Genomic DNA, 57,671 nt, shown 5'->3' with positions numbered 1-57,671 from the left:
CCGTTCTTACCTTTCACCGTAGTCACTACGATTACACCAGCGGCACCACGTGAGCCGTACTGAGCGGTCTCGGAAGCGTCCTTCAAGATCGTGAACGTCTCGATATCGGCGGGAGCGATCGCGTCCAACATGCTCAAATCACCGAATACGCCATCGATAATCACCAAGGGATCATTACCACCGGACAAAGAGGTCGTACCACGTACACGGATAGAAGGCTTAGAGGCAGGGTCGCCACCCGTCTTGGAGATTACCACACCGGCAACCTTACCTTTCAAGGATTCCAACGGCGTATTCACCACACCTTGGTTCATATCCTCTTTCTTGATACGCTCTACCGCACCGGAGATCGTACGCTTGCTACCGGTAGCGTAACCTACTACTACCACCTCGTCCAACGCCTCTACATCCTCGTCCAGAATGATATTCAGGTTCTGCTGTCCATTTACCGGGATCTCTTGTGATTTATAACCGATATAAGAGATGGTCAGAGTCCCGTCTTTCGGAGCTGCCAACGTGAAATTTCCGTCCATATCGGAAATCGTACCATTCGTTGTTCCTTTCACAAGGACACTAGCTCCAATAATCGGATCGCCGAATTTAGAGTCTTTCACTACACCTTTTACGGTAATGTCTTGAGCATAACTGCTAAAGGAAAGAAAAAGTCCCAAAAGAAGTAGGAACAAACCTCTTTCCCGCAAAGAGAAGAAATGCTTTTTCATGCTTTACAATTTAAGATTACTAAATTAATTTTATTTATTTCGTTTGCTTGATAAAACAACCAAGAGGGGGAATCCCCCCCCTTCTCGGACATAAAATAATCTTACAGGAATAAAGGGCGGGTAAAAGCGGGCCTAGTTGTTATATAATAAATTGATTTGATCATAAAATAGAATACTTTTGTTACATTTGCCTCAATCTTTTATCTAAAGTGGTATGTGTGAGCAATTGTATCTAACAGATGATCGTCTTCTTTTCGATAAGATCAGAGGGGGCAACGCAAAGGCGTTCGAATACGCTTTTCGCAAGTTCTCTCCCCGTTTAGAGGCATTTGCCCAGAAATACACCAACGATACAAACGAGGCGGAGGATATCGTACAGGATGTATTCTTGAAATTATGGGAAAGAAGGGAGTTGCTGGATAACATCTCGCTGGCCTCTTTTCTTTTCATGATGGTAAGGAATAGTTGTCTAAACTATTTAAAACACCGTCAGATAGCCGATTCGGTACAGCAACGGATACCGGATACCGAGACTGCCGAGCGATTATACGCGGCGGACTTCGTACCCGACCCTTCCTCCTTGCTGATCCAAAAGGAACTGTCCGACTCGATCGATCAGATTATGGAGGAGCTACCGCCCAAATGCAAGGAAGCGTTCGTTCTCAGCCGTCTGAACGGCTTGAAAAACCGGGAGATAGCGGAACATATGGCTATTACGGAGAAAGTGGTGGAGAAACACATTACCCGTGCCTTGAAACGATTCCGGGATGGATTAAGGCGTTATGCCTTATTACTGGGAACGCTCCTTAGTCTTTGGAAATGGTAATACAGATTTAGTAAAACAGGAAAATGGAGAATAAACGATTCGAACATATAATTACACGGTATCTGAAAGGCAAGGCGACCCCGGAGGAAGAAGCGGAGTTGCTTCAAGCCATCCATGCCTCAAAGGAATGGGAGGCCGCTTTCCGGAAGCGAACCGCCGAATGGAATCCTTTGGAAGAGACTGAAGCCGATCCGGAAACGGACCGGAAATGGAATCGGATCGCTTCGATCATCACGCCCTCGGAATCTCAATCGCAAACCGAAGAGGCACCGGTTATTTCCTTGGTCTCAACTTCTTCCCGAAGAATATGGTTCTCGATAGCAGCGGTGGTCTTACTATTGCTTGTATCCGGAGTTACCGTCTATTTCTTGAATCAAGGCGGAAAAGCGGGAACAGGAAATGCCGAATGGCAAACGATTATAGCTGAGCAAGAGGATCGTTCGATCCTTTTACCCGATGGTAGTTCCGTTTATTTGAGAGAGAATTCCGAGCTAAGCTATCCGGAGGTATTCGCCTCTTCCGTACGAGAAGTGAAAATCAGAGGAGAAGCCTTCTTTGAGGTTACTCCCAATAGCGAGCAGCCTTTTATAGTTGATGCTTCCGGCTTATCGGTCAAGGTACTGGGAACCTCTTTCAGCGTACAGACCTCCGATCAAGGAAACGAGATCTCCGTGATCTTGGTAGAAGGAAAGGTGAGCCTGAATAATGCGCATGAGAAAGAATTGGTACAGTTGCATCCGAACCAAAAAGCCGATTATTTCGTGAATGACGAACATTATACGGTAACGGAAGTTGATAGTGAACGGCTTACCTCGTGGAGAAAAGGGATCATCTTTTATGATAACGCTTCCTTAGATGAAATCGTACGCTTGATCGAACAAACCTATAAGGTCTCACTCATGTACACACGTCCGGAAAACGATGATCAACGTTTCTCCGGCGCTTTTCTAAAGACACAAAAATTAGAAACCGTATTACAACAAACCAATAAACTCACGGGTACGAACTTGATTCTTATTCAATGAAGAGATACGCGCCACTGCTGTTAACCTTTCTTTTTCTCCCGCTGCTCTTCTCCTGCTTCGATCTGGAAGAAGACCTATACGACCAGCTGGAGAAAGAGGATTATTATACGGATTATGAATCCTTAATGGCCTCCGTACTCCGTCCTTATGAGCATGCGAAATGGGCGGAGACTAATTTCTCTTTCTGGCTGCAAGAGTTATCGGCGGATCAGCTCGTGATCACCCAAAAACGAGAGCATTGGGAAGACGGGGGCGTATGGCGTATGATCCACCAACATACATGGGACACGTACGAGAAAAACAGTGAGCAAATGTGGAACGCTTGCTACGGAGGTATCGGATATTGTAATAATACATTGGCGGATATCCAAGAGTTATCATATGATAACTTCGGACTCTGCGAGTCCGACAAGCGGCAGCATATCGCCGAGCTTACCGCTTTACGGGCTTATTTCCAACTTTTACTTCTGGATGCGTTCCGCATCCCCGCGATCTCCCTCACGACAGAGGAAGAGGTCGGTTCGGCTACCCCACAAGAAAATTTCCACTTTATAGAAGAGAGCTTATTAAACGCCATCCCCGATTTACCCAAAGCACCCTCTAAGAATTACGAGGGACGTATCACCCAAGGAGCGGCGGCCGTATTATTGATGAGGCTCTATTTTAACGCGTCTTGGTATATCAATATACCGATGTGGGAACAGACCGGAGCGCTTTGCGAACGGATTATCAACGGAGAGTTCGGCACTTACTCTCTCACCTCGGAATGGACTGATTTATGGAACGCAGGCAATCAAGATTGTCCGGAACTAATCCGGTCTTATCCCCAGTCCCGGCAAGTAGGGTATGATGATTTTTACTATCTGTTTTTTATGCACTACCAAGCGCCCGAACGATTCGGCTGTGGCAAGGATTTGCCGGCGGCCTATAATGGTTGTCACCTCAGTCCCTCTTACGATCCATCCGGCAAGCCCTACCCTTATACGTTAGGACGCACGTTTTCCAAATTTCCTGATACGGATCTCCGGAAGAAGAACTTCAAGGTACTCTCACAAGGCATTTACGAGGGATTATTCCTCTTCGGACCCCAACAGATATACAATAGCGACCAGCTTCAGTATGGCGCCGAGGAATGGGGAAACTACCCCCTCATTTTCATAGATCAAGTAGCACGTTATTCCGACCATCTATCCGATACGGAAAAGAAAGCACTCACAGATAAACAATTATCTTCCGATACGCCGTGGATCATACGAGATAAAAGATTCACCTCCCTCGCATCCAATATCAAGACCGGCGAGGAGAATACAGGTATCCGTATCGTGAAATATCCGCTTTATCCATCCGGAGACGTGGGGCTGATGGCGAATAATCTGGTAGTGTTACGGCTGACAGAGGTTTATTATACGCTGGCGGAAGTTTCCTTTCGTCTGGGTAATCCAGCCAAGGCCGAGGCGATCTTGAACCAGATACGCAAACGATACTATGCGCCGGAAGACTGGGAACAAGTACGCTATCCGGAAGATGGCTCCGTCCTTACCGCACAGGAATTATTGGATGAATGGGGACGTGAATTTCTAGCGGAGAAACGAAGACGTACCGATTTAAACCGGTTCGGCCTATTCACGACCGGTATCTGGTGGGATAAGCAACCCTCCGATAGTTATCGCCGGTTCTATCCGATACCTGCCCGGGCGATATCGGCCAATCCCTTATTGAAACGCTCGGAAGGATATATCTATTAACCGTTTAATTCACCCTATGCAAATCAAGATATACATATCATTCTTAATAACGGCTCTGTTCCTTTGCGTCCCGCATACACGGGCCCAAGAGATCGAGGTTCCCATCACCTTGAATGAACATGGGACTCAATTAAGGGATGTATTGCGGAAAATAGAGCAACAATCCCCTTATCTTTTCCTATACAACGAGACTCAGTTGGATATGAAACAGAAAATCAATGAGAAAATAACCTCGCCGGATATCCGTAAAATACTAGACCGGCTATGCGGACCGATCGGGATACGCTATGAGATCATGGACGTACAAATCTTGTTGATGCCTAAGATCGATACGGGGAAGCCCAAGCCCTATCCAGTCCCGGTTACGGGTTATATCACGGATGAGAAAGGGTCTCCCATGGAATTTGTCTCGGTAATCGACCTTCTTTCCGGTAAAGGAGGACTAACGAATGAGGAAGGGTATTTCCGCTTCTTTACGGATAAGGATTCGTGCCGGCTACAAATCTCCCATCTGGCCTATAAGCCGGAGCTAAGGACGGTGGGGCCCGATAACCGTCATTTACAGATCCAATTGATACCGGCCGTCTTTAATTTGGACGAGGTGGTAGCGATCGGCTACGGAACCTTGGCACGCAAGGAACTGACATCAGCCGTGGGTTATGTATCCTCGGAACGGTTCTTATCCGGGAAGGTCAACAATCCCATCCAAGGCATCAAAGGATTGATCGCCGGAATGAGTATCTCGGGATCTTCCTTGTCCGATATAAACTCGATACCGGATATACAGATACGGGGCGCCGGGTCTATTTTGGCCGGAAACAAGCCGCTAGTCGTGGTAGATGGGGTACCCGGAGTATCCTTGAATAGTTTATCACTAGCCGAAATCGCCTCCATATCGGTATTAAAAGACGGATCTTCCGCCGCCATTTACGGATCGAACGGGGCTAACGGAGTGATCTTGATAACGACCAAAAGCGGTAAAAGCTCGGATAAGTTGCAGGCCAATTACCAAACCTACCTAGCGGCCGCTCACGAATATAATAGACCTCGTGTCCTTTCGCCCGAAGCCTTTGTAGCAGCCGGGAGAGACGCTGATCTAGGGTACCATACGGATTGGCAAGCCGCTTTGATACGCTCCTGCCCCTTGGAACAAAATCATGATTTATCCATTCAAAACGGATGGAAAAGCGGGGCGTTCCGTATCTCCATGAATTACAGGGACGGACAAGGGCTAGACATTGTATCCTCCCGCCGGGAATACGCCTTACGTACCCATATCAGCCAAAACCTCCTCTCCGGCTATCTGGAGCTAACCGTATCGCTCGCTTACAAAAAACAACATTTGCGCCTAGGTAACCATACAGCTTTCCAACAGGCGATGCTAGCCAATCCTACCGCCCCGATCTATACCGATGAGGAGGAGACGGAGTATCTCTATCCTTCCGGTTTCGAGCGGGATAATCCCGTAGCCTCACTAAAAGAGGAAAACCGGCAACAAGAGAACCAGTTTATGACCGGCTCGCTAACCGCACGGATCAACTGGAGCAAACCTTTTTACTCCACCATTATGCTCGCCGAGAACCGGGAAGAGAGTGAGGAAAATGTCTATTGGACCTCACGGGCCAAAGAATCCGTAGACAATAACCGGAAAGGGCGAGCGGATCGTACCTCTTCCAAATATGTAAACCGGACGCTAGACTGGACCAATCATTACGATAATACGTGGGACCAGCACATGGTCAAAGCGATGATAGGCTATTCATTCCAACGTTGGGATCATTCGGGAATGAACGCCGGAAATGCCGACTTTCCTACCGACTTCTTCACATGGAACAACATAGGCACCGGTTCTTACCTTACCGATGGAAAAGCAACCTTAAGCTCATTCAAGAATTCCAGCAAGTTGATTAGTGTCTTTGCCCGGTTTAATTATTCCTACCGGGACTTATTGATGCTTTCCGCTTCGTTTCGCAGGGAAGGTTCCAGTAAATTCGGGGCGAATCATAAATGGGGCAACTTCCCTGCCCTTTCGGGTGGTATACGCTTGAGCGAGTTACCCGCCTTCCAAACGGAATGGTTGGACGATCTTAAATTCAGAGTTGGTTACGGGGTATCGGGCCGCCATAATTTCTCCCCTTACCAATCGCTAGAGACGTACGCCGGAGCGGGTAAAGTCATGGTAGACGGTAAATGGATACAAGTATTCGGGCCTAGCAATAACCCTAATCCGGATTTACGCTGGGAAAAAAGTCTGCATACCAACATAGGCGCCGAGGCGATCTTACTTAACTCCCGCCTCATGCTCTCCTTGAATCTATTCAAACGTACGACAAAAGATCTCCTGTTTGTCTACAACGCGATCAAGCCTCCCATGATCTATGATAATATCACGACAAACGTAGGCACTATCGACTCCAAAGGATTGGAATGGGAAATGAACTGGCTACCCGTGCGTACCAAGAACTTTCAATATTCGGCAAGCCTCACCGGTAGCCTATTGAGCAGTACGCTGAAAAGCCTTTCCAACAACCAGTTCAAGCTAGGCTATACCTATCTGTATGATCTTCCCACCCCCGGATTACCCGGCCCGGCTATCCGCTTGGAGGAGGGAAAGCCAATCGGCTCCTTTTTCGGTTGGCGCTATGCCGGAACCGACGCCGAGGGTAATATCTTGGTATGGAGCAAAGACGGGAGAAAGATCCCGACCACGGAACGAACCGAGGAAGACAAGAATTTTATCGGCAACGGCGTACCGAAAGTGCAGCTCTCTTTCAGCCATACGTTTACTTGGAAGAATTTTGATTTACGATTGTTTTTCACCTCTTGGCTGGGGTACGACCTGTTGAATCTGAAACAAATGTACTACGGGCTACAAAACGTACCGGTTACCAATCTTTTAGAAGACGCTTATACCCGTAACGACGCCATCAAGGGAGACAAGATCTATTGCGATTATTTTCTTGAGAACGGTAATTTCCTGAAATTAGAAGAATTGACCTTGGGATATAAAATTCCTCTCCCAGACAATAAATGGATTCAATCGTTACGCTGCTATTTCTCGGTAAATAATGTATTTACACTTACCGGATATACCGGAGGCGATCCCGCTAATATCAACGTGAATGGCGTAGAACCCGGTATCGAGACCACTTCCATCTATCCTGTAGCCCGTACCTTCACGCTGGGATTATCCGTCCAATTCTAAAGACCTCCACTGCAAGCCGGGTTGCAGTAACACAACCCGCAAGGCTCTATCCGGGAAACCTGTAGTCAATATTTATTTTGTACGAAAAGCAAGCGCAAAAGGAACAACCTAATCAGTTAATCCCTAACTTTGTGAGCCTAAACAGTAGAAAACATGGTACAAAGATTCGATTACTTAGTGATAGGCTCAGGAATCGCCGGTATGAGTTTCGCTCTGAAAGTAGCCAATGAAGGCAAGAGCGTAGCACTTATCTGTAAAGCCGGACAAGAAGAAGCCAACACATATTTCGCGCAAGGAGGTATCGCTTCCGTAACCAACTTGAAAGTAGATAATTTCGAGAAGCACATAGAAGACACGATGATCGCCGGCGACTGGATCAGTGACCGGGCAGCCGTGGAGAAAGTCGTGCGCGAGGCCCCTGCCCAGATCGAGGCGCTTATCCGATGGGGAGTTAATTTCGATAAGAAAGAAAGCGGAGAATTCGATCTGCATAAAGAAGGAGGACACTCCGAGTTTCGTATCCTGCACCATGCCGACAATACGGGAGCCGAGATACAGACGAGCTTGATAGAAACGGTAAACAACCATCCCAACATCGCCGTATTCACGAACCATTATGCGGTAGAGATTATCACCCAGCACCATATGGGCATTATCGTCACCCGCCATACCCCCGGTATCAAATGTTTCGGTGCCTATGTATTGAACGAGGATACGGGCGAGGTACATACTTTCTTGTCAAAGATAACCGTTATGGCGACAGGCGGTTGCGAGGCCGTTTACCGGAATACGACAAACCCGCTGGTAGCTACCGGAGACGGTATCGCCATGGTTTACCGCGCGAAAGGCTCCGTAAAAGATATGGAGTTCATCCAGTTCCACCCGACCGCCTTGTATCATCCGGGCGACCGTCCCTCTTTCCTCATCACCGAGGCGATGCGCGGATATGGAGCTGTATTGAGAAACCTTGGCGGCGAGGAGTTCATGCATAAATATGATCCCCGTCTTTCCTTGGCTCCCCGTGATATCGTAGCCCGTGCGATCGATAGCGAGATGAAACAACGGGGTGAAGACCATGTCTATTTGGACGTGACGCACAAAGATCCGGAAGAGACGAAGAAACACTTCCCCAATATCTATAAGAAATGCCTCAGCTTAGGGATCGATATCACGAAAGATTACATCCCGGTAGCCCCTGCGGCCCATTATTTATGTGGAGGTATCAAGGTAGACCTAAACGGGCAATCCAGCATCCGTCGCCTATATGCGATCGGAGAATGCTCTTGTACCGGCCTGCACGGTGGTAACCGCTTAGCTTCAAACTCATTGATCGAGGCAGTTGTATATGCCGACGCCGCGGCGAAACACTCATTAAGCGTCATGGATCGCTATGAGTTTAACCAAGATGTACCGGAATGGAACGATGAGGGAACGATCACCAATGAAGAGCGTGTATTGATCACCCAAAGCATGAAAGAGGTAAACCAGATCATGGAAGCGTATGTAGGTATCGTTCGTAGTAACACACGTTTGATCCGTGCGTGGAACCGTCTGGATATTTTATATGAGGAGACAGAGAGCCTTTTCAAACGTTGTAAGGCATCCCGTGAATTATGTGAGTTGCGTAATATGATCAATGTAGGTTATTTGATCACTCGTCAAGCGATGGAACGGAAAGAGAGCCGGGGATTACATTATACGATTGATTATCCGCCGGTTAAATAATTGAAAATTGAGAATTGAAAATTGAGAATTAACATAGTTAGTAATTCTCAATTTTCAATTCTCAACTTTTAATTATCAATAGTTCTGTTTCATCGGTTCGAAATAAGCTTGCGGATGAGCGCATGCCGGACAGTTAACCGGAGCTTTCTTGCCCTCGAATACGAAACCACAGTTGCGACATTGCCACAAGATAGCCTCAGCTTTCTCAAATACCGTACCTGTTTCTACATTATTCAATAACTTACGGTAACGATTCTCATGCTCTGCCTCTACCTTAGCGATCATCTTGAAAGCTACAGCGATAGCGGGGAAACCTTCTTCCTCTGCGATCTTAGCGAACTCAGGATACAATTCAGCCCACTCCTCATTCTCACCAGCTGCCGCGGCGGCCAAGTTCTCAGCGGTTGTTCCGATTACGCCTGCAGGATAAGAAGCGGTAATCTCAACCATTCCACCTTCCAAGAATTTAAAGAAACGTTTAGCGTGTTCCTTCTCTTGCTCGGCTGTTTCCATGAAAACACCTGCGATTTGCTCGTAACCTTCTTTTTTAGCTACGCTAGCGAAAAATGTGTAACGACTTCTTGCCTGAGATTCTCCGGCGAATGATTTCAATAAATTCTGCTCGGTACGTGTACCTTTAATACTTTTTTCCATAATGCTAATTTTATGTAGTAAATTAATGAGTCTGTTTTTTATATCGTTTTTCTTATGACCGATCAAAAGTAAGAATTTGTTTCCAAACATCGATTACGCAAACATTAAATAATATCTATCTCTCAATAGATATCACTTATTTATCAAGGAAAAACTTCTCCTCCTTTATACAATGAAACAACAAATCCTCCTAAATTGTTTACACAAAACCGGAATGCGTCTTTAGATTTTTTGCATCTTCTTTATTTTATTAACTTTGCATCCTCAAATCAAACAGGCAAGAAGAAAAATGAAGAACAAATTTGATTTTCAGCCCAAACTCTTTACGGCGCTGAGAAATTATTCCAAAGAGAGGTTCATGACGGATCTCATGGCGGGTATAATTGTCGGCATAGTTGCCCTACCACTCGCCATCGCTTTTGGTATCGCCTCCGGGGTAAGTCCGGAGAAAGGGTTGATCACGGCTATTATCGGTGGATTCATCGTCTCCCTTTTAGGAGGCTGCAACGTACAGATCGGCGGACCTACCGGAGCGTTTATCGTGATCGTTTATGGCATTATACAGAACTTCGGTATCGAAGGGCTTGCCATCGCTACCGTCATAGCGGGTATTATTCTGGTATTGATGGGCGTGTTGAAGCTCGGTACCGTGATTAAGTTTATCCCCTACCCGATTGTCGTAGGTTTCACGAGTGGTATCGCTATCACTATCTTCACGACACAAATGAAAGACTTATTTGGATTGACTATGGATAAAGTCCCCGCCGATTTCATCTCTAAATGGATCGCATATTTCGGGGCGTTCGATACGGTTAACCCTTGGGCATTCGTTATCGGTATCATTAGTATCCTGATCATTACGTTAAGCCCGAGGCTAACGAAGAAAATTCCGGGTTCCTTGATCGCTATCGTCATCATGACGATCGTTGTTTACATTATGCGTAATCATTTGGGTATTACAGGTATCGAGACGATTGGAGACCGGTTTACTATTAACGCTTCCTTGCCAGCCCCGGCTCCGATCACGTTTAATATGGAAACTATCAACTTATTGCTTCCCTCCGCCTTTACGATCGCTATCCTTGGGGCTATCGAGTCTTTATTATCCGCTACGGTAGCGGATGGTGTGACAGGCGACAAGCATAATTCGAATACGGAACTAATCGCCCAAGGCGCGGCGAATATCATCGTTCCTATTTTTGGCGGTATTCCCGTGACCGGCGCCATCGCCCGCACAATGACCAATATAAATAATGGTGGACGAACCCCGGTTGCCGGTATTATTCACGCCATCGTATTATTATTGATTTTGCTTTTCCTCGGACCGCTTACCAAACACATTCCAATGGCTTGTCTGGCTGGCGTATTGATCATCGTATCCTATAATATGAGTGAGTGGCGTACGTTCCGTTCCTTGATGAAAAACCCGAAAAGCGACGTATCCGTCTTGTTGGTGACTTTCTTCCTGACGGTTATCTTTGATCTTACGATCGCTATCGAGATCGGTCTTTTGATCGCCATGTTATTCTTTATGCGCCGTGTGGCCGAGACCACGCATGTATCCGTCACCACGGATGAGATCGATCTTTCCGACGAGGGCGAGATTCATCATGACGAGGAAGTCCTCTCCCTGCCTAAAGGTGTAGAGGTATACGAGATCGATGGTCCGTTCTTTTTCGGCGTAGCGAATAAGTTCGACGGCATCATGAAAAGTATGGGAGATAAACCGAAAGTCCGCATCATCCGTATGCGTAAGGTTTCGTTCATAGATTCTACCGGTCTGCATAACTTGGAAAGTCTTTTCCGTCTTTCCGAGGCAGAGCATATCCATATGATACTTTCCGGGGTCAATGAACATGTACACCGTGTATTGACAAAATCCGGATTCGATAAGAAGATTGGCGCAGAAAATATTTGCAGTAATATCAATGAGGCGGTAGAGAAAGCGAAAGCTGCCGTACAAGACTAAGATACTATCAGACAGTGGGAGACGCAGCATGCTGCGTCTCTACAACTGGATATTTATTCCGGTAAATAATACCAGTCCTCTGGTAAGACAGCTTCCTTTATTTTACGGCAGGAAACCCCGACCTCCAAGGCCTCGCCCATATAATCCTCGAAATACAAAACACGTAATTCGTGGAAACCAGCGTCTAACGCTACCTTTCCTTTCGCTATACGAGCATTATGAGAGCCATCATTATCAACAATAGCTTTACCGTCTATAAATAGTTTGGAACCATCATCCGAATACGTATAAAAGCGATATACACCTTTTTCAGGGATATTTATCAACGTACGGAACTCATAAGCGAAATGATCCTTGGCCGGAGCCTCCTGAATAGAGATATTTTTCATCGTACCCTCTTTCACTTTTGTCCCGGAAGCGATCTGATCCGTATGTTTAAATTTACCTTCATAATAGGTATAAGCTACCCCGTGCTTTTTAGGTTTTACCGTTTTGGCGGGTAAGAATTCCATCGTTTCCTCATCCTTAGAGGTCAGGCCAGATGGATAATAATACGTATATTCCTTTCCGGACGGGGTACGAATCCATGAATCAAACTCAAACTTGCCTTCACGCAATTCAATGATACGGCCACCCCGCTCGAAATCTCCATAAGCGTCCCATCCGGATACACGCCCGAAAGCTAGCCCCACATTATATAACATTCCTATATAATCGTTATCATGATCGTGCCCGGCGAAAGTAGCCATCACATCCTTCATTTCCACCAAGGAAGCGAAGAAGCCCGTGTTGATCTTGGGAGAGGCGATTCCCTCTTCTTTCTGTCCTAATGTAGTCTCCGCCCCAACGATCTCATTATATTCCAGCAGAGGAATATGAAAAAAGGCCAAGGCTGGCAACGGTTTGCCGCCATTTTCCTTGGTATAGCGCATACTTTGCTCACGATACCAATGGATCTGGTCGAAATGAATCCAATCATACGTGCCGTAATCTTTTAGCGTAGGATAATCGTTGGAGTCGATACAATACAATAAGGCCGCCGGTTTCTTTCCGTCCGAACTGTAGACCGGTACCACATAGTTTCCGGCTCCATGGATATCACCCGGTCCCTTCTCGCCCATAAAATAAGGTGATTTACTAAGCATCGCATAAATCTCGTCCTTGGGGACGATCTCCGCGTCATGATTTCCCATCATGACCGTAAACGGTATCTTGGCCTCCTCAAAGATCCCGATCACCGACTTCCATCCTTCCAAACCGGGGTTTGCTGTCACCACGTCGCCCGTCAGCATTGCCACATCCGGATTCTCCGCCTTTAATACGGATTGTATCGTAGCGACTGTCTTAGCGCATTTAGATGATTTCTGATCCCAATGAATGTCTGTAAATTGGACGATCTTGAATTTCCCATCCTTGAAAGCAAGCTGTTTTTGTGCGAATAAGCTCATCGGGGCGCAAAAGCACAACAAGGCTATCGCTAATAAAAAAGTCTTTTTCATGTTCTTCGATTTAGTAATTGGGGGCTAAGTTATAAAAAAAAGAGAGCGATGTATAAAAACAGGCTCTCTTCCTTATGTTAAATGCCACAATGAAACCCTTGCTGTCAAACAAAAGCTATATACATATCCGCAAGCCGGGTTTTCCTGTCAAAATGCGGGATCTCTTTTACTATTTTCTCACAATCCTCAAGGCTCATTCCTCCTTTAGGTTCCCCCCAGTACCAAAGCTTTGGGGCATTCTGTTTCTTACTTGTTGATTCCATAATTCTCGTTGTTTTTATCTTAAGACAGGAAATGATGAAATACCCCTATCCACAAAGTATATAAAAGATTAAAATAAAGTGAATCCCTACCGTATGCTCCAACAATCCTGTTTGTATAGAAAACAACCGTGATTGTGGAATGTTTAATGCGCCTCGATCCAAAATTTCCCTAAATTAGTGTATGCCAAATATAGCGTCCTTTATGACGACTGAATCCTTTAAATTATCGATATTATATAAAATACCTTCCATCTTCCCCTCTATATAGGGTGTACCACTTCCTTCATGGAAACGGATACTATCCACTTGTATCTTAAATGAAGATTTCAGCGGATGATATATTATTTTAGCGTCATCTTTCGTGATCCGTACGGTAGATTCTACCTCTTCATTCAACAATTTACCCTTATCAATCATATATTCTCCTTCCCTTAATGGAATCAATGAAATCTTTAACAGGGGATAAGGGTAATCAGAAATATTTACTTTCAATGGAATTTCCCAATGGAAGCCACTCATATTAATACTAGTTTCCTCCCAAAAATTTCCATGATCAATAACACAACCATAACCAGACTGATTAATTATAGACATATCTTGATCATTCACGATTCCTTCAAAATAGCCCAAATAGTAAGGAGTTTCCTCAAAAGAAACGTCCTCATCCTTATCACAGGATACAAATGACAAAGAGAAAACACTCAATAGAACACAAATTATTCGTCTCATATTTTTAGAATAAGGTAAATTTATATCCGACAGACAGCCCCAACTGCAAATCATGATCATCTATACAATCTTGAAAATAGTTCACTCCTACATAAAACCTTTTTATCTCTACACCAGCCTCCGCCGTAGCTCCCAGATGCAAATCATCACCAATACCCCCAAAAGCACCGGCATTCAAGCGAAGATTTACCTTGTCACTAACCGGAACATGAAAAGAGGCATATATAGGAACACAAAAGTTTATATTCCAATTATCTCCACGCGAAAACGCATTCTCTGCCGTATGCAACAACAATCCTGTTTGTATAGAAAACAACCGTGATTGTGGAAAGTTTATATACGCCCCGGTTTGAAGTCCCCATCCATCTCCTCCTAATATACCGGTACGAGCCTCTATATCAGTTGCCTGCGATCGGCCAAAAGATAAAAGCAATATCAACAGAACAAACAACTTCTTCATTACTTACAAGGTATTAAAATTAATATTTAGACTGAATAAAAGTTTGACATGTCATGATATAGAACTCCTATCCAATCCAAATATTGTACAAATATCCTTCTCTTTGAATAATTATTTACCTTACAAGATACATTATACCCTTATATTCTGTGATACATATTTTTTTACCATTAAAAATACCTTCGAATACTTCATCTTCATATATAGGATATTGAATGATCACTAATGTATCAACTTTTTCTTTACAATCAATATAAATAGAATCGGCACAACTAAAAGCAGCCAAACTAGAAACCGAATAATAATTATCATACTCTTCTATAGATAAATCATATAATTGACGTACCATATTTTCACTATGATAAGAAATTACCACTTTATCATCTTTTGATGTAATCACAGAAGTACTATCATTATTCATCAAAACGGCTCTAAATCCTGTTGGCGACGGCCAATCTACCTTTTGATTACAAGAGTAAAAACTTATAATCAAAATTAAAAATAAAATTTTCTTATATTCAATCATACTTATCTAGGATATATATTAACAATCATTCTATGCACTAAATTTGGTTCATCATCAAATTCTAAATTAGTGTATTCCGAATATAGCATCTTTTATGACGATCGAATCTTCCGAATTCTCTATATTATATAGGATGCCTTCCATCTTCCCTTCAATATAAGGGGTAGCACTTCCCTCATGAAAACGAATACTATCCACTTGTATCCGAAATGAAGATTTCAGTGGATGATACACTATTTTAGCGTCATCTTTCGTGATCCGGACAGTAGATTCTATCCCTTCATTCATTAATTTACCCTTATCGATCATATATTCCCCTTTCCCTAAAAACATCCCAAATAGTAAGGAGCTTCTTCAAAAAAAGCATCCTCATCCTTATCACAAGAAACGAATGAGAATAGTAAAAGAATGAATAAAGAAAAGATGGAACCAGCCATCATTCCTTTTTTAGCTTCACCCCGGTAATAAAGCTTAGAGGCATTCCGTTTTTCAGTTGTTGATTCCATAGTGACTGTTGTTTTTTTATAAGACAAGAAACTATCAAATACCCCTATCCTTTAATGTATATAAAAGACTAAAATAAAATGAATCTATATCCAAAAGAGCAACTAAGTAAGCATTAAAAAATAACTTGGGACGGTTTTCAATACAAGTTGTAAGTTCTACAACACCCAAAGACCGAGGAATGGCTTTTCAAGTGGTTAGTTATTCACTTCCCAAGCCATTAGTTAGCGGCTAGGTATAGCCGTTAGTTATTCACTTGACAAGCCGTTAGTTATTCACTTGAGTAGCTGATATCGATCGATATTATTCGCTTATTTTCAGCAATTTACGCATAATCAGTCAATGCATTCTCGCAGTCCGATCCGCAAAGACGTGATCGCATGAAAACTGTACCAAGTTATTTTTTGAGCGCTACTAACTTCTTCTTTACTTATAAGTAAAGAATATTTAGATTAAATAGAAGTTCGACATGTCATGATATAGAACTCCCATTCAATCTAAATATTACTTTAATCCTAATTTTCAGAATACTATCTTATCTCACAAGATATAGAAAACCTTCATATTCTGGAATAGAAATTAGTTTACCATTAAACGTACCTTCAAAAGGATCTAACAGATAAAAGGGAGTCTTAACCAACACCAAAGTATCTATCTTACTTTTTGCCTCGATATATAAGGAATCAACGCCACTATAAAGAGCAGATATGCTACTTACGAAATAAACACCCTCTCGTTCATCCACTGACACATCATAAAATTGGCGCATCATACCGTTATCTCTATATTTAATAACGACCTTATCTTCTTTTGATGTCAAGACAGAAGAACTATCGCTATTCATCAAAACAAAACTAAAAACCGTCGGAGGAGGCCAATCCTCACGCTTTGTACAAGATAGAAATAAGTGTACAAAAACCAATAACCAAAGTAAATTTCTTTTTTTCATCATTTTGGATAAATACTTATAATCATTCTATGAAAAAAATTAGTAGTATAATCAAATATAAGTTTTCCATCTTCAATATAAGACCAATTATCCAGTTGATAATAGCCATTATACTTCTCGCTATTTCCAAAATTCATATGTAGCATTGAATAAGAATACATAGTGCTATTATATATTTGTATGCCATCACATACCCAAGCATGTCCACTTCCACTAACTTGATTAACTCCACTCAGAATTACAGGTCTTCCCGAGAATATTTCACTTTTTACTTTGGCATAGTTATATTTTTCTCTAGAGGCATTATAACCATATCCTCTTAGCACATTATCCAAAACCGTATTTCTTGCAGATGATCCATTCGGAGTATAATCCATATTCAAATGATCTTTATTTCCTAATTCTGCTAAAAAACGAGCAGTAACATCTGTAGCATTATTAAAGCTCATCGCCGCCCAATTATAGCTCTTTGGATATTCCCAGAATCTCATTATTTGACCTATGGCAACAGCAGTACATCCCACAGGACAATTTGTTGGGCAATATTTGTTATAATTATTTCTTTGATTCCATGAAGTTTTTAAATACGGCCCTTTTACAATTTGCGAGGTATGATCTGGATCGTCACAATTGACCATTTTTAGTGGTTTTTCTGGACACTCAGCTGAATTCCACATACTTGTAATCATAGGATCGGGTTGAAAATTTTGATTTCTACATCGAGTAATATGTTCAGACACCCATTCTAACCAAAGAGTTACCACTTCCGGAGCATTATCCAGAGAAAACTCCCCTTCATCAGAAAAACCAAGGATAGGATAAACTCTCTTGTCTGCAGATATAATACTAAAACCTTTACTTTCGTAGTTCACAATATACAACGTAGGTAAACTACGTTCCTTTCCATAAGAAACAATATTTTTAATTTCTTTTTCTTGATGAATAGATTTTGTTGATATAAGTGTATATCTAATGAATCTGAAAATGCGTACATTCTTCCTATATCCTGCAAGGCGAAAGCTGAACTTCTCATATTCCCCGCTTTCCGGAAATAAGATTCCGCTTCCTTGTATTTGTCCTTTCCTAACAGATAATCACCCTCGAAATCATATAGATCTCCCATATAGCTACAAATATACCCGGCTTGATTATAGTCTTGACAACGTACAGCGATATCCAACGCCTGTAAATAAACCTTCATAGCCTTCTCATTCTCCTTATCCTCCACATACGAACGCCCTAGGTATAAACCAATCTTCGCTTGTTCTTGCTTTGTCCCGTGTGACTTATAATAGGCTTGCGCACGACGCAATTGTTGCACATAGGGCAGATCCGTGTACAGCGTATCCGCTACTCTGCCATACAACATACACCAACGAGCCAATAATTTATCGCTCAAATTATCGGGCACGGCTATGCTATCCAATAGGATAAGGGAACTATCCGGATCAGATTTCAACAAGGATTCCGCACGATCGATTAGGTATGTGGCATCGCTTTCATCTCGACAACCTATAAATGAGAGTGTGGATAATAACGATATCAAAATAAGTAAATGCCTCATTGGTTCCTATCTTTAGATTCTATGCACAAGATAGGCATATTTTTCATCAAACCTTAAAGAATAATTGATTATTAGGCTTATTGTATAAAATTCTTATCGCTTGGATATCTCCATCATATTTTTGGAAAAACACGTACGTGTTTTCATAAATTCTCGTACGTGTTTCCGAAAAAAGACGTACGTGTTTTTCCGAAAACATGTATGTGTTTTTTATATATTTGATTATCAGTATACTAAAAACAGTATTCCCAAAGGCAGGGATATTGTAGGAAATTCCATTATCTTTGGACTTTCATTGGTAACTTTTTAATCTACTATCAATATGGCACAACAATCCGGAAGATTGCTATCCCTCGACGTGATGAGGGGAATTACGATCGCGGGGATGATTTTGGTAAATAACCCCGGGTCATGGAAGTATGTCTATACTCCTTTAGAGCATGCACGTTGGAACGGCCTCACTCCCACCGATTTGGTATTTCCGTTCTTTATGTTCATCATGGGGGTCTCCATGTTTTTCTCGCTTCGGAAATATAACTTCAAGCTGTCCAAAGAGAGCGTGACGAAAGTATTGAGACGCACGGTATTGATATTCCTCGTGGGATTAGGGCTAAATCTGTTCGGGCATGTTTGCTACAATGGATTTACCGATTTCCAGAATTTACGTATCCTTGGGGTGATGCAAAGGTTGGCGCTCGCATACGGCTTCGGGTCGTTGATAGGATTAGCGATTAATCATAAGTATATTTTGCAGGTAGCCGCTGGTATATTGATATTTTACTGGGCATTACTAGGTTTCACGCATAGTATGGAAATGTCGGAGGATAGCATTATAGCGATCGTGGACAGAACTTTATTCGGTACATCGCATATGTATCACGATGATATGGCAGATGGTACACGGATCGCCTTTGATCCGGAAGGGCTCTTGAGCTGCATCGGTAGCATAGCGCATGTATTACTCGGTTTCTACGTAGGAAAGGTAATACAGGATTGTAAAAAGAACAATGAGTTGATTATCCGTAATATCTTCATTTTCGGTACGATTATTCTTTTTGCCGGTTTCTTACTAAGTTACGGCTGCCCGATCAATAAGAAGATATGGAGTAGCACGTTCGTCTTGGTAACTTGCGGATTCGCCTCCTTATTCCTCGCTTTATTAATCTGGATCATCGATATAAACGGGAAGAAGAAATGGACGTTATTCTTTGAGTCGTTCGGTATCAACCCGTTGTATCTGTATGTACAAGGGGATATATTGGCCGTATTGCTGGGAATGAGCGGTATCTCCGCCTTTATGTATATGGATCTGTTCAGGTCGGTATTCGGCGATTTCGGAGGATCGCTGGCTTGGGCTATCTTCTTCGTGGTGTTAAACTGGATACCGGGATATTTCTTGTATAAGAAGAAGATTTATATAAAGCTATAAAAGCAATATTCATATAGTAGCCTCGTAGTGATCGAGGCTACTATATAAATGAGAAATACCCCATAGAGACGGGTTTCTTAGAGCCTTCTTATTTCCTCCTCAGCGGCTCCTTTTCCCTTATACTTATTTTTAGTCGTATTAAACTTATAGCGAACGGTCAGTCGTACCTCACGGCTATCGGTTACATTATTCACCGTCAGATCCATGTGTTTGTTATAAATCACGTTGCCATCTTTACGCCCATGCGTAAGATCAATACCTTGTAGATTAAAGGAAAGACGGTCATCAAAGAAAGACTTAGTGAGCGAGGCATCCATCATAAACACGTTCTTGTTGATATAAATATTTTGGAAATCACCTTTACCCTGAAAAAACAAATCTACATGTAGTGTCCATCCATAAGGAAATTGAATTCCATTGTTAAACCGGCCGATAAACAACGGTCTATCCATAGAAAGCATCCTACTATTATGCTCAATATCCATCCATTGTTTCTGTAAACCTATCGTGAGTTGAGGATGCCACTTCTTTATAATAGGAGACGCTATCAAAAACACCGATACGTTATCAATCCGGTCATAATTACGATGCGTAATGATCGTTATAGCGGGATTTTTCTCATATTGATCCGTCATATAAAGAATAACGTCTTTTTCTCTCTGGTAGCTCAACATAAATTGAAACCAACCATAACTGCCTGATAAAGTGATATCGTGTAGGTTTGTAGGTTTTAACGCCGGATTACCGTTCATATAGGTAAACCGATTGATATAGTTCATATTACTTGACAATTGAGCGTAAGTAGGGCGTTTCGTTTTCGTCGTATAACCAAGTTGGGTTTGTAGTTTTCCTATTTGCGTGGATAACGAGACATTTGGAAAAAAATTATCATAGGAACGTTCTGTTGAAACATGTTCATAACGCAAACCCATATTTAGGTAGGCGATACGGATAAACTTACTATATTCAGCGAAAGCTCCCGCACGATCTTCCCGGATATGGCTATCGGTTGTAGGAAGGATTTCCTGTGGATTAGTAAATAAGTCTGTACGGCGGGTACTGGTAAACTCCGAGCCTAGGCTCAAATTACCACCTGCTAATGGATAGGAAGCAATCAATTTAGCGGCGTATAACTTATTGTCCACATTATTAGTGGAGGTCACGATACGACTTTCTTGCTCTTGACTGTTTTCTATTACCTCATTTCCTGTCCTCGCTTCGCTCCTTAGCATATCCGCATTGAAATCCAAAGAAAGCTTCCCTACGGCTCCCGAATAATAAACGTTGATTTGGTGAGCTGGATGTTTCACGGTCGTACTATAACTCTCGCTCAATAAATAGTCATAGAAATCATCATTGGCATCAATCCGACTTTCTGTTTGTCCCCCTATTTTATTTTCTGGAGAGGCAGACATTATATAACGGACACCCAAAGAATGGTTATCGTTAACTTGATAATTCACTCCCAGCTCTCCCCGGTAATCATTATCCAATGAATGCTGCTCCATCCGATTCTCTTGCCGCCAAAGCGTATCGACATATACTTGCTGACTTACATTATTGATGAGCAAATAGTTGTTATGCACATATTGAAACATAGCAAATACATCCAGATTATTATGACGGTAGTTTAAATTCAATTGTTCCGTAAAATCCGTGTTTTGCGACTGTCCCCAAGTAGAGCGAGCCTCAAAGCTCATCCCTTCACCTTCACGCTTTATAGTCTTAATACGGATAACCGATTTCACTTCCGCCCCATAACGTGATCCCGGATTAGTAATCACCTCTATTTGACGAATCTCAGAAGAGCTAAGACGATCCAGTTCGGAGAGATCCCTTACTTCACGTCCATTGATATATATAACAGGAATACCTTTACCGAACACCTGAAACTCCCCCTCTTTGCCTTGTATGCCGGGAATATACTTCAATACGTCGTTCGCTGTCCCGGATTTGCTTAGCAGGCTGTTTTCTATGCGGGTTGTCAAGGTACCGTCTTTGATCTGGAAATCCGGTCGTTTCCCTATGACAACGGCCTCATCCAACAAGATCGCCTCATCCGACAAAACGATATTTTCCATATTACCGGCTCGTGTATCTCGGTAGATGGTTTGATAACCGATCGAAGATACTTTGATCACATAAGTTCGTATAGATATAGAATCTCCTGTTTGAATGCGAAAACTACCACTCTCATCACTAACCGTACCTTGAAGGAAAGAAGAATCCGGAACAGATAACAATACTATATTAGCAAATTCCACGGGTAAACCCTGACGATCCGTAATTGAGCCGGTGATAAATTGCGCCGATCCATTGACAGCCACAAATAATAACAACATAACATTAATAAGAATCTTTTTTACTACTGACTTTTCCATATCGCTGATTATTTTTGCAATTGATTTTTCAGCAAATATAAAGTGGGTAAAAAAGCCAGTCAAACAATAGGGATAGATGTCAAGATTTGGTGATAAAACATGGAAATCTGTGCCTTATCACAAGTTTTAGGGATAAAATACAACCTAGTTTTCCTTATTAAGAAAACTCTTAAAGTCTTTTAGATAGGTACGTGAGACAGGAATCTCTTGTTGTGTATCCTCCAAATTCAAACGGTAGCCTTGCGCATTACCGTTTATGTTCATGATTTTATTCACGTTTACGATATAAGCCCGGTGACAACGGACAAAACAACCATATTTCTCCATCATCTCATCCATTTGCTTGATCGTGGAACGGAGAAGTTTATGCTTCATATTCCCTTCCTCTCTATAACAGACATCTACATAATTACCAGAAGATTCCATATACATAATATTATCCGGAAGTACGCAAATCGATTCTTTTGTATCGCCGGACAGGGTTATGGCATCACCCCCTTTCTCTTCTTGTATATTTCGTTCGGATAATAGTTTATTCATCCTTTTCGCTTCTTGCAAATTACGTTTCAAAGCATTATTCTCTATAATGAAAAATCCGAAAATAAGGGGAATAATAACAATCGTGATCGCCGCTGACACATCTATAAGCAACATTTTATAAAAAATAGTCGTATCTAAATCACTCCAAAAGTCCATTCGCATCAAGAAGTAATAGTCATAAATGAAACAAGCGAGTCCCAAAAATAACAAAAAGCAGGAACAATGTAGTAAGTTTTTACCAATAGTCCATCGTTCAGGATCATAAAAACGTTTGAATAATTTAGGAAACAAGACAAAAGCGACAACAGAGAATATAAATGTCAAGCCTACGAAACACCATAATACCCAAAACTGTATCACGCTATTTAGCCGATAGTGAAAAGGCTCGAAAATAGCGAGTATTAACGCCACTACCATCGAGTTTAACAGAACGATCACCCATGGTCTATCTATAGCGTACATAGGTTTATTAAGATATTCCTTCAAATTCATATTCAATTCTCACATGTAGTTAAAGATAAAATTTTCACAAAGGTATGCATTTGGATATAAAAAATCCCCTAGATCAAAATCTTTTGACCTAGAGGATTAATCTATCTATTACTCTACGTTATAACCGGAGATAACCACCTTCGGGGTCTCGCCTCTCGTATCTACATCTTTCCAATGGATGTTGATCTCTTTCTTCTCGCCCGGGAGCAATGAGAAATAGTTATCGCTATAGAAAACGGGGAGGAATTGCTCGCCATCCTTCTCGCCCACTACATTCACACGGATCATCAGAGCCGGTGTGGATGAAGTGTTCTCCAAGATAGCGGTGGCGGTCCAAGTACCGTCATTACCCTTATTGGTTGCCACGTTGGATCGTAAAGTAACCTTTGGCATCTCACGCAAAGCTTGGTAGTTGCCTTCCTCTACGCCACGCAGATAGAAGTTATCCGATACGATCTTGCCATTCTCTGTCAACGTCAACTTGACGAAATGAGCGCTGGATACGCTAGCAGGGAAATCCAGTTTCATACATTTGTTGGTCGTATCTTCCTTACTATCCACGGAAACCTCGTTTTCCCATGAAATAGAACCGTCCATATTGATGATTTGAGCCTTTGCCGTCAAACCATTACGTACGCCGGCGCTATAGTTCACTACCTCGATTTCGTCCGTAACCGGATTCCATTGAATGTGCAGAGGCTCGGAGGCCTTCTTGCAACCAAAGTAAGCGGCGGTAGGCTCGAAATAATAATCGTAAGTCTGCCATACCATAGAAGGCCATGCCGGATGCGTCATCCACAGCAATAATCCCTTACGGTTCAAGCTTCTCGATTCGAACATACCCCGGTAACCATCATAGTTTACCCACTGAGCCAGATCGGCGAATTCCTTGGCGTTGTTCGGCTTGCCAAAGCCCTTCTCGATGATAGCGTTGAAAGAAGCGCAAGACTGGGCGCCTTCCATCGTATAATCGTGTTGTCCCCATTGAGCGTTTTGCGGCCAAAGCGCTTCCGGAGAGAAAGTACGAACCAAGCTCTCGTAATTCATCACGTTAGGCATACCCCGCTCACTATGGAACTTATCACTACCATTCTTCAAGCTAAAGTATTCTTTAACAGGAAGCGCACGGTACGGGCCATGGCCACTTACCACCTCATCCGCCGAGCTGGAGATATAATGTAAGCCCGGATGATCCTCTTTCACGATACGGCGTAAAGCCTTGTCGATCTGCTCCGGCGGGAAGCCCTCGTTGCGCCCGCAATAAATACCGATAGAGGCATGGTTACGGAAACGTTTCACATAATCCTCAGCATTAGCGATAAACATCTCCGGATCATAAGGATCGGGTCCGTCGGAAGGATTCGCCAACCAGAAATCTTGCCAAATCATGATACCATGACGGTCGCAAGCCTCATATAATTCTTTATCGCCAATCTGTCCTACCCAGTTACGCATCATCGTAAAGTTCATATCGGCATGGTAAGCCACGGCGATATCGTACTCACGACCCCGGTAATTCAGATTAGACTCACCGAATCCCCAGTTACCGCCACGGCCTATAAAACGACGACCATTGATAAAGAGACTCAAGATACTATTATTCTCATTGAAGGTCATTTGTCGGATACCTACCTTGAAATCCTCAGAGTCGGATACCTTATCACCTACCTTAAAGGTGAAATTAGCGTCGTATAAATAAGGAGATCCGTACCCTTTAGGCCACCATAAACGTGGATTCTGAACCTTCAATTGGCTAAAGGTATTCGGGTCGAAAGCAACGCTCTTCTCCTCGTTGGCGGCCAATTCCACCGGTTGCTCGAAAGTGATATCACCGATCTTTCCTGTCAATATACCCTTCACGGGAGCAGCATCATGGTTCTTCACGATCACTTCCGGAGTCAAGGTAGCGGAAGTCGTATCCGGCAACGGTAATACAACCTGTACGAACGGGTCTTGAATCGTTACCTTGCCTGTAGAAGTCAAGTACACATCATCCCAAATACCGATATTACGACCACGGATCGTCGAGATCCAATCCCAACCGATCGAAGCGTGGAAGGTCGGGTTATCAGCGCCTAAGATACCACCGTTGAAATCCGTATTCTTCTCACATTTCTCCTTGATAGCTCCGATATGCTCATTCTTGATGATCTCCACCGCGACAACGTTCTTACCCGGTACGACCCTGTCTGTAACGTCAAATACACCCCGGATAAACGCTCCCTCGATACGGCCGATCTTGTTACCGTTTAAATATACATTCGCTTTCCAGTTGATACCATCGAAATTCAAGAACAAACGATCTTGCTTGAATCCTTCGGGTACCTCAAACTCATCCCTATACCAGAAATTAGAGTTGAAGAATGACTCGGATATCTGCATCAAGTTATCCGCGTAATTCGGATTCGGGATAGCTCCGATATTCTTATAACTGCTCAATACCGTTCCCGGTACGGTCGCCACGATCCAATTTTCCGGAGAGAAAGAAGGTTTCGATATTTCCTCACCAGAAGCGGTTACCTCGGAAGCTCGTTGTACTTTCCAGTTTCCGCCCGATAAACGGATCTCGTCTTTTGTAGAAGCCGGAGCAGCAGCCGGTTGGGCAAGCAAGCCACCTTTACCCATCACCTCTATCTCGCTTAAGATATAGCGTCCGTCATTAGCCGGTTGCTCCATCCATACCCGTACGTAGCGGCCCTTTCCTTTTAGCTTGATCTCATCCAGATTAGCATCTCCACCCGGAAGATTCGCTATGTCAACCCATTGTTTCGCATCGTCAGAAACTTGAATCTTACCCTTGATCGCTTTATTGATCCAATGTAATTTTACTTTGTCGAATTCGGATTGGCTACCCAAGTCCACATAGACCCACTCCTCTCCTGTCGTGGCACTCATCCAAGCGCTATTAAAGAATTTGGAAGGAAGCAAATCTATCAACTTATCTTGGTTATAGAAATTCATCTCGAAGAATGCCCAATAAGCGGCACCTTCCATTTTCAATCGCATCCGATAATAAGCATATTCACCCGGTTGATCGAATGTCAAAGTCTCATTCAACATACGGGTGGGCAACGTACCCGGATCCCAGCTATTTTTATTTGGGTCTGAATGGGCCTTATACTTGCTGGCCTTACCCGGCATACCTTTACCCTTTAAGGCAGCCAATTCCGTCCAAGTATTTCCATCATTCGATCCCTCGCAAACAATCTCATATCCATCCTTAATCTTATTCTCGTCATAAGCCACGCTGCCGCGAAATTGTACCTTGTCGGCTTTCTCTTTCCAGTTATTCAGCGTGAACAGGAAATAGGCATCCTCGCCTGTAACCGCATTACGAGAATAAGGACCTTGATCGATCATCCACTCACGCTCACGACGAGCTATATCCCCATTTTGCGTGGAGAGATCGAGATACTGAGGTTGTTTATCGCTAATAACACCATCCGTCACCAGTTGGGCCGTTAGATTGTAATCATAACTGGATGAGTTGTAAGCTCTACGCAAAAGAGCTATGTTACGATACGTGGAATAATCCGGACGTAATGAAGGAGAGAAATCCTCCCCCGGATCTCCCGGATACGAACCGATACCTCTGGTATAATAATCCGACCGATCGAAAGATTCCGCCGGAACACCGCTCTGCCCACATCCCCCTAGCAATGCTGAGACCGCTACCGCTCCACAAAGCGTCAAGAGTCGAGGCAATTTTTTCTTTTTACTGAATGTTCTCATACTACTTATTGTGTTTCTCTAAATTAGTTAGTTTAATAAGATACCGTCACGTCAAAACCCTCCTTCCGGGCCCGTTCCGCAATCGCATCTAATTCTTCTTTAGTAGCTTTTTTCAAAGCTTTAACCGGGGTCTCCCTATCTATCGTATAAATCATGACTTGTTTCGGACGGATTTGTTTTAAGGCGGAAATCCAGCCCGCTATCTCCTCTTCTGTCATATTATTAACCGATTTCCCGTTTAATTCCCCCTTCAAGAACATGGTCTGTATAATCAAGTTTCCGTTAAAACGACATAATTGTTTTAATAAAGACTCGAAATTAAACGCCGGAGAATTAGGTACATCTATCTGCCGAATCCGACTGTCTAATACAGAATCCAGTTTCAATATGTTATCCTCTATTTTATTCAAGGCTTGAAAGACTTCCTCTTTATGGAGCATCGTAGAATTAGAAAGCACGGCGATTTTAGCGTCAGGGAAAAACCGATCCCGGATAGCGACCGTATCATCAATGATTCCACCGAATTCCGGGTGTATCGTAGGCTCTCCGTTTCCGGCGAATGTAATTACATCCGGAGCGATCCCTTCCGCTTTCATGGAACTTAGTTTTTGCTCCAAGGCTTCCCTCACTTCCGTACGAGTAGGCAGTTTACTATGAGTCCTATGATTCTCATTCAATCCACATTCGCAATAAATGCAATTAAAAGAGCATAATTTCCCGTCTGTAGGAAGTAAATTCATCCCTAAAGAGACACCTAGGCGCCGACTATGTATCGGGCCAAATACAATTTTATCAAAAAGAATTGTAGACATAGCGCTGTTTGTTTTTACCCACGCAAATCTACTCTAAAATTTCCAGCGAAGCAAAGCATAAAGATCTGTTTTATCAGAACCGCTTATCTCCTCCGTATCAGTACCTATCAAATCCCTGTCCCAATAATGGGTGTGAGCCAGTTTCGCGGATAAGGATAAACGTTTCCAAATATCCAGACGAAAGGTAAGGGCAAACCGCATCCCATCCCCATAAAAAGAGGGCATATTAAAGGCATACAATATATTCTTCTCATACGAACTGACCCGGCTATTGTAATCATCCGTATGAAACCACGCTAGATAACCATCCATTTGAAGAGGTAGGGTAGTGGGCTTCCAGCCTATACTTTGGGATATCATAATTCCTTTATTAAGTTTCTTTATAGGATCATCGAATAGAATACCATCTAAGGAAGTCTTAAAAATAAAAGGAGAAGAAAAGTTATAAACCTGTTGAAAACGAATACGATGTTGTTTATAAGAATTGATTCTCAATAAATTATCATTTTCAAAAGTTCCATTCTTTTCTTTTTGCCGGTATTTATAACGAAGATAAGCTGAATAGTTTCTACTAGGGGTATAATCTATCTGAGCCATATATTCCTGTCCTCCGGAAGGAGCGTCTATCCCGTATTTCAACCAAGGAAAACGGAATAAGTCCGCATAAACGGATAATTTCCAGCGGGCGATCGGGGTTAATTGCAATCCCATATAAACCCCTTGCTCGTTTTGAACCGTAGAGCCTTGCGAGAAAGCATTTCCAAACAAAGCTTGATAACGGCGGTCGTAATAACGGTATAATACCAAGAAAGATATATAAGAAGCGGGTGTTAACTGCAAGGCATTCAAGGTAGAAATAGCTCCGTTTTTCGAAAGGGCAGTTTCGCCATAAAACTTAATACGGTTACTTTTCAACATATAGTCAACACCGATGTTGAAATTGTTGGAACCTCTGAAATAGAACAAATTATAAGGTTTTGGATCGGGGTCCATCTTAAACTTACCGAATGAATAGGAGAGAGCCGTTAAACCTACATGAAAATGAGATGTAGCATAGCGGATATTTCCTCCATATACCTGCATCGTTATCATTTTCCTCTTTTCCCAATCCCGTTGTAAACGATGAAGTCCATCCGTTTTTAATGAGGTGAATGTCAAGCTATCTACGGCCGCATCCATTTTCCGGTACGAATAGAAAACACTTATATCCAAGTTTTTAATCGTGATCGTACTAGCCACCCCTCGGAAGAAATCCTGTTCATTGGTTGAGAAGTGCCTACGGAAGCCATTTGTCCTTCGCTCCGCTTGAGCGACTACTGCCGTACGACTAGGAGAAAAGTCATTGCTAATCACCAGACCTTGTCCGAAAGACATCTTGTAATCCCCTATAGCCAAGCTTTTTAACCAGTTGATATCTTTTAGGAATAGATGTGCGGAATAAAAGTCATATCCTTTATGATATGCGTTCCAAAAAGGTTCGCCCGCATCTTTCTCGGCTACGAAGCCTGCTTGTAAACGATCCTCGAAAGTATAGGAATAACGTAAGGAGTGATAGAAAGGTTCTCCTCTATATTTACGATTTGGATATAACGAAAGTATGCTGTCCGTTTGTTCACCATATCCCTTTTTCTGTTGAAAACATTGATCATACCTGATTTGTAATTCATTACGACCATATTTCAACAGGTTCTTAACCGTAAGCAACCGTTTTTCAACAAGATTATCACCTATATAAACAAATGGAAGGAGAAGAGATATCGTCTGAAAATCGATATCCTCTATATTCTTCAACTCATAGATGCTAACCATATTTCCGTATCGTTTCCGGTAGGAAAGTAGCTGCTCGATTTGGCGATCGGATAGAAAAGGTAATCGCTTCAGTTGTTCTTCCGTCACGGCATTCAAATCAAAAGGATGCTCAGTTAAATAAGATAAATCGGCATACAAACTTTCGATACGCTCCGTATCCTCGGTTTCCAAGGCTAGTTCCTCTACATACTCCATCCACTTATCAACAGAATATTCTATTTGAGAATTAGCGTAATAACTATTTATCAACAGGATTATCGACAAGATTATAAACAATCGTTTCATAGCTAAGTATCATTTAAAAAGAGAATGATAAACCAAGACCGGTACTCATCCCTAAAATCGGATGGTAAATAGAGGCTACATCTATCGTAAAGCAAGAAAAGTTATAACCAATTCCTAAAGAGGGCAGGAGAGGAGCGGTCTGTATTCCGGCACGAATAAAAAAAGAATCGAAAGCGGTGTATTCAAGACCAAAGTTTCCAACAACTAGGTTTTCATTTTCCGTTCCTACACTTCCTGTAATTAACAGACTGTTTATAATCTCCCATTGAAAACTTATTTGAATTAAATAATAATTAAAATCTTCTATTTCAATATCTTTATCTCCTATAGAAACAGAAGGAAAATTCATTATTAACATTCCTATTAACAACTTATCAATAGAAGAGAAAGTGATTCCAATATCTGTTGACAGTCTGGATCTTGTATTTTCCAATAGATCAGTTTGCAAGAAACTATAGTGAACTCCAAGCCCTAACGCCCATTGATCCCCCAAGCGTTTTCCTCCCAGCACACGAACCATCATCTCCCTGTACTTATCAAACCCGAAAACAGAGATATCAACACCTGCGGATAATAGTTGATTCGGATAATAAAAACTACCGGACATCGTACCCAGTTCTTTCAACATGTACCGATTAAAGTATTCTAAGTGAATAGATTTTTTCTCTTTATCGACAATAAGGGCCGGATTGAATAAAATAGATTGCGTCGCCACATTCCCTCCCATTCCCACGCTACGAACATCCGGTAAACGTAAGTTATCAACACCATGTACATACAATGAAAATACCCCCGCAAACAGGGATAGCAATAGATATTTCATAGTTAAGATTTTGTATGGTTTCTACTTATTCTTCAAGTTTTTCTTATTATCCTTATTTATCCTACGCTGTACCTTTTTAATATCCTCATTAGGAGAAAGTTGTTCAGGCTTAATCCCCCTTTGCAATAACATATCACGTACAGCAGTATTGTTATCAATATGTTCTTTTTCAATAGGAGATTGTCCATATAGATCCTTCGCTTGCACATTTACGTTTGTCATTTCAGTCGCTAGGTCTTTAGCTTTTATACTTATAGTCGGTAAAAAATCAGCGATAGGTCTATTCGTGGGGACGTTCATTCTCTTTTTCAACATCTGTGTACTTAAATTGAATAAAGCTTGATCTCCCTTAGAACGAATAATCGCGAATCCTTTATTATCAATACCTCTTTCGTATAAGATTCCGGATAATTGTTTTTCAGTCTGACTTAATTTTTCTCTGGCCTTTAAGCGTTCACAATCCAATAGGCGTTGTTCAATCACCTCGGCCTTACGGGTTTGTACCGCAAAATAAGTCTGAGCGAAAGCTACTTGTGGTTTACGACTATCACCATTTTGTGCGATTAAGTAGCATGCGTAGCGTGTTAATAAGATGTCATTTATTTGTTGCTCAGCACCATGCCCCACAATAATCACTTTCCCGACATCGGGAAAGTGATCCTCTATATTTTCTCCCGCATTCCGGCACGCTTCTTTGGCTTTCACCACTACATTATTGATAAAGTTATCCCATTTGGCATATCCTAATAGAGGTTGTAACTCTCTGGCACTCCAGCATTCTATACCTTCTACCTCACATGAAATGGATTCGAATTTTCCGAATAGGGCGGTAATTTCTTCTTTCTTCATAGTTAATATATTCTTAAGTTGTTGTCAATTGCGCAAATGTAATGTTTTATATTCATTTAGCAAGTTATTAACAGATAAATGATGCTGAGAGTCACGCAGTATTTATATTTTCGCGGTATATGATACGAAAAGGGATATATTGTATTTTGGCTCTACTCGCTCTCTGTAGCTTTAAAGGGATGGCGCAGGCGGTAAAGACAAATATTGTTCCGGAAGGTTATCAGAAAGCTCAACTGTATGAAGGTGATACAATGGCTGTCGTCAACCTTCGGGAAGTTTTCATATATCCTCAAGTTAAGTTTAAGAATAAGCGTGAACAAGCGAAGTACAATAAGTTAGTACGAGACGTAAAGCGTACTTTGCCCTATGCCAAGATGGTGTATGATACGTTGATAGAGACCTACGAATACATGGAAACCTTACCGAATGACAAGGCCCGCCAAGCCCACTTGAAACGGATGGAGAAAGAGTTGTTCGCCCAATATAAACCGGAACTAAAAAAATTATCCTTCTCGCAAGGTAAGCTACTTATCAAACTGATCGATAGGGAATGTAATCAATCCAGTTACAATTTATTGAAAGCCTATCTAGGAAGTTTCCGTGCGGGCTTTTGGAATTTCTTCGCCGGAATGTTCGGAGCCAGTCTGAAATCGGAATACGACCCGAAAGGTAAAGATGCCATGACCGAACGGGTCGTCGTATTGGTTGAGAATGGTTTAATCTGATAGTTGCTTGAAGAAATCCCAGATCACGATACCGGTAGTAACCGATACGTTCAAGGAATGCTTTGTACCGTATTGAGGTATTTCAATACATATATCACAGTTATCAACCACATTTTGTTGAACGCCTTTTACCTCGTTACCCATGACGATAGCGTATTTCTTTGTCTTGTCTAACTGCAAGTTATCTAACATGACACTACCTTCCGCTTGCTCTACGGCACATACCGTATACCCCTCTTGGCGCAGTTTATCAACAGCCTCCGGGGTATCCTTGAAATATTCCCAATCTACGGTTTCTTCCGCTCCTAAGGCGGTCTTATGGATCTCTGCGTTCGGAGGGCAAGCCGTAATACCACAAAGATAAATAGCCTCTACCCGGAAAGCATCGGAGGTACGAAACACGGAACCCACGTTGTTTAGACTTCTAATATGGTCTAAGACAACGATTAAAGGTATCTTCTTACTTTCCTTAAAAGCCTCAGGAGTCAGGCGGTTCAATTCGGTTACTTTTAATTTTCGCATAACAAATATCTTTGACCGCGAAAGTAGCGAATATCCGTGGATATGCCGTTGAAAAGCTATTAATAAGTAGTGGACATAAAATGAAAAATATTTCTTGCTTTATTCAAATACTTGTCCATACCCCCCCCTTTCTCAAATTAGCAAATGAATAAGCCACTTATTTATTACGCACTATCAACAGCCCTTATACACCTATTGACAACCTTGCTGGAGGATCTATTTTTTCACAATCAAGGTTATCAACAATAAACAGCTAAATATTCATAAAGTCTATAACTATAAGAATTACAATCTATAGATAGACATCCATGCTGTTGGTATCCTTTTGATAAACCGTTCACAGACTTTAATAAGTCAATAACCAAAGATTGTAACAAAAATGTATTAACCATTTCAACAGCCTATCATATTCATCATATTTATTTTTAAAATTAAAGATTAATAAGAATATAATATAATGATTGTGGATAACTCTTGATGGTTCACGACAGCTCATCCATCGACAGCAAAGATAAGAATCTTTCTTGTTATTTCTATAAATGAAGAAAGTTTATACCTTTGTGCTTTGTGAACAATAGGTTGATAAACTAGATAAGATGAAGATTATCAGTAATACTTTCTGTGGATAATATTGTTTATATATAGTGAAAAGCCTATTGGGAGCAGTAGAAACAGGAATCATTAATATATAAGGCTATGTTGACAAACCAATCAATCGGGTACATGGATGCGCCCGTTCCTAAGGATTTAGACCTTAAGGAAGCGATCGACAAGTTACGTAAAGAGAAGAATGCGATTATTTTGGCGCATTACTATCAAACAGGCGATATACAAGATATAGCGGACTATGTGGGAGACAGTCTGGCCTTGGCACAATGGGCGGCTAAGACGAAGGCGGATATCATCGTGCTTTGTGGGGTTCACTTTATGGGAGAGACGGCGAAGATCCTCTGTCCGGATAAGAAAGTGCTGGTACCGGACTTGAATGCCGGTTGCTCCTTGGCGGATAGTTGTCCGGCTACGGAGTTCGCCGAGTTCGTCAAGCAACATCCCGGTCATACGGTAATCTCTTACGTGAATACGACCGCCGCCGTGAAAGCGGTCACGGATGTGGTGGTTACTTCCACGAACGCCCGCCAGATCGTGGAGAGCTTCCCGGAAGGTACACCGATGATTTTCGGTCCGGATCGTAACTTAGGTAATTATATCAATAGCATCACGGGACGTAATATGTTGCTTTGGGATGGCGCTTGCCACGTGCATGAGCAATTCTCATTGGAAAAGATCTTATCTTTGAAGAAACAGTACCCGAATGCGGAAGTGATCACCCATCCGGAATGCAAGCAGCCGGTTATACAGGTCTCAGACTTCGTAGGATCGACCGCGGCTTTGCTGAAGCATACCATTAAGTCCGACGCAAAACAATTCATTGTAGCGACGGAAAGTGGCGTTATTCACGAGATGCGCAAGCAGAGTCCGGATAAGGAATTCATCCCGGCTCCTCCGAACGACAGTACTTGCGCTTGCAACGAATGTAATTTCATGCGCTTGAACACGATGGAGAAGCTATATAATTGCTTGAAGTTCGAGATGCCGGAGATATTCGTGGACGAGGAGGTACAGAAGAAGGCCATCAAACCGATCAAGAAGATGTTGGAGATCTCTGAGAAGCTGGGACTCTGATCCAAACAAATGCGGGATAGGTCTCAACCGATAGGCCGGACTTGAGTGATATAAAAGCTAAGCCCGGTCTATTATATGTAAATAATCAAAATTATGTACAATATCTACAACTATCCTTATAATCATTTGAATTTAAAATATTTATCCTATTGTTGTAGATAGGAAAACATCTACAATAGTAAGTCTTTATCTACCATCATTTCCCGCTTTTAGTAAGTGTCTTTGCCATGCCGTCAAAGGAATTTTCTACACTCTACGTATATAATCAGTCCGTTTTTCTTCCTTTCTTTATATAGATAAAATATTAATATATAAGTATTTGTGGTTTTTTGTGGTATAAAACAAAAGTTTTACACATAGGAAACATTTGTTTTCATAGAAGAAAACTAAAGTTTTGTACTGAAGAAACTTTTGTTTCCCTAGGAAGAAACCATTTGCTTCGCTACTCGAACTCGGACGATCCCGGGAAAGAATATATCAAGAATGATCGCTATTAATTACCGTAACATTCTGAATTTAGTTACTTTTGCGTAGAAATCTAATTGTAATTCTCAATATCATGAAAAAGATAGGACTAATGTTGGCCTTATTATGGGTGATTTGTGCGCTCTCGTGGGCTACTTCTCCGAATGCCCGTATTAAGGGGCAGTTAATAGATGCCTCTACGAATCAAGTGATTAATTATGCGGATATCTTTCTGTTTGCGATGGGAAGTGAAAAACCTTTGCAACAGACTTTTCCGGACGATCAAGGACGTTTCTCGTTTACTAAGGTGGCTCCGGGTAATTATGTGGTCATGGTCCGTCTGATGGGATATGATGTGTTTACAAAGAATGATATCATCTTGGATGCCTCGTCTCCGGTGGATTTAGGTAAGTTGATGATGAGTCCCTTGGAGGTAGGTATCGCCGAAGTGGAGGTAGTGGCTGAGAAACGCCAATTGGTTTATAAGTTGGATAAGAAAGTGGTCGAGGCTTCCTCCAATATGATGGGAGGAGGCGGTTCCGCCGTGGATATATTAGAGAATACGCCTTCCATACGGGTAGACGCGGAAGGCGATGTTACTTTTCGTGGAAGCAGCGGCTTTTTGGTTTACATAGATGGTAAGCCGAGTGTCTTCTCGGGTACACAGGCTTTGGAGCAAGTCCCGGCCGGGCATATAGAGAATATAGAGATTATCACGACGCCCTCCGCCAAGCATGATACGGAAGGCGACGTGGGCATTATCAATATTATCACGAAGAAGCATTCCCAGCGAGGATTGAGCGGGATGGTGAATCTCTCGGGAAGTACGTGGCTTTCCCGCCATGTCGATTTCTTGTTGGCACAGCAACATCAGCGTTCCCGTTGGTACATCGGCGGACAGTGGACGGATCGTATGCGTAAGAGTGATTTCGATCAAGAGAAGAAGACGGTGGTTGGCGATCAAACAACGACTTCGCATTCCGTCGGGCCTCGTACGGGAGACAGTTACCATTATACGCTGAAAGGCGGTTGGAGCCTGAATCTTCCCAAGACAACCATCGCGTTGGATCTGGAGGGCGGCTATGGCGGAAATAAGCGTAAGGGAGAGATGAACTATAAGGAAACCCGTTCGGTAGCGGGCGGCTCTCCGGTGACGGAAGATTATCGAAGCATAGATGATTATGATAATGATGAGAATATAGGTTTGGGAAGTCTGGCGGTACAGCATAAGTTCAACGATAAGGGGCACGAGCTTTCCGGTAGCGCCTATTACAAATATGGCGGTCATGCGTTGGAATATTTCTTTAATGACTTGATGTCTTTGGAAGGGCAACGCCAACAGGGGCACCGTGCTTATGAGGCCGAGCATCGGGAAACGATGCGTATCAATCTGGATTACGCCTTGCCTTTCGGGAAAGGAGGTAAGCTAGAGGCGGGTTACCAATATTATTCTTATCTGGAAGACGGCGATTACAATATGGAATGGTGGGACCCCAAGGGACAAACGTTCTTTTGGCGTGACGATATCTACAACACGTTTTATTTTCAAGAAGGGGTGAATTCTATCTATACGATTCTTTCCCATACGTGGAAGAATTTAGAGGCGCAAGCCGGCGTTCGGGGAGAGCATACGCATACGGTCTTGCGAAGTTCCGTGGAGGGAGCGGATCGTACGAAGAATCGTTTTGAGTTTTTCCCATCGGTGCATTTGGGCTATACGTTCCCGAATGAGCATCGCTTGTTGGCTTCCTATTCCCGTCGTACCACACGTCCGCAGCTTTTCTATATGGAGCCTTATATTACGTATCGCGACTTTTATACGGCCGAGATCGGTAATCCGGATATACGTCCGGAGTACATCAACTCCTTTGAATTGAACTACCGGAAGAATTTCGGGGAAAATACGGTATCCGCTACCGCCTTTCATCGGTATCGGAAAGATAAGATCGAGCGGTTGCGCGTACCTTATTCAGCCGGTGTAACCTTAGACTCGATGTCAAACGTAGGACATGATTATTCAACAGGTATCGAGCTAAGCGTCAGCCTGCATCCGGTACGTTGGTGGAATACCACGGTCAACGGAAACGTTTATCACTATAAGGTGAAGAACGAACAGGCCGCCGGTGGAAATACGACCTCAAGCACCAATTACGATATCCTATGGAATAACCTGTTTAATCTGGGGAAATACACCCGTATCCAATTGGATGGTAGTTTTGTAGGCCCTTCCGTAACGACGCAGGGCCGTACGGACGCTTATTGGTATGCGAACGTAGCCGTTCGCCAGCAACTATGTAACCGAAAACTAACCGCTACCTTAGCTTTCCGGGATATTTTCCGTTCTGCCAAATATATCAGCGATATCCAAACAGCGGATTTACGCTCCCTGACACGTATCAAACCCAAATATCCACAAATCACGTTGACGTTGAGTTGGACATTTAATAGTTTCAAGGCCAAATCCACCCAAGCGAAAGAAGATCGCTCGGAGATGTTCGAGGGTATAAAGCATTAGTATATATCTTCGCGGTTATTATGCTATTTAATTCGATTGAATATTTGATTTATTTGCCAATCGTATTTTTATTGTATTGGCTTGTCTTCGGAAAGCGACTACGACTACAGAATTTATTTGTAGTCGTAGTTAGTTATCTTTTTTACGGGTGGTGGGATTACCGGTTCTTGGCATTGATAGCCCTTACCTCTTTCTGTAGTTGGCTGAGTGGGATAGGAATAGAGGAAGTACGTGCGAGGGCCGGGAAGATACCTCGCTGGTTCGATAAAGGTATCGTGGCTGCGAATGTCATATTTAACTTACTGATACTCTCTTTCTTCAAGTATTACGACTTTTTTGTGGATAGTTTGATAGATGCTTTCTCTTATATAGGGATTTCATTGCACATCTCTACGCTTTCTCTCTTATTACCGGTCGGGATTAGTTTTTATACATTCCAAGCCTTAAGTTATACGATTGACGTGTATAGAGGTAAATTACCGGTAACAAGAGATATCGTTTCCTTTTTCGCATTTGTTAGTTTTTTCCCTCAGTTGGTGGCCGGTCCTATCGAACGGGCTACTAACCTGTTGATACAATTTGAGAGACCTCGCAGCTTCGAGTATAACGACGCTGTAGATGGGATACGACAAATGATGTGGGGGTTTTTCAAAAAAATCCTGATAGCCGATAATTGTGCCTTGGTCGTAGATGACATATTCGGGAACTATGGAAATTACCCGGCTAGTACTTTGCTATTGGGAGCCGTTTTGTTCTCATTCCAGATTTATGGAGATTTTTCCGGATATTCAGATATCGCTATAGGTACAGCCAAGTTGTTTGGGATACAGTTGAGGCAAAATTTCCGGTATCCCTATTTTTCTTTAGATATAGCCGAATTTTGGAGACGTTGGCATATCTCGTTGAATACTTGGTTCGTAGATTATGTATATATTCCCTTGGGAGGTAGCCATAATGGTTTCTTTAGACATATTCGGAATATCTTGATCATATTTTTCTTGAGCGGTCTTTGGCATGGAGCGAACTGGACATTTGTGGCTTGGGGTGTTTACCATGGTTTGCTATGTATAGCATTGTTGATACTAAAGAAATATGTAAAGATAAGGTTGATACCATCAAACGTTGTGTCTATGTTGGTTACATTTGGCTTCGTGGTGATCGGATGGATTCTATTTAGGGCTGAGAATATATCAATGGCATTCGATTATATATATGATCTGTTCTCCTCTTCTTTATTCCGTGTGCCTAAGGTAAGTGGGGCCAATAATGTTTCTGCTTTATTATCGCTTATTTTTATTGCTTGTATGCTGGTGGTCGAATGGATGAACCGGGAACGACCGTTTGGATTTGATATTAAGAAAATACGAAGTATATATATACGATATACTTTATATGCGATCCTCTTATTTTGTATATATTTCTTCGGAAATAACGCTTCTAGCTTTATTTATTTTCAATTCTAGCAAGTATGAAACCAACGCATAAACAAATAAAGAGTATGATAAGATTCCTGTTGTTTCTGGGGATCTTGTTGTTTTTGTTCAATCAGATCACTCCCTATCTCTATCGATTATTGCCTAACGACTACGTACGAACACGACTTATATGGAGTACGTTAAATAATCCGGAAGAGCGTCCGGATCTTGTCATTTTAGGTAATAGCCGCGGTATGAGTGGTGTGAACGGATACAAGTTAGAAGCAGAGTTGCGAGGAAATCCCTGTGTATATAATCTTACCTCTACCGGTCAGAGATTGAGTGAGAGTGCCTTGTATTATTCCTATTTACCATCTTCTGTTCAAGTAGTTGTACAGTGTGTGGATTTAGATCAATTACGTGGCCCGATCGAATTGGATGATCCCAACCGGGTAGCTCTACATATGTATGGATATAAAATGGATGGTTTTACCCGTGAATTACTTCCTGCTTTAGAGAAACCTCTAAGTGAACCGAATTTATACTATAATTATGTGGCTCGAAATTGTTTATTCTCCGGCTTGACTACTTATCTGCGTAATAAGTTGGATGATGATGTTATCCCCGGAATTATAACCTCTGATTTACGTTATCCAAACTCTACGATGTCTGATAGAAATGAATCTGTCTATAAACGGAAAGTAGAAGAACAGAATGAAGAAAATAAATTCGAGGCATATCAAATCACTCCTGAATGGAAAAGGTTAATAGAGCGTTCTTCCGTTTATTTTAGGGATAGGGGTATTATTTATTGTCTGGTTGTCATGCCGTATAACCCGGATATAACAGCTTTTACAGTAGCGGAGAAACAACGAGCTTTGCGAATGTTTACTCAAATGTTTGATTCTATCCTTATCGTCGACTGTATGGATCTATTGGATACGTCGGATTTTTATGACGCTATCCATCCGAACCGGAAAGGAGCGGAGAAGATAACAGATCAGATCATCCGGTCATTGCGTTCTTCTAGGCTTTCTTTTTAGGATGATATAAACAGGGTTTCTCTATGTATTTCCAGGATAACATACCCAATCCGGTGCTAAGGATAGTGGTAAGAGCCAATGTCAATATCAAGCTATACCGATCAAGTCCGTAATGAATGAATATTTGGATGATCGGGAAATGAATCAAGAAAATACCATACGAGAAATTTCCCATCCGGTTGAATACATGTAACCACTTGAATCCGTAAGCTACCGTGATAATGATAGAGGCTAGAGCGATAGGCTCGAAAATACTCAGCAACATATACTCTCTACCCAATAAAAGAAATAGGCTGACAGGGAACAAATATCTCATATATTTTCGAAAAACAGGGAAATAGGCAAGTATGATAATACCGGAACAAAAGTACATCATTTGTCCGGGGAATTGTCTTTTCATGAATTCATAAATAGGGTTGTGTGTCATATCATCTAAATAATTACACGTTGTCGAGTAGATGAAAGATAAGATATAAATAAGAAGTAGGCATACCAATTTATTGTATCTTTTCAGTAACCAATAGATAATGGGTATGGTGATATATAGCATGAATTCAACCTTGATAGTCCATAAAGACCCATTCATCGCTTGTAAAGGATTGGTATCGAATACGCCGGGTAAATCCGGCGATAAAAAGTTAAATGTAAGTAAATTACAGATAAGATAGGTGTATAAGCTAGAAGAGGTGAGGTATTCCCTGCAGGATAAAGAGGTAAGGAATAATCCGATTAAGGCACATAATAAAATAGTCAAGCTGTAGGCGGGCATAATACGTTGAATACGTTTACGGAAAAAAATCCGGGTATTAGGCGTACGTAAGAAGCTAAACATAACAAGAAATCCACTAATAATAAAGAAACCTTTCACTCGAAATCCTCCGCTAACAAACCAAAAAGGATCTGTCTCTGTCAGTGTGCTGAAATGGTTGAACATGACAGAATACGCAAGAAAGAAGCGAATAAAATCAAAATTATTCGCTTCTTTTACTTGATTTATTAATCTGGAGTTGAGTAAAACTTTCTCTGATTGATTCATTGTTCTATTTGACTACAATGATTTTTGTTACGACGCTCTCTGAGGCTTCCTCTGTGGAAGCTAGTACAAGATATACGCCTGTCGCTACACGTGATCCGTTTGCGCTCCGGCAATTCCAGATAGCTTGTCCCCCCAAGGATTTAGTTTGATAAATAATATTTCCGTTTAAATCCGTGATTTTTACATTCGAATTATCCATTAATCCTACAATCGTTACTTTATCCATATGTTCGGGACGTACCGGATTAGGATATGCATAGATCTCCGAGTAATCAGATTTACCTTCCGAAGCTTCTCCTTGATAGGAATTTAGTCCTTTATCGGTACCGATAAAAACCTCACCGGTCTTATCGTTTATCTCTATATCGTATATGTTATCGGAAAGGAGCGGGCTATTGGTCGTATTAAATTGATAAACGATTGTCTCATTATCATTATCTAGAACATAAACGCCATTTCCTTTGGTTCCAATCCATTTTCGATTACCTGCGTCTACTTTTAGGGTCGTGACGACAACGTTATCTAAGAAATAAGCGAGATTGCCAGTTTCCTCATTGGTATATTTTACCCTTGTACAACGTGTAGCGGCTTTATCCTCAGCGGAAGAGATCCTAGGTTTAGTGAAATATACGGCCCCCCGATTCGTACCAACCCAGATATATCCATCCTTATCCTCGGCTACGCATGTATAATTACTAGGAGTCAATTCTTTTCCGTCGGTATCAATAAGTGTAGTAAACTCATACGAGGAAACTTCGTCTAAAGACTCGCTATTCGGTATCATTACAAGTTTAGGGGTGTTACGAGGCACATAAATCCATTTGTCGTTCGTGGAGGTTATAAGTATATCGTTTATTGTATAAACTCCTCTAAGTTGCTCGATATCCAAACGATGCCATGCTCCTGCTTTGTCAAGAACAAGTACCGCATGGTTAACCTCTGAGCTTGTCATCCACAAATTTCCATTTTTATCAAAGGCCAGTCCATCTATATAACAATAACCGGACCCATAGCCTCCTGCGGTTTCTTTAAAGGCATTCTTTTCATTGTATGACTGGACGGGAGTTCCATTCTTATATTGGATAACGCCATCACCCATGGAAGAGGCGTATACGATCTCATCATTAGAATCATCGGTCGTTACGGCTATACTTGTATAGTCTCGTGGATTTCTTGGTAAATTGAGTTTCTTTTGGGCTTCTTTAGGATCGATAAAAGACCATTTATCATAATCGTATGTAAGAATATAACCTCCTTTGTCGAAGCGTTTACCATTTAGGAGGTCTTTACCTCCTATGATCATATATACTTTATCATTTTTACAAACAATATCGAATGCGCTATTGCTGTAAGGTCCGTCTAAAATGATAGGTTCATTAAGAGCCTCAAAACTATTTGATCCTTTCCGTTGGATAGAACGTAGCCCTTTGCTTCCTTCCGCTATCCAATATTTGTCTGTTTGATAGGTACTGATATCATTGATACTTAAGTTTATTTGGTCAAACTTTTGCGTATCGGATACGATGAAAACCCTTGAGTTATCTATACATGCTAATTTTTCGCCTATTACTTTCATGTATTTTAGGGTTGAGCTATTTATTATTCGGGAAAGCTCTCCATTGTTTTCATAGAAGATACCTTGCTGACTGACCAAGTAGAACAAAGTATTCTTGAATGAAGCGATAGCTGAGATCGTATGACTATCGGAAAGGTTTGATAATCCATAGGGCTTCCAGTTTGCCTTATCCAGTAGGTTCTCTTTTAATGAGGCGTATATAATCCCCGAAGATACTTCTGCCTTATTGGTTGTAGAGGCATATATATTGCCATTCTGTATGGCACACGATGTTATATTTAAGGAAAGCTTGTAGGTATCCTTTATTTCCTTTTTGGCCATATTGACCACGACGATACCGAATGCTGTCGATAAATAGGCATATTCATCATGTACCAATACTGAATTGATTTGTTTGTCTCTTATGGACGTACTGGTCGACAGATAAGGTAGATTTGTCGCCACTCCTCCCTCAAGTATATCTATATTTGAATTATCATAGATAATAAGGAGTGATTTTGTTTGTTTATTATAGCGGATCAAAGAAATCGTATTATCATTTAATCCGTTTCCTTTATAATATTGCTTAATACTATTATCTTCTTTTCCATACGTATAAAGAGATCCTTCCGTTACCACAAATACTTGGTCGTTCGATTCCTCTACGCTGTTTGTGTTATTGTAAGAAAGATACGTTTTCCATCCGGTTGTATTAAAATTCGCGGCTAATACAGTGAATGAAAAGAATGAAAATAGAATGATAGTAAGTATATGTCTCATATTAACAATTGTAATCAGATAAAAATGATGTTAACTTCATGACGGCTTTCGCACGATGGCTGATCTGGTTTTTTGTATCGTTACCCATCTCGGCGAAAGTTTGTGTATAGGTATCAGGCATGAATATAGGATCGTATCCAAATCCGCTATTTCCGCGTTTTTCGGTAGTGATAGAGCCATTCACGATACCGTCGAAGGTATATTCTTTTCCGTCAAGGACTAGAGCTATGACCGTGCGGAAACGTGCTTTTCTGTTTTCTTTATGATTCATTTCGGACAACAGCTTGTTCATATTAGCTTCCGAGTCGTGCCCTGTTCCTGCGTAACGAGCCGAATAGACTCCCGGAGCATTATTCAATACCTCGACTTCTAATCCCGTGTCGTCAGCGAAACAATCATATCCGAATTTCTCCTTGATATAGCGGGCTTTTAGCAAAGCATTTCCCTCTAAGGTATCTGCCGTCTCGGGGATATCGTCATGGCAATCTATATCGGATAAACTTATGATTTCCGCGTATCCGGCGGTTATCTTGCGGACCTCGTCCAGTTTGTGTTGATTATTTGTCGCGAATACAAGTTTCATATTTCGTAATCTATTAAATAAGAAAGCATTTCTATACGGTAGATATATAACGTATGGAAATGCTTTAAATTGTTTGTATATTCTTTTTTAAGTCTTTATCTGATCGAACCCCTCACCATATACCCCTCGGACAATGCTTTGGGAGATGAACGCTTGGTGGTCTATCCGTTTCACGATCCGGAAGATGGAGACGGATTCGGATTTCTTGGCGAGTAGTACGACTACCTTGACGGGTTTGCGGGAATAACCGCCCTCGCCGTCCAGTATCGTACAGCCACGGCCTAAGTCATGGATGATGCGATCCGCTATCTCGTCGTACTTCTGGGAGAAGATGAGGAATTGTACGGATTGGCGGTTACCGTTCAATACCATGTCGAGAACGTAATTGCTTATGACCATCTCCACGAAACCGAAAACGATCTTGTCCACGTTATGGAACAGGAAGAAAGAGGAACTGATGATGAAGAAATCGCAAAACAGAAGGATACGTCCGATCGATATATTCTTATATTTATTGATTACCGCACCGATAATATCCGTACCTCCGGTACTACCGTTCGCCGAGAATACCAATCCTAGTCCGGCACCACACATAAACGCTCCGATTATGATAGCCATAAACGGCTGGTCGTGCAGTATAGGTTGTCCTTTCAGCAGCCACTCGAAGAGAGAGAGAGAAGCCGAGAGTGAGAAAACTCCGAAAATAGTTTTTATCAAGAATTTTAGACCAAGGATCTTTAAGGCTACCACCAACAAGGCTACGTTGATGACAAAATAAGATACGGATACCGGGATCAATCCATTGGAGGCAAAGAAGATCAACGCACAGATACCACTTACCCCACCTGTCACGATTTCGTTGGAAAGGATAAAGGCGTTGAATCCGAATCCGTATAATAGAGTTCCGAACAGGATCATTAGATAATCCTGTACGGAAAAATAGATTTTTGTGAGTTTTAAGTTCATCCCACTACGATATTAACGATTTTGCCGGGAACGACAATTACCTTCTTAACGGTCTTGCCTTCCATCCACTTCGCTGAGTTCTCATGGCTCAAGGCCGCCTTCTCAGCGTCTTCACGGGAGATATCTGCCGGAAGTTCGAGGTTGAAACGGGCTTTACCATTGAATGAGATGACGTAGGTAACTGATTTTTCTACCAGATACTCTTCGTTATGTTCCGGCCACTGGGCATCGCAGATGGTCGTATCATGTCCTAATTGATGCCATAGCTCTTCCGTGATGTGGGGAGCGAACGGAGCCAATAAGGTGATCAGCGGCTCCAAGATGGCGCGCTTGCTGCATTTTAAGCTCGTTAACTCGTTCACGCAAATCATGAAGGCGCTAATGGACGTGTTGTATGAGAAATGCTCGATGTCGAACGTTACTTTCTTGATCAGCTTATGCAAGGATTTCAATTCGTCGGCCGTAGGCTCGGCATCGGTAACTTGCAGGGTATCCGTATTGCCGAAGAACAAGCCCCAAAGCTTCTTTAAGAAACGGTGTACGCCGTCGATACCGTTCGTATCCCAAGGCTTGGATTGCTCCAGCGGGCCTAGGAACATCTCGTACAAACGTAGGGTATCGGCACCATATTTCTCAACGATCATATCCGGGTTCACTACGTTGAACATGGATTTGGACATCTTCTCGACCGCCCATCCGCAGATATATTTACCATCTTCCAATACGAACTCTGCGTCGTTGTATTCCGGACGCCAGTTCTTGAAAGCCTCTATATCCAACAGATCGTTAGATACGATATTTACGTCTACGTGGATAGGGGTGACCTCGTATTGGTCTTTCAAGTTCAAGGAAACGAATTTATTGGTTCCGTTGATGCGGTACACGAAGTTCGACCGTCCTTGGATCATACCTTGGTTGATCAATTTCTTGAACGGCTCTTCCTCGCAAACGATACCCAAGTCGAATAAGAACTTATTCCAGAAACGGCTGTAAATCAAGTGGCCAGTAGCGTGTTCCGTACCACCGATATATAAATCCACGTTTCTCCAATATTCATCCACGTCTTTAGCTACCAAGGCTTTATCATTACGCGGATCCATATAGCGCAAATAATAAGCGGAAGAACCGGCGAAGCCCGGCATCGTACAAAGCTCCAGCGGGAAGATCGTCTGGTTATCGATCTTCGATACCTCGGTGACTTTTTGGTTTACCGTGTCCCAAGCCCATTTAACGGCGTGTCCTAATGGAGGCTCGCCCGTCTCGGTAGGCAAGAATTTATCTACTTCCGGCAGCAACAAGGGCAGACATTCTTCCGGCAACATCTGAGGCATGCCATCGGCGTCGTAATATACCGGGAACGGTTCGCCCCAATAACGCTGGCGGCTGAAAATAGCGTCGCGCAAGCGGTAGTTTATCTTCACACGTCCCAGATCGTGATCTTTTACGTATTTCTTGGTAGCGGCTATCGCTTCCTTGATCGTCAGTCCGTTCAAGGAAAGATCGCAATAAGGAGTAACGCCGGCTCTCGGAGAATTGCATACGATACCTTCCTTGGCATCGAAACTTTCCTCGCTTACGTCGCAACCTTCCACCAAGGGGCGGATTTCCAGTCCGAAATGCTTCGCGAAAGCGTAGTCGCGGCTATCGTGCGCCGGAACCGCCATGATCGCTCCCGTACCGTAGCCGGCCAATACATAGTCGCTGATCCAGATGGGAACCGCCTCGCCCGTAAACGGGTTAATAGCGTAGGAACCACTGAATACACCGGTTACCTGACGGTCGGCGATGCGCTCGCGCTCGGTACGTTTCTTGGTGCGATCTAGGTAAGCGTCTACTTCCGCTTTTTGGTCTGCCGTAGTTAATTGTTGAACCAATTCGCTTTCCGGAGCTAATACCATGAAGGTAACACCAAACATCGTATCGGCACGGGTCGTAAAGATCGTGAATTCCCTGTCGCTGTCTTTTACCTTGAAGCGAACCTCGGCACCTTCGCTGCGTCCGATCCAGTTCTTTTGGGTCTCTTTCAAGGAATCCGTCCAGTCGATCGTATCCAATCCGTCCAACAGGCGTTGTGCGTAAGCGGATACACGTAAGCACCATTGGCGCATGATCTTTTGTTCCACCGGATAGCCTCCACGCTCGGAAACACCGTTCACGACCTCATCGTTCGCTAATACGGTACCCAAGGCGGCGCACCAGTTTACCATGGTCTCGCCACGATAAGCGATCCGGTAGTTGAGTAATATCTCTTGTTTTTCTTTATCGCTCTTGGCTTTCCATTCATCGGCGGTGAAACTAAGTTCCTCTCCGCAAGCTACGTTCAGACCTTCCGTACCACTGGTCTCGAAAGCCTGTATCAACTCGCTGATCGGGCGGGCTTGCTTCTCGTCGTTGCAGTAGTAGCTGTTGAACATCCGGATGAAGGCCCATTGCGTCCATTTGTAATATTCGGGATCGCAGGTACGGATCTCACGGCTCCAATCGTAGCAGAAACCGATCTTTTCCAATTGCTCCCGATAACGGGCTATATTATTCTTTGTCGTGATCTCCGGATGTTGTCCGGTTTGGATGGCGTATTGCTCGGCGGGTAGTCCGTAAGCGTCGTAACCCATCGGGTGCAATACGTTAAAACCTTGCAAACGTTTGAAACGCGAATAAATATCAGAAGCTATATAACCGAGCGGGTGGCCAACGTGCAATCCCGCACCGGAAGGATAGGGGAACATGTCCAATACATAGTATTTAGGCTTATTCGTGTCCTTTTCGACTTTATAAACCTTTTCGGCAATCCAGTAGTCGTGCCACTTCTTCTCAATCTCTCTGAAATTGTACTCCATGATCGTTTATCGTTTTTGTATCGTTTTCTATTTAAGGCCACAAAGTTAGTGAATTTATTTATTTTATATGAGTTATTTACATGAACTGTTTATTTCACGTAACCAATCCGGGGGCGAGATTGATTCTCGGTTCTTTTCGCTTGTAACTCAGCGAGTGACAGATTGATTAGCTCAAGTTGCGTACGGGTATCTTCGTTGATGTCGTTGTAATCGGCAAATGCTTCTTCGATATACGCTTTGAGTTCCTTTACTTCTTGTTGGAGTTCAAGCAAAGGGGAGGAAGAACTTATTATTTGTCGTATGCCGACGAAAGCACGCATGATAGAGATATTGACTTTAATGGCTGTATCGGATCTGAGTACAGAAGAAAGCATTGCTATACCTTGCTCCGTGAAAGCGAATGGAGCATATTGGTTACCTCCTTTCTTTGAGATGCCAATTTGGCATACCATATTGTTTTTCAAGTTGTTAAATTCTTGAATTGTTAATGTGAACATAAAATCATTAGGAAAGCGTTCTATGTTTCGTCTGACCGCACGTTTCAATTGGGCGGTTTCCGTTCCATACATTTCCGCCAGATCAAAATCCAGCATGACTTTTTGCCCTCTGATCTCATAAATCTTGTTTTGTATCGCTTGTAATTCCATAGTATAAGAACTTATTAGTTTACTTTATTTGATATAACCAATTTTAGGTCTTTTAGCATTGTTCTTTTTCTTTGTAGCCAGTTCGGAAAGAGCTATGTAAATATCATCCAAAGACTTTTGGGTATCTTCACTGAGATCATTGATAGCGCAAAGCGTTTCTTCATTAGCCATTTCAAGAGATTTGATACGTTCTTGTAGCTCTTTAATTTCGATGGAACTAGTGGTAGCTTGTAAGGTATAATTCCGAATAGCGACAAAGACTCTCATAATGTTTCTGTTGATTTTTATGGCAGTTTTAGAATTTAGCACACTACTAAGCATAGCCACCCCTAATTCCGTGAAAGCAAAAGGCTTATATTTGAAATTACTACCTCTTCCTTTGTTCAAGATACCAAATTGGCATCTTGAAAGTTCCTCCTTGGTTAACTCAAACATGAAATCATCTCCTTCAAAGCGTTCTATATTACGTCTGACCGCACGTTTCAGTTGGGCGGTTTCCGTTCCATACATTTCCGCCAGATCAAAATCCAGCATGACTTTTTGCCCTCTGATCTCATAAATCTTGTTTTGTATCGTTTGTAATTCCATAGTAAAGATTTTAGTTTAATATTATGGTCGCAAAGGTTTGTAAAATAATTGAGATAAGCAATAAGCTAGTTGGATATTTATGATTGGTTGCATTTGTAAGTTGTACAATGAATTATTGCTGATCCGGCTTATTGTCTATTTTTTATGTGTTCTTATTTTCCTTATAAGATTTCCGGGAAAAACACGTACGTGATTTATGAAAAACACGTACGACTTTTTGGAAAAACATGTACGTGTTTTCCGGAAAACATGATGATGTTTTTATATCACTGATATTCATGTATATATAACTTGATACCTTTGCATGGACTTATTGTGTGTTTTTTCTTCTTGTATTTGTTATTTTGTTGTTCTATCGTTTGTTTATGAATTAAAAATATTTAATTTTGCTTATTTATAATAAAGGATGAAGTCATTTATATATATACTATTAACTTCCTTGACTTTCCTTGTGGTAGGATGCCAAAATGAATCTGAGGAAATCCGTTTGATCAATCAGGCGGAACGCCTGTTTGATGCCTATCCGGATAGCGTAATCACTACATTGGATTCCATTCCGCTCCCGGAAGAGATGAGTCCCCGTCTGATAGCCCGTTGGTGTATGTTATACGCACGTGCCGCCGATAAAATAGAGGACGAGATGCCTTATACGAACCAGCTTGAGATCGCCTTGAAATACTATCAAAAGAAAAAGATGCGGGAAGAGGAGGCTGAGATCGGCCTTTATCTGGGGCGTTCGTATGTGGAGGATAAGGAGTACGAGAAGGCAATGAGGGCTTACTCCGATGCGCTGGAGGTTGCGTTGGCGATTAAGAACTATAATCGTGCCGGGTATATTTGTAGTTATATGGGGGATTTGTATGAACTGGATGATCGTTATGTGTTAGCTGCAAAAAAATATAAGGAGAGCGGACGGTATTTTCGATTGGCCGGTAATATGAAAAGCTATGTGCGTTCGTTTGTGAATGAGGGAAGGAGTTATATGGATGTTGATTCTAATTATTTAGCTTTAACTATATTGAAGCGAGCAGAAGTGATAATAGATTCCTTGAGAGTAGATGAGGTTAGAAATTATGTATACAATGGTCTAGGTAATATATTTAATGTTTTGGAAAAATATGATTTAGCTGAAAAATATTTATTGAAGAGCATAAAAGAGGATTCGAGTGATACTGCTTCGGATTATTTGACCTTATCAGATCTTGAGCAAAAGCGTGGAAATTTAGAACAAGCGGAAAATTATCTTCAAAAGGCTAATAGTGTATCCATAGATAATGATTTTGTACCGGCTACTATTGCTTATCATTATTATAAAATAAATAAAGAAAGAGATGATTATAAAAGAGCTTTGTCTTTTTATGAAGAATATGTAGCAGCAGAGGATTCCCTTATGAATATAAGTAAATCTGTCGATATATATGATACAGAACAAAAATATGAACATTTGAAATTGCATAATGAAAATATAAGATTACTATTAAAGGGGCAAAGGAATTATACTTTTATATTGATATTGTTATTTTTATGTGCTTTACTCATTATTGTCTATTTAGCTACGATAAGAAGAAAGAATCGTTCACTTTTAAAACAACAAGAAAAAATTAATACTTTGAATCAAAGCATATATCAATTATATGCAGAACTTCGGAGAAAGAGTGATGAACTAATCCAATTGCAAAATACTCAGCATTCTTCGGTGAAAATGCAAGTGGAATATGAAAATGTAAAGAAAGAGGTAGATAGCTTGAGATCTCGATTATTCGAATTAAGAGAATCTAAAATTCTCAATAGTAATTTAGCTAAAAAAATAAAGAAAATATCTCAAACTGTGCAGCCTAATCATTCTGAAGCACCCGTTTCCGAAAAAATGTGGATTGATATTGAAGTTTTGATGATGGAAGTTTACCCTAGTGTTATAAAGGTACTGAAGGATGCAGGCTTGTCACCATCGGAGATGCATCTTTGTTTCCTTACATTATTTAAACTTGATTCAACAGCTATATCTATCCTTTTAAATATTATTCCTACTTCCGTCGATCGTACACGTTTGCGAGTACGAAAGAAATTAAATTGGGAAGGTAAACAAGGATTGTATGAATCTCTTGTTAATATTTAGTATGTAATAAACCTTCATTTAAGGGGCTCTACGATTGTTTGTCTATGTATTTGTTTTTATAGTATTTGATTGTCAAGTGTTTACGTTTTTTTCTTTGTCTATGTGGATTACATAATTTAACCCCTTTAGATCATATATAATCTCTAGATTTGCAACCGAAACATAACAAAAAAGAGAGATTATGAAAAATGTAAAATGGCTACTAGCAGTGTTGTTTATTTTTTCAATTTGTATTCCATCTTTTGCAGGTCATGTGCCTTTACATGGTCATCTTAAGAAAAAACAGCGATCTGTAAATTTGGATGTACCTATAAAAGCAGACATAGATGAAACCTCAAAAGTTTTATCCTTGGAGTTTTTGGAATATGTAGGAGAGGTACGAGTATCTGTTGCGGATGCGAATGGAAATATCGTTTATGAGGAGATAGTGGATACACAAGATGTTTCTTCTAGTATTATCTCATTAGATGAATGTACTTCTGGATCTTATGGACTTTATATATCAGATTCAGAAAACTACGCAGAAGGTCTTTTTAATTTATAAATAATTTAAATTTTAGATGTATGGACAAAAAGACAGTGCTTTTAGCATCTGCATGTACTTTATTAATGATGTCATGTAGTAATGATGCGGAGTTGATTAAGGTTGCTGAAACGACAGGATTACAAACGAAGGCTTTTGTTGGTGAAGCAGATTTCCAAATTGTAGATTATGCGGGAGATAAATGTATTCAGTTCAAGAATGATTCCGTATTTAATGCGATGCTTTGGGAGATGAATGATATGTCAGAAGAAGAGATAAATAATATTTTCTCGGGAGCTGGTTTCGTAAGTCAATGGCAACTTATGCAAGAAGCAGATCAAGAACAGGAGCTTATTGTAGACAATTATGAGAAAGATCTTAGCCAACCTTGGCCTGCTCATCAAATTAAAGAATTCAAACAAAAATATGATGATGTTTTCATGTTTGAACCTTATGATTCTACAGATTTTATTGCGCATTATAAATTAAAAGGTTCCACGTATAGTCCTTTTGTAAATAGGCAAGGATTGTTTTTAATTGGAGATAGTGTTGTATATACTGCTGTATATGAATCTTTAGAGGAATATTTTGGATTAGGAATATCATTGTATGGTAGTAATGGAGCCACAACTGAATCTGATATGAATTGTGCTGAAATTAAATATCAAATACCTGGTGGTGATTATGTAAAAGCAAGAGCAATTCCTAAATTTACAGGTTCTCGGATGATATCTAATCAAGAATATCGGGTAGTAAGTTGTGAAATACTTAGTCAGAAAAAAAAGGTGATGTGGAAAAAACACCATGCAGATGTGTATTTAGATTATAGAGTGAAAGGATCTGGTGTAGGTTTTGGTGTTACAAATCCTAACAATGGGCAATTTTTGAGTTGTAATGATCAACCACTTAAACTAAAATATGCAGCTTATGGTAAAAATACAATTGATTTAGGTATTTGTGGTAAAAATGCCTATTCACCTCTTTGGATACTTAATGGAACTTTGGAAATTCAAGCCGATGACATTCCATTTAAGGGTTATTCGTCAATACTACTGAGAGAAGGATAAATATTTAATACGATGAAAAAAGTTTTATTTTTATTATTGTTAATAACAACTTCAGCTTTCGCTCAAGTAGAGCATGGGTTATTAGTAGGTGCTGGTGTTGGATTCCCTTTGCAGGACGGTTGGAAGGAGACTACTTGGGGGGATAAATCGAATTTGGATTATCGGAACGATTATAAATTGAATAGTATGATCGGTTATCGCTTCCGATTCCTTCCGGAACAGAAATTCTTCTATGACTTGGATATGACGATGGGATTCCAAAAAATGGAAACTGTCAAGTCTTCTCGTTATCTTTCTTACGAAGGTATGGAAGGTGGTTCACATATATTCAAAGGTGGTACTGAGACGATTGATGAATTTGTCATGCCTATCTCCGTAGCCGCTAGTTGGAATTGGCGTTTTGCCAAGAAATTCCATTTGGGTGCCGGTATCGCTCCTACGCTTTATGTACAACCACAAGCCGTGTTTGATCTGTCCGTGATGGCGAAGGTGGGATATCGTTTAAGCAAGCATTGTGAGTTCGGCCTTTCTTATCAATATGGCTGTTTCAATACCTTGAAGCATTTCAATAACGGACCGGCTAATGGCCGTCGTGGACATCTTTCGGATTTGATGCTCTCTGTATATGTTCCTTTTGTTTTGAAATGATGGAATAATAAAATATAGAAACACATAATGTTTTATTTAGAACCAAAACAAAGATGAATAACTGCCTATAAGAAAAGAGTACGTGAAAAAGAGCCATGTGTAGAGAGATAATTCTATGCATGGCTTTTGCTTGTATATGATGTATAAATTTTGAATAATTATTGAGGCCTTTTTGCATTTTTTGTTTGCGATATTGTCTCTTTCGTGATTAAGAACTATCTTTGACAAACTATTCAATATAAGGCTAATGCCAAAAAAAATGAAAGCTTTAGGTATTGACTCTGGAATAATTTGGTAAGTCACGGGCCTTGAACCGGGGGAATAGGATTGAAAGTAGAATATTATAATAGTTAGGGATATGCGTATTGTTGCCTTTTTTAGTGCTATTGCCGTAATTATTCTGCTATTGGCAGGATGTGGACATGAGAAATCAAATAATTCTCAAGTTGTTAATTTAGTTCAACTTGGTGGAGTGGAGTATCCGGAAATACCGAAGTCGAATATCATTCAGCTAGAGAAATCTGATTTCCCGAAAGGGGAGATCCGTTCTATTGAGCGGATACCGATTGACTTGGAGATCGAGCTTCGGGAAGTGAATATATTGGCTAAAGGCAACTACCTCATCGTTAAACACCTTGAGTGGCGGGAGGGAGCCTATCTTTTGCATGTACTCTCTTTGCCCGATTATAAAACGGTTGCTCAATTAGCCCCTTTTGGCGAGGGACCGGATGAGTTCAATGATATACGCATGATACCCACGGAAGAGACCGATAAGCTTTGCTACGTCTGGAACATACGTAATAATCGGATCTTTAGCTTGTCCACTACCCTTAAACTAGAGGAGTATGATCAATTGGCTGAAATCCCTGAAAATAAGATAGTCCCTGATAAGCCTTTATATATGGGAGATGGCAAGATGCAGGTTAGTCTAGGTTCAAATGATGGAATGGGAATAGGATTGGTAAGCTTGAATGATACTATAGTGAAGGGAACCGTACCTTTCCTGTTCGCTGAAGGAGCAGGTTGGTTTTTCTATATCGGAAATTTGGCGCATAGCTTTTCAAGAAAACGAGAAGCATTTGCGTTTACCTTTCATGACCGGATCGTTTTCTTTGACTTTGATGGTAACCATGTGAAGATGTGCCGATTTGGAGATAAAACCTTACAAACTACCTCTTCGCCGGATAATCCTCTCTATTATTACAGTTGTTTCGCGAGTGACAAGTATGTCTATGCCGTTTACCGGGAATCAAAGAAAGATACGGATGAAACGAATCCCTTGTATCTGGAGCAATTTGATTGGGATGGGAATCCGGTAGCTCGTTATTCGTTACCCAAAGGAAGAGGCCTATACACTGGATGTGCGACAGAAGATAATTCGATAATCTATATGGTAGATTATTATGAGGACAATTTCCTGCATAAGATTGTTTTGAGCAAAGACTAATAAATTCTAGTGCTTTTCCCGTGATTTTTGTAGATTTGCGATTCTTTTGATAAAAAATAGTATATAGCAAGGATCGGAAATGAAAAGAGGTGGAAAGGATATTGAATCGTTGGATAGCTTACGGGTCTTGTCCCTGTTCTCCGGATGTGGGGGCATGGATTTAGGATTCGAGGGGGATTTTATATGTCATCGTAAGTCTATATCTCCTCAAAATACGTGGGTTCAAGAGGTTATCGATGAACACTGGGTTCGTTTACAGAAGAATCGTTTTCGAACGGTCTTTGCGAATGATATATTGAAAGAGGCACAAACCGCTTGGCTTCAATATATGGATCGATTCGGATATGATAAAAACGTTTATAATACAAAGAGTATCGTAGACTTGGTGAAAGAGCATCGAGCGGGGAAAAAAGTCTTCCCTAAAAATATAGATGTCGTCACGGGAGGTTTTCCTTGCCAGGATTTCAGTGTCTCCGGTAAACGTTTAGGGTTTGAGTCGAATAAGGATCATACCGGGAAATTGCGTGAGGACGATGAGGCCTCGGAAGAGACGAGGGGTAAACTTTACTATTGGATGAAGCAGGTGATCGATATTACGAGACCCAAGATATTTATCGCGGAGAACGTGAAGGGACTAGTGAATCTGGGAGACGTGAAAAGTATTATTCAGAGAGACTTCGCCCATGCGGCTGGGGATGGATATATTGTTTTAGATCCTCAAGTTTTACATGCGGGCAATTATGGGGTTCCGGAGTCTAGAGAGCGTGTGATTTTTATCGGGATACGTAAGTCCGCGTTAAAGGTTAAGGCTTTAAGAGCGCTTCAAGAGGAGAAGATACCCAAAGCTTACGATCCTTATCCGAGTCCGACACATGCTTGCACCGTGGAAGATAAGAAACTATTGCCACCGGTGGTTTGTCGGGATGTATTTGTAGGATTGGAGGAACCGGATAGGACAGAAGATCCATCCCAGCGGTATTATTCACAGGCGAAATATATGGGAGCTCATTGTCAAGGTCAAAAGGAGATCGCGCTGGATAATATTGGCCCGACGATTCGTTCCGAGCATCATGGAAATATAGAATACCGTCGTTTATCCCGGGAGCATGGGGGCGTTATTACGGAAGAATTAGACGCCGGTTTACAAGAACGTCGCTTAACTCCTCGAGAATGTGCTTTGATACAGACGTTTCCGCCGGATTATACGTTTGTCTCCCATAAAAAGAACAGTACACGTTTTGAGTTAAGTGCCTCAGGCGCTTATAAAGTAATCGGTAATGCGGTTCCTCCGGTATTAGCGTATCATATAGCGAATCGCATACAGACTTTATGGCCGTTGTATTTTAAAAAGAGATAATATGGAAGAGGAGAATATTATTACTGTGCGTAATAGAAATCTTCAAAAAGCGGATGAGGCTTTTGCGGATTTTATGTTTATGCTGGAATCATACTTGAATGAAAAAGCAGCTGCTATTCCGGGTACGTATTGCGATTGTAAGAGTAAGGAACTGGAAAATGTAGTAGTGAACGTGATGAAAGAACTTTGCGGTAGAACTCCTTTCCGTGCGGAGGAGATACGCTTGGTTTCCGCCCAATATTTTCCAGATATTATCGCGGAGAAATATTATGGGGTTGAGGTAAAATCTACAAAAGAGAACCATTGGACATCTACGGGAAGTAGCATCGTGGAGTCTACACGTGATAAGAATGTAGAAAATATCTATATGCTCTTCGGCAAACTGGGAGGTAAGACGGCGGAGTTTAAGTGCCGTCCTTATGAGGATTGTCTCTCCGATATAGCTGTTACCCATTCTCCCCGTTATTTGATTAATATGGAATTAACGAAAGAGCAGACTATTTTTAGTAAGATGGGAGTTGCTTATGATCAATTAAGGAATGCTTCGGATTCTATAGAGATCGTTCGAAAATATTATAGGGAAAAAGCCATTAAAGCCAAAAAGAAAGCTATGCCTTGGTGGTTGGGCACTTCCGCTGAGGAAAGTTTGGAGGAGCATACGGATATGAATATAAGCCTGTGGGTGGATAATGGAGAATATGCGGATCCGGAAAGGAATAAGAGACTAAAAGCGGAGATATTTATTTTATTCCCGGAAGTAGTGAGTGGGAATTATGAGAATGCTGCCTTATGGTTATGTACGCGCCGGTCTGTTGTTAATTTTCATATGCGGGACACTTTTTCCGCTGGGGGCCAACAATTGAAACTGAATGATGAACTTCTGCCTTTTCCTTTACCGCATGTGGTTGGTGAGTTGTTAGAATCTGCGACTTTAATAAAGAACTATCTTCTTTATAGTGATGATTTAGACTTAGATATATCGGAATTCCGTCCAGAACTTATGTTGCCTAACCGATATGAGGTCTGGCTTAATGATATTTGGAAACGTATTCATCAACTAAAACCTTATAAAAGGAAAGAGACTATCGAAGAATTGGGCGGTATTTCATTGGCCGAATGGATCGATAGGAAATATACTTTGTCTGTAAAATAAGTATTCTCATAAAATATCTTTTCTTCTCGATCGTCTCCCTAAATAGAAGGACATGTCTGACTCGAGAATGAAGTTTAATAATTAAAAGAGAAGAAAAGATGTTTTGGCATAAAAAGAAGGAGGTACTCTCTTTGGAGATAGCCTCATATGATTGTACAGGATGTGGAAGTTGCGTTGATAGATGTAGGCGCGATGTGTTGAAGATGATCGATAACGGACACTGCCTGCTGGCTTCCGTGGAATATCTGGAAAACTGCGTAGGATGCGGGAAATGTGTCCATATATGTCCTGCTAAGGCGATTGAGTTAGTGACCACAAAGTAAAAACGAATAAAAAATCAGATAAGTAATATGAACGCATGGAGAAAAATAACGCACGTCGTTATATTTATCGCTGTCTTCGCGGCGATCGTAGCAGTGGTTATGTTGTTGTGGAATGCCTTGATCCCGTCTATCACGGGCTGGACGACTATCAATTACTGGC

Annotated in this window: 48 protein-coding genes (2 of these 48 cut by a window edge); 21 read left to right on the top strand and 27 right to left on the bottom strand. The window is 41.6% G+C overall.

Features of this window, described 5'->3' with window-relative positions:
- A protein-coding gene (locus DW033_RS15370) for a TonB-dependent receptor (RefSeq protein WP_005863703.1) crosses the window boundary here: on the bottom strand, positions 1-722 show its beginning. The gene continues 2,293 nt to the left of window position 1, outside the view; the window shows 722 of its 3,015 coding nt (coding positions 1-722); its start codon is at positions 720-722; the stop codon falls past the left edge of the window.
- Between the two features lie 214 nt (positions 723-936).
- Here DW033_RS15370 and DW033_RS15365 point away from each other — a divergent pair, with 214 nt between their 5' ends.
- The 5 genes from DW033_RS15365 (at position 937) to nadB (ending at position 9,248) form a co-directional block, all read left to right on the top strand.
- The gene (locus tag DW033_RS15365) at positions 937-1,548 is read left to right on the top strand and encodes an RNA polymerase sigma-70 factor (RefSeq protein WP_008778949.1); all 612 of its coding nucleotides are present in this window, start codon (positions 937-939) and stop codon (positions 1,546-1,548) included.
- A 23-nt stretch (positions 1,549-1,571) separates the two neighbouring features.
- A complete protein-coding gene (locus DW033_RS15360) occupies positions 1,572-2,573 on the top strand; it encodes a FecR family protein (protein ID WP_008778948.1) in 1,002 nt (333 codons plus the stop codon).
- Positions 2,570-4,318, top strand: coding sequence for a RagB/SusD family nutrient uptake outer membrane protein (locus DW033_RS15355; protein ID WP_048926956.1), 1,749 nt, complete (start codon positions 2,570-2,572; stop codon positions 4,316-4,318). Before DW033_RS15360 ends, DW033_RS15355 begins: the two co-directional genes overlap by 4 nt.
- Before the next feature lie 16 nt (positions 4,319-4,334).
- Entirely contained in the window at positions 4,335-7,523 is a 3,189-nt protein-coding gene (locus tag DW033_RS15350) for a SusC/RagA family TonB-linked outer membrane protein (RefSeq protein WP_229103475.1), read from the top strand.
- Between the two features lie 153 nt (positions 7,524-7,676).
- Positions 7,677-9,248 carry an L-aspartate oxidase gene (gene nadB / locus DW033_RS15345; RefSeq protein ID WP_008778946.1) on the top strand — a complete coding sequence of 524 codons (1,572 nt, stop codon included), beginning with the start codon at positions 7,677-7,679 and terminating at the stop codon, positions 9,246-9,248.
- Between the two features lie 75 nt (positions 9,249-9,323).
- Here the strand turns inward: nadB and rbr are convergent, their stop codons facing one another.
- Positions 9,324-9,902 carry a rubrerythrin gene (gene rbr / locus DW033_RS15340; protein WP_008777696.1) on the bottom strand — a complete coding sequence of 193 codons (579 nt, stop codon included), beginning with the start codon at positions 9,900-9,902 and terminating at the stop codon, positions 9,324-9,326.
- Positions 9,903-10,191: 289 nt separating this feature from the next.
- Here rbr and DW033_RS15335 point away from each other — a divergent pair, with 289 nt between their 5' ends.
- Positions 10,192-11,871 (top strand): SulP family inorganic anion transporter, encoded by a 1,680-nt coding sequence (locus DW033_RS15335; RefSeq protein WP_005860327.1) that lies wholly within the window; start codon positions 10,192-10,194, stop codon positions 11,869-11,871.
- A gap of 53 nt (positions 11,872-11,924) precedes the next feature.
- Here DW033_RS15335 and DW033_RS15330 read toward each other — a convergent pair whose 3' ends face one another.
- The 10 genes from DW033_RS15330 to DW033_RS15295 all read right to left on the bottom strand — a co-directional run bounded on the left by DW033_RS15330 (position 11,925) and on the right by DW033_RS15295 (position 18,365).
- A complete protein-coding gene (locus DW033_RS15330; protein WP_122382894.1) occupies positions 11,925-13,370 on the bottom strand; it encodes a PA14 domain-containing protein in 1,446 nt (481 codons plus the stop codon).
- A 104-nt stretch (positions 13,371-13,474) separates the two neighbouring features.
- Complete coding sequence (locus DW033_RS24705; RefSeq protein WP_172681050.1) at positions 13,475-13,633, bottom strand: hypothetical protein; 159 nt, start codon at positions 13,631-13,633, stop codon at positions 13,475-13,477.
- 174 nt (positions 13,634-13,807) lie between these two features.
- Positions 13,808-14,362, bottom strand: coding sequence for a DUF5025 domain-containing protein (locus tag DW033_RS15325; RefSeq protein WP_122382893.1), 555 nt, complete (start codon positions 14,360-14,362; stop codon positions 13,808-13,810).
- Positions 14,363-14,366: 4 nt separating this feature from the next.
- Positions 14,367-14,822 (bottom strand): hypothetical protein, encoded by a 456-nt coding sequence (locus DW033_RS15320; protein ID WP_122382892.1) that lies wholly within the window; start codon positions 14,820-14,822, stop codon positions 14,367-14,369.
- A 115-nt stretch (positions 14,823-14,937) separates the two neighbouring features.
- A complete protein-coding gene (locus DW033_RS15315) occupies positions 14,938-15,348 on the bottom strand; it encodes a hypothetical protein (RefSeq protein ID WP_122382891.1) in 411 nt (136 codons plus the stop codon).
- 66 nt (positions 15,349-15,414) lie between these two features.
- The gene (locus tag DW033_RS24935) at positions 15,415-15,636 is read right to left on the bottom strand and encodes a DUF5025 domain-containing protein (protein ID WP_233554218.1); all 222 of its coding nucleotides are present in this window, start codon (positions 15,634-15,636) and stop codon (positions 15,415-15,417) included.
- Positions 15,637-15,671: 35 nt separating this feature from the next.
- A complete protein-coding gene (locus DW033_RS24930) occupies positions 15,672-15,854 on the bottom strand; it encodes a hypothetical protein (protein ID WP_233554217.1) in 183 nt (60 codons plus the stop codon).
- Positions 15,855-16,387: 533 nt separating this feature from the next.
- Positions 16,388-16,804, bottom strand: a complete 417-nt coding sequence (locus DW033_RS15305; RefSeq protein ID WP_122382890.1) for a hypothetical protein — start codon at positions 16,802-16,804, stop codon at positions 16,388-16,390.
- Positions 16,801-17,673, bottom strand: a complete 873-nt coding sequence (locus DW033_RS15300) for a C10 family peptidase (protein WP_146376323.1) — start codon at positions 17,671-17,673, stop codon at positions 16,801-16,803. Before DW033_RS15300 ends, DW033_RS15305 begins: the two co-directional genes overlap by 4 nt.
- On the bottom strand, positions 17,670-18,365 hold the full coding sequence (locus DW033_RS15295) for a hypothetical protein (protein ID WP_233554215.1): 696 nt from the start codon (positions 18,363-18,365) through the stop codon (positions 17,670-17,672). The genes DW033_RS15300 and DW033_RS15295 overlap by 4 nt, the downstream gene beginning before the upstream one ends.
- 322 nt (positions 18,366-18,687) lie before the next feature.
- Here DW033_RS15295 and DW033_RS15290 point away from each other — a divergent pair, with 322 nt between their 5' ends.
- A complete protein-coding gene (locus tag DW033_RS15290; protein WP_057327035.1) occupies positions 18,688-19,794 on the top strand; it encodes an acyltransferase family protein in 1,107 nt (368 codons plus the stop codon).
- A 77-nt stretch (positions 19,795-19,871) separates the two neighbouring features.
- On the opposite strand, the gene DW033_RS15285 is transcribed toward DW033_RS15290, so the two are convergent.
- From DW033_RS15285 to dinD, 7 genes are all read right to left on the bottom strand, one after another.
- Positions 19,872-22,175, bottom strand: a complete 2,304-nt coding sequence (locus DW033_RS15285; RefSeq protein ID WP_122382888.1) for a TonB-dependent receptor family protein — start codon at positions 22,173-22,175, stop codon at positions 19,872-19,874.
- Between the two features lie 144 nt (positions 22,176-22,319).
- Entirely contained in the window at positions 22,320-23,177 is an 858-nt protein-coding gene (locus DW033_RS15280) for a LytTR family DNA-binding domain-containing protein (protein ID WP_227713825.1), read from the bottom strand.
- Between the two features lie 138 nt (positions 23,178-23,315).
- Positions 23,316-26,939 carry a sugar-binding domain-containing protein gene (locus tag DW033_RS15275; protein ID WP_122382887.1) on the bottom strand — a complete coding sequence of 1,208 codons (3,624 nt, stop codon included), beginning with the start codon at positions 26,937-26,939 and terminating at the stop codon, positions 23,316-23,318.
- 32 nt (positions 26,940-26,971) lie between these two features.
- The gene (locus DW033_RS15270; RefSeq protein WP_122382886.1) at positions 26,972-27,751 is read right to left on the bottom strand and encodes a radical SAM protein; all 780 of its coding nucleotides are present in this window, start codon (positions 27,749-27,751) and stop codon (positions 26,972-26,974) included.
- Between the two features lie 33 nt (positions 27,752-27,784).
- On the bottom strand, positions 27,785-29,845 hold the full coding sequence (locus DW033_RS15265; RefSeq protein ID WP_009016542.1) for a helix-hairpin-helix domain-containing protein: 2,061 nt from the start codon (positions 29,843-29,845) through the stop codon (positions 27,785-27,787).
- 13 nt (positions 29,846-29,858) lie between these two features.
- Positions 29,859-30,668, bottom strand: a complete 810-nt coding sequence (locus DW033_RS15260; protein WP_009016541.1) for a hypothetical protein — start codon at positions 30,666-30,668, stop codon at positions 29,859-29,861.
- 21 nt (positions 30,669-30,689) lie between these two features.
- Complete coding sequence (dinD, locus tag DW033_RS15255; protein ID WP_005863734.1) at positions 30,690-31,517, bottom strand: DNA damage-inducible protein D; 828 nt, start codon at positions 31,515-31,517, stop codon at positions 30,690-30,692.
- Between the two features lie 119 nt (positions 31,518-31,636).
- On the opposite strand from dinD, the gene DW033_RS15250 reads away from it, so the two are divergent.
- Positions 31,637-32,242 carry a DUF4294 domain-containing protein gene (locus tag DW033_RS15250; RefSeq protein ID WP_008778681.1) on the top strand — a complete coding sequence of 202 codons (606 nt, stop codon included), beginning with the start codon at positions 31,637-31,639 and terminating at the stop codon, positions 32,240-32,242.
- Here the strand turns inward: DW033_RS15250 and DW033_RS15245 are convergent.
- Entirely contained in the window at positions 32,234-32,764 is a 531-nt protein-coding gene (locus tag DW033_RS15245) for an RNA methyltransferase (RefSeq protein ID WP_005860365.1), read from the bottom strand. The genes DW033_RS15250 and DW033_RS15245 overlap by 9 nt on opposite strands.
- Before the next feature lie 696 nt (positions 32,765-33,460).
- Between DW033_RS15245 and nadA the strand changes: the two genes are divergently transcribed.
- The 4 genes from nadA (at position 33,461) to DW033_RS15225 (ending at position 39,885) form a co-directional block, all read left to right on the top strand.
- Positions 33,461-34,447, top strand: coding sequence for a quinolinate synthase NadA (gene nadA / locus DW033_RS15240; protein ID WP_005863738.1), 987 nt, complete (start codon positions 33,461-33,463; stop codon positions 34,445-34,447).
- A 559-nt stretch (positions 34,448-35,006) separates the two neighbouring features.
- Entirely contained in the window at positions 35,007-37,427 is a 2,421-nt protein-coding gene (locus DW033_RS15235; RefSeq protein ID WP_121960725.1) for a TonB-dependent receptor, read from the top strand.
- 20 nt (positions 37,428-37,447) lie between these two features.
- A complete protein-coding gene (locus tag DW033_RS15230) occupies positions 37,448-38,890 on the top strand; it encodes an MBOAT family protein (RefSeq protein WP_048926947.1) in 1,443 nt (480 codons plus the stop codon).
- Between the two features lie 35 nt (positions 38,891-38,925).
- A complete protein-coding gene (locus DW033_RS15225) occupies positions 38,926-39,885 on the top strand; it encodes a hypothetical protein (RefSeq protein WP_227154513.1) in 960 nt (319 codons plus the stop codon).
- Here the strand turns inward: DW033_RS15225 and DW033_RS15220 are convergent.
- From DW033_RS15220 to DW033_RS15190, 7 genes are all read right to left on the bottom strand, one after another.
- Positions 39,869-40,921 carry an acyltransferase gene (locus tag DW033_RS15220; RefSeq protein WP_048926945.1) on the bottom strand — a complete coding sequence of 351 codons (1,053 nt, stop codon included), beginning with the start codon at positions 40,919-40,921 and terminating at the stop codon, positions 39,869-39,871. The two genes, DW033_RS15225 and DW033_RS15220, sit on opposite strands and share 17 nt — an antisense overlap.
- A 4-nt stretch (positions 40,922-40,925) precedes the next feature.
- Entirely contained in the window at positions 40,926-43,256 is a 2,331-nt protein-coding gene (locus tag DW033_RS15215; protein WP_122382885.1) for a T9SS type A sorting domain-containing protein, read from the bottom strand.
- A gap of 1 nt (position 43,257) precedes the next feature.
- A complete protein-coding gene (locus tag DW033_RS15210) occupies positions 43,258-43,839 on the bottom strand; it encodes a non-canonical purine NTP diphosphatase (RefSeq protein WP_005860384.1) in 582 nt (193 codons plus the stop codon).
- Positions 43,840-43,926: 87 nt separating this feature from the next.
- Positions 43,927-44,805, bottom strand: coding sequence for a YitT family protein (locus tag DW033_RS15205; protein WP_005860386.1), 879 nt, complete (start codon positions 44,803-44,805; stop codon positions 43,927-43,929).
- A complete protein-coding gene (leuS, locus tag DW033_RS15200) occupies positions 44,802-47,642 on the bottom strand; it encodes a leucine--tRNA ligase (RefSeq protein ID WP_005863756.1) in 2,841 nt (946 codons plus the stop codon). The genes DW033_RS15205 and leuS overlap by 4 nt, the downstream gene beginning before the upstream one ends.
- Before the next feature lie 89 nt (positions 47,643-47,731).
- Positions 47,732-48,289: an ORF6N domain-containing protein gene (locus DW033_RS15195; protein ID WP_008778931.1), complete on the bottom strand. Its 558-nt coding sequence runs from the start codon at positions 48,287-48,289 to the stop codon at positions 47,732-47,734.
- A 24-nt stretch (positions 48,290-48,313) separates the two neighbouring features.
- Positions 48,314-48,877, bottom strand: coding sequence for an ORF6N domain-containing protein (locus tag DW033_RS15190; RefSeq protein ID WP_122382884.1), 564 nt, complete (start codon positions 48,875-48,877; stop codon positions 48,314-48,316).
- A 406-nt stretch (positions 48,878-49,283) separates the two neighbouring features.
- Between DW033_RS15190 and DW033_RS15185 the strand changes: the two genes are divergently transcribed.
- The 9 genes from DW033_RS15185 to DW033_RS15145 all read left to right on the top strand — a co-directional run.
- On the top strand, positions 49,284-50,993 hold the full coding sequence (locus DW033_RS15185; protein ID WP_048926940.1) for a lipopolysaccharide assembly protein LapB: 1,710 nt from the start codon (positions 49,284-49,286) through the stop codon (positions 50,991-50,993).
- A gap of 181 nt (positions 50,994-51,174) precedes the next feature.
- Positions 51,175-51,537 (top strand): DUF3244 domain-containing protein, encoded by a 363-nt coding sequence (locus DW033_RS15180; protein ID WP_048926939.1) that lies wholly within the window; start codon positions 51,175-51,177, stop codon positions 51,535-51,537.
- Between the two features lie 20 nt (positions 51,538-51,557).
- Positions 51,558-52,583 carry a DUF4848 domain-containing protein gene (locus DW033_RS15175; RefSeq protein WP_048926938.1) on the top strand — a complete coding sequence of 342 codons (1,026 nt, stop codon included), beginning with the start codon at positions 51,558-51,560 and terminating at the stop codon, positions 52,581-52,583.
- A gap of 12 nt (positions 52,584-52,595) precedes the next feature.
- The gene (locus DW033_RS15170; RefSeq protein ID WP_048926937.1) at positions 52,596-53,231 is read left to right on the top strand and encodes an outer membrane beta-barrel protein; all 636 of its coding nucleotides are present in this window, start codon (positions 52,596-52,598) and stop codon (positions 53,229-53,231) included.
- A 358-nt stretch (positions 53,232-53,589) separates the two neighbouring features.
- Entirely contained in the window at positions 53,590-54,678 is a 1,089-nt protein-coding gene (locus DW033_RS15165; RefSeq protein ID WP_005863764.1) for a hypothetical protein, read from the top strand.
- A gap of 79 nt (positions 54,679-54,757) precedes the next feature.
- Entirely contained in the window at positions 54,758-56,035 is a 1,278-nt protein-coding gene (locus DW033_RS15160; protein WP_005863765.1) for a DNA cytosine methyltransferase, read from the top strand.
- Position 56,036: 1 nt separating this feature from the next.
- Complete coding sequence (locus DW033_RS15155) at positions 56,037-57,188, top strand: hypothetical protein (protein ID WP_121961241.1); 1,152 nt, start codon at positions 56,037-56,039, stop codon at positions 57,186-57,188.
- 98 nt (positions 57,189-57,286) lie between these two features.
- Positions 57,287-57,511 carry an ATP-binding protein gene (locus DW033_RS15150; protein ID WP_048926936.1) on the top strand — a complete coding sequence of 75 codons (225 nt, stop codon included), beginning with the start codon at positions 57,287-57,289 and terminating at the stop codon, positions 57,509-57,511.
- 27 nt (positions 57,512-57,538) lie between these two features.
- Positions 57,539-57,671: the beginning of a hypothetical protein gene (locus DW033_RS15145; protein WP_048926935.1), read on the top strand. 197 nt of this gene lie beyond the right edge of the window; 133 of the gene's 330 nt are visible here — the first part of the coding sequence; its start codon is at positions 57,539-57,541; its stop codon lies beyond the right edge, outside the window.

Origin of the sequence: Parabacteroides sp. AF39-10AC (genome assembly GCF_003635405.1) — a bacterium.
Classification (GTDB): Bacteria; Bacteroidota; Bacteroidia; order Bacteroidales; family Tannerellaceae; genus Parabacteroides; species Parabacteroides distasonis.
This window is presented reverse-complemented; position numbering and strand designations above follow the sequence as displayed.

Bases quoted from the DNA above. Each gene is read 5' to 3' on its own strand.
- DW033_RS15195 (WP_008778931.1), bottom strand. From the start codon at position 48,289: ATGGAATTACAAGCGATACAAAACAAGATTTATGAGATCAGAGGGCAA.
- DW033_RS15160 (WP_005863765.1), top strand. From the start codon at position 54,758: ATGAAAAGAGGTGGAAAGGATATTGAATCGTTGGATAGCTTACGGGTC.
- DW033_RS15210 (WP_005860384.1), bottom strand. From the start codon at position 43,839: ATGAAACTTGTATTCGCGACAAATAATCAACACAAACTGGACGAGGTC.
- DW033_RS15295 (WP_233554215.1), bottom strand. From the start codon at position 18,365: ATGAGGCATTTACTTATTTTGATATCGTTATTATCCACACTCTCATTT.
- DW033_RS15350 (WP_229103475.1), top strand. From the start codon at position 4,335: ATGCAAATCAAGATATACATATCATTCTTAATAACGGCTCTGTTCCTT.
- DW033_RS15305 (WP_122382890.1), bottom strand. From the start codon at position 16,804: ATGATGAAAAAAAGAAATTTACTTTGGTTATTGGTTTTTGTACACTTA.
- DW033_RS15235 (WP_121960725.1), top strand. From the start codon at position 35,007: ATGAAAAAGATAGGACTAATGTTGGCCTTATTATGGGTGATTTGTGCG.
- DW033_RS15250 (WP_008778681.1), top strand. From the start codon at position 31,637: ATGATACGAAAAGGGATATATTGTATTTTGGCTCTACTCGCTCTCTGT.
- DW033_RS15175 (WP_048926938.1), top strand. From the start codon at position 51,558: ATGGACAAAAAGACAGTGCTTTTAGCATCTGCATGTACTTTATTAATG.
- DW033_RS15185 (WP_048926940.1), top strand. From the start codon at position 49,284: ATGAAGTCATTTATATATATACTATTAACTTCCTTGACTTTCCTTGTG.
- DW033_RS15355 (WP_048926956.1), top strand. From the start codon at position 2,570: ATGAAGAGATACGCGCCACTGCTGTTAACCTTTCTTTTTCTCCCGCTG.
- DW033_RS15170 (WP_048926937.1), top strand. From the start codon at position 52,596: ATGAAAAAAGTTTTATTTTTATTATTGTTAATAACAACTTCAGCTTTC.
- dinD (WP_005863734.1), bottom strand. From the start codon at position 31,517: ATGAAGAAAGAAGAAATTACCGCCCTATTCGGAAAATTCGAATCCATT.
- DW033_RS15165 (WP_005863764.1), top strand. From the start codon at position 53,590: ATGCGTATTGTTGCCTTTTTTAGTGCTATTGCCGTAATTATTCTGCTA.
- DW033_RS15320 (WP_122382892.1), bottom strand. From the start codon at position 14,822: ATGAAGAAGTTGTTTGTTCTGTTGATATTGCTTTTATCTTTTGGCCGA.
- DW033_RS15290 (WP_057327035.1), top strand. From the start codon at position 18,688: ATGGCACAACAATCCGGAAGATTGCTATCCCTCGACGTGATGAGGGGA.
- DW033_RS15155 (WP_121961241.1), top strand. From the start codon at position 56,037: ATGGAAGAGGAGAATATTATTACTGTGCGTAATAGAAATCTTCAAAAA.
- DW033_RS15190 (WP_122382884.1), bottom strand. From the start codon at position 48,877: ATGGAATTACAAACGATACAAAACAAGATTTATGAGATCAGAGGGCAA.
- DW033_RS24705 (WP_172681050.1), bottom strand. From the start codon at position 13,633: ATGGAATCAACAAGTAAGAAACAGAATGCCCCAAAGCTTTGGTACTGG.
- DW033_RS15220 (WP_048926945.1), bottom strand. From the start codon at position 40,921: ATGAATCAATCAGAGAAAGTTTTACTCAACTCCAGATTAATAAATCAA.
- DW033_RS15360 (WP_008778948.1), top strand. From the start codon at position 1,572: ATGGAGAATAAACGATTCGAACATATAATTACACGGTATCTGAAAGGC.
- DW033_RS15275 (WP_122382887.1), bottom strand. From the start codon at position 26,939: ATGAGAACATTCAGTAAAAAGAAAAAATTGCCTCGACTCTTGACGCTT.
- nadA (WP_005863738.1), top strand. From the start codon at position 33,461: ATGTTGACAAACCAATCAATCGGGTACATGGATGCGCCCGTTCCTAAG.
- DW033_RS15315 (WP_122382891.1), bottom strand. From the start codon at position 15,348: ATGATTGAATATAAGAAAATTTTATTTTTAATTTTGATTATAAGTTTT.
- DW033_RS15265 (WP_009016542.1), bottom strand. From the start codon at position 29,845: ATGAAACGATTGTTTATAATCTTGTCGATAATCCTGTTGATAAATAGT.
- DW033_RS15150 (WP_048926936.1), top strand. From the start codon at position 57,287: ATGTTTTGGCATAAAAAGAAGGAGGTACTCTCTTTGGAGATAGCCTCA.
- DW033_RS15245 (WP_005860365.1), bottom strand. From the start codon at position 32,764: ATGCGAAAATTAAAAGTAACCGAATTGAACCGCCTGACTCCTGAGGCT.
- DW033_RS15365 (WP_008778949.1), top strand. From the start codon at position 937: ATGTGTGAGCAATTGTATCTAACAGATGATCGTCTTCTTTTCGATAAG.
- DW033_RS15260 (WP_009016541.1), bottom strand. From the start codon at position 30,668: ATGAAATATCTATTGCTATCCCTGTTTGCGGGGGTATTTTCATTGTAT.
- DW033_RS24935 (WP_233554218.1), bottom strand. From the start codon at position 15,636: ATGAATGAAGGGATAGAATCTACTGTCCGGATCACGAAAGATGACGCT.
- DW033_RS15270 (WP_122382886.1), bottom strand. From the start codon at position 27,751: ATGTCTACAATTCTTTTTGATAAAATTGTATTTGGCCCGATACATAGT.
- DW033_RS15335 (WP_005860327.1), top strand. From the start codon at position 10,192: ATGAAGAACAAATTTGATTTTCAGCCCAAACTCTTTACGGCGCTGAGA.
- DW033_RS15205 (WP_005860386.1), bottom strand. From the start codon at position 44,805: ATGAACTTAAAACTCACAAAAATCTATTTTTCCGTACAGGATTATCTA.
- rbr (WP_008777696.1), bottom strand. From the start codon at position 9,902: ATGGAAAAAAGTATTAAAGGTACACGTACCGAGCAGAATTTATTGAAA.
- DW033_RS15285 (WP_122382888.1), bottom strand. From the start codon at position 22,175: ATGGAAAAGTCAGTAGTAAAAAAGATTCTTATTAATGTTATGTTGTTA.
- DW033_RS15225 (WP_227154513.1), top strand. From the start codon at position 38,926: ATGATAAGATTCCTGTTGTTTCTGGGGATCTTGTTGTTTTTGTTCAAT.
- DW033_RS15325 (WP_122382893.1), bottom strand. From the start codon at position 14,362: ATGAGACGAATAATTTGTGTTCTATTGAGTGTTTTCTCTTTGTCATTT.
- DW033_RS15280 (WP_227713825.1), bottom strand. From the start codon at position 23,177: ATGTACGCTATAGATAGACCATGGGTGATCGTTCTGTTAAACTCGATG.
- DW033_RS15215 (WP_122382885.1), bottom strand. From the start codon at position 43,256: ATGAGACATATACTTACTATCATTCTATTTTCATTCTTTTCATTCACT.
- DW033_RS15180 (WP_048926939.1), top strand. From the start codon at position 51,175: ATGAAAAATGTAAAATGGCTACTAGCAGTGTTGTTTATTTTTTCAATT.
- nadB (WP_008778946.1), top strand. From the start codon at position 7,677: ATGGTACAAAGATTCGATTACTTAGTGATAGGCTCAGGAATCGCCGGT.
- DW033_RS15230 (WP_048926947.1), top strand. From the start codon at position 37,448: ATGCTATTTAATTCGATTGAATATTTGATTTATTTGCCAATCGTATTT.
- DW033_RS15330 (WP_122382894.1), bottom strand. From the start codon at position 13,370: ATGAAAAAGACTTTTTTATTAGCGATAGCCTTGTTGTGCTTTTGCGCC.
- DW033_RS24930 (WP_233554217.1), bottom strand. From the start codon at position 15,854: ATGGAATCAACAACTGAAAAACGGAATGCCTCTAAGCTTTATTACCGG.
- leuS (WP_005863756.1), bottom strand. From the start codon at position 47,642: ATGGAGTACAATTTCAGAGAGATTGAGAAGAAGTGGCACGACTACTGG.